Source organism: Bacillus yapensis, assembly GCF_005280205.1.
GTDB lineage: Bacteria > Bacillota > Bacilli > Bacillales > Cytobacillaceae > Robertmurraya > Robertmurraya yapensis.
Genome location: NZ_SUND01000015.1, coordinates 57,672 through 115,092, shown reverse-complemented (window position 1 = coordinate 115,092; position 57,421 = coordinate 57,672). Strand labels below are relative to the sequence as shown.

62 protein-coding genes and 1 riboswitch (2 of these 63 only partly in view) are annotated in these 57,421 nt (G+C 39.7%); of the genes, 21 read left to right on the top strand and 41 right to left on the bottom strand.

The window, feature by feature from the left end; genetic code table 11:
- From FAR12_RS17190 to FAR12_RS17180, 3 genes are all read left to right on the top strand, one after another.
- Positions 1-779 carry the 3' portion of a dicarboxylate/amino acid:cation symporter gene (locus tag FAR12_RS17190; RefSeq protein ID WP_126410038.1) on the top strand. Its footprint begins 412 nt before the window's first position, so the window shows 779 of its 1,191 coding nt (coding positions 413-1,191); its start codon lies off the left edge, out of view; its stop codon occupies positions 777-779.
- Positions 780-1,004: 225 nt separating this feature from the next.
- Positions 1,005-1,565, top strand: coding sequence for a tyrosine-type recombinase/integrase (locus FAR12_RS17185; protein WP_126410037.1), 561 nt, complete (start codon positions 1,005-1,007; stop codon positions 1,563-1,565).
- 46 nt (positions 1,566-1,611) lie between these two features.
- Positions 1,612-3,120 carry a potassium/proton antiporter gene (locus tag FAR12_RS17180; RefSeq protein WP_126410036.1) on the top strand — a complete coding sequence of 503 codons (1,509 nt, stop codon included), beginning with the start codon at positions 1,612-1,614 and terminating at the stop codon, positions 3,118-3,120.
- 33 nt (positions 3,121-3,153) lie between these two features.
- On the opposite strand, the gene FAR12_RS17175 is transcribed toward FAR12_RS17180, so the two are convergent.
- The 16 genes from FAR12_RS17175 to FAR12_RS17100 all read right to left on the bottom strand — a co-directional run bounded on the left by FAR12_RS17175 (position 3,154) and on the right by FAR12_RS17100 (position 16,895).
- A complete protein-coding gene (locus FAR12_RS17175) occupies positions 3,154-3,771 on the bottom strand; it encodes a histidine phosphatase family protein (RefSeq protein ID WP_126410035.1) in 618 nt (205 codons plus the stop codon).
- 15 nt (positions 3,772-3,786) lie between these two features.
- Complete coding sequence (locus FAR12_RS17170) at positions 3,787-4,461, bottom strand: AIR synthase related protein (RefSeq protein WP_126410034.1); 675 nt, start codon at positions 4,459-4,461, stop codon at positions 3,787-3,789.
- Positions 4,458-4,934: an ECF transporter S component gene (locus tag FAR12_RS17165; protein ID WP_126410033.1), complete on the bottom strand. Its 477-nt coding sequence runs from the start codon at positions 4,932-4,934 to the stop codon at positions 4,458-4,460. Before FAR12_RS17165 ends, FAR12_RS17170 begins: the two co-directional genes overlap by 4 nt.
- Positions 4,915-5,508, bottom strand: coding sequence for a cob(I)yrinic acid a,c-diamide adenosyltransferase (locus tag FAR12_RS17160; protein WP_126410032.1), 594 nt, complete (start codon positions 5,506-5,508; stop codon positions 4,915-4,917). Before FAR12_RS17160 ends, FAR12_RS17165 begins: the two co-directional genes overlap by 20 nt.
- Positions 5,509-5,514: 6 nt before the next feature.
- Positions 5,515-5,916 carry a bifunctional adenosylcobinamide kinase/adenosylcobinamide-phosphate guanylyltransferase gene (locus FAR12_RS17155; protein WP_126410031.1) on the bottom strand — a complete coding sequence of 134 codons (402 nt, stop codon included), beginning with the start codon at positions 5,914-5,916 and terminating at the stop codon, positions 5,515-5,517.
- Positions 5,868-6,482, bottom strand: a complete 615-nt coding sequence (locus tag FAR12_RS17150) for a histidine phosphatase family protein (protein WP_246010429.1) — start codon at positions 6,480-6,482, stop codon at positions 5,868-5,870. The genes FAR12_RS17155 and FAR12_RS17150 overlap by 49 nt, the downstream gene beginning before the upstream one ends.
- Positions 6,452-7,237 carry an adenosylcobinamide-GDP ribazoletransferase gene (gene cobS, locus FAR12_RS17145; RefSeq protein ID WP_126410029.1) on the bottom strand — a complete coding sequence of 262 codons (786 nt, stop codon included), beginning with the start codon at positions 7,235-7,237 and terminating at the stop codon, positions 6,452-6,454. Before cobS ends, FAR12_RS17150 begins: the two co-directional genes overlap by 31 nt.
- Positions 7,234-8,736 carry a cobyric acid synthase gene (locus tag FAR12_RS17140; protein WP_126410028.1) on the bottom strand — a complete coding sequence of 501 codons (1,503 nt, stop codon included), beginning with the start codon at positions 8,734-8,736 and terminating at the stop codon, positions 7,234-7,236. The genes cobS and FAR12_RS17140 overlap by 4 nt, the downstream gene beginning before the upstream one ends.
- Positions 8,733-9,284 carry a bifunctional adenosylcobinamide kinase/adenosylcobinamide-phosphate guanylyltransferase gene (locus FAR12_RS17135; RefSeq protein ID WP_126410027.1) on the bottom strand — a complete coding sequence of 184 codons (552 nt, stop codon included), beginning with the start codon at positions 9,282-9,284 and terminating at the stop codon, positions 8,733-8,735. The genes FAR12_RS17140 and FAR12_RS17135 overlap by 4 nt, the downstream gene beginning before the upstream one ends.
- Positions 9,272-10,333, bottom strand: coding sequence for a threonine-phosphate decarboxylase CobD (gene cobD / locus FAR12_RS17130; protein ID WP_126410026.1), 1,062 nt, complete (start codon positions 10,331-10,333; stop codon positions 9,272-9,274). The genes FAR12_RS17135 and cobD overlap by 13 nt, the downstream gene beginning before the upstream one ends.
- Positions 10,290-11,270: an adenosylcobinamide-phosphate synthase CbiB gene (gene cbiB / locus FAR12_RS17125; RefSeq protein WP_126410025.1), complete on the bottom strand. Its 981-nt coding sequence runs from the start codon at positions 11,268-11,270 to the stop codon at positions 10,290-10,292. Before cbiB ends, cobD begins: the two co-directional genes overlap by 44 nt.
- A complete protein-coding gene (locus FAR12_RS17120) occupies positions 11,267-12,736 on the bottom strand; it encodes a heme ABC transporter ATP-binding protein (protein ID WP_126410024.1) in 1,470 nt (489 codons plus the stop codon). Before FAR12_RS17120 ends, cbiB begins: the two co-directional genes overlap by 4 nt.
- Entirely contained in the window at positions 12,729-13,772 is a 1,044-nt protein-coding gene (locus FAR12_RS17115) for a FecCD family ABC transporter permease (protein WP_126410023.1), read from the bottom strand. The genes FAR12_RS17120 and FAR12_RS17115 overlap by 8 nt, the downstream gene beginning before the upstream one ends.
- Before the next feature lie 17 nt (positions 13,773-13,789).
- Complete coding sequence (locus tag FAR12_RS17110) at positions 13,790-14,755, bottom strand: ABC transporter substrate-binding protein (protein WP_126410022.1); 966 nt, start codon at positions 14,753-14,755, stop codon at positions 13,790-13,792.
- Positions 14,756-15,115: 360 nt separating this feature from the next.
- Positions 15,116-15,297, bottom strand: a riboswitch (cobalamin riboswitch).
- Positions 15,298-15,356: 59 nt separating this feature from the next.
- A complete protein-coding gene (gene sfsA / locus FAR12_RS17105) occupies positions 15,357-16,097 on the bottom strand; it encodes a DNA/RNA nuclease SfsA (protein WP_126410021.1) in 741 nt (246 codons plus the stop codon).
- Positions 16,098-16,118: 21 nt separating this feature from the next.
- Positions 16,119-16,895 carry a hypothetical protein gene (locus FAR12_RS17100; RefSeq protein ID WP_126410020.1) on the bottom strand — a complete coding sequence of 259 codons (777 nt, stop codon included), beginning with the start codon at positions 16,893-16,895 and terminating at the stop codon, positions 16,119-16,121.
- Positions 16,896-17,320: 425 nt separating this feature from the next.
- Between FAR12_RS17100 and mgtE the strand changes: the two genes are divergently transcribed.
- The 3 genes from mgtE (at position 17,321) to FAR12_RS17085 (ending at position 20,551) form a co-directional block, all read left to right on the top strand.
- The gene (gene mgtE, locus FAR12_RS17095; protein ID WP_126410019.1) at positions 17,321-18,679 is read left to right on the top strand and encodes a magnesium transporter; all 1,359 of its coding nucleotides are present in this window, start codon (positions 17,321-17,323) and stop codon (positions 18,677-18,679) included.
- A 134-nt stretch (positions 18,680-18,813) separates the two neighbouring features.
- A complete protein-coding gene (locus tag FAR12_RS17090) occupies positions 18,814-19,986 on the top strand; it encodes an FtsW/RodA/SpoVE family cell cycle protein (RefSeq protein WP_126410018.1) in 1,173 nt (390 codons plus the stop codon).
- 130 nt (positions 19,987-20,116) lie between these two features.
- The gene (locus FAR12_RS17085; protein ID WP_126410017.1) at positions 20,117-20,551 is read left to right on the top strand and encodes a Dps family protein; all 435 of its coding nucleotides are present in this window, start codon (positions 20,117-20,119) and stop codon (positions 20,549-20,551) included.
- A gap of 29 nt (positions 20,552-20,580) precedes the next feature.
- On the opposite strand, the gene FAR12_RS17080 is transcribed toward FAR12_RS17085, so the two are convergent.
- The gene (locus FAR12_RS17080) at positions 20,581-21,450 is read right to left on the bottom strand and encodes a VOC family protein (protein ID WP_126410016.1); all 870 of its coding nucleotides are present in this window, start codon (positions 21,448-21,450) and stop codon (positions 20,581-20,583) included.
- Between the two features lie 84 nt (positions 21,451-21,534).
- Here FAR12_RS17080 and FAR12_RS17075 point away from each other — a divergent pair, with 84 nt between their 5' ends.
- From FAR12_RS17075 to FAR12_RS17065, 3 genes are all read left to right on the top strand, one after another.
- On the top strand, positions 21,535-21,753 hold the full coding sequence (locus FAR12_RS17075; protein WP_126410015.1) for a hypothetical protein: 219 nt from the start codon (positions 21,535-21,537) through the stop codon (positions 21,751-21,753).
- A 117-nt stretch (positions 21,754-21,870) separates the two neighbouring features.
- Positions 21,871-22,926, top strand: a complete 1,056-nt coding sequence (locus tag FAR12_RS17070) for an AI-2E family transporter (protein ID WP_126410014.1) — start codon at positions 21,871-21,873, stop codon at positions 22,924-22,926.
- An 81-nt stretch (positions 22,927-23,007) separates the two neighbouring features.
- Positions 23,008-23,568, top strand: coding sequence for an FAD-dependent oxidoreductase (locus FAR12_RS17065; protein ID WP_126410013.1), 561 nt, complete (start codon positions 23,008-23,010; stop codon positions 23,566-23,568).
- A gap of 58 nt (positions 23,569-23,626) precedes the next feature.
- On the opposite strand, the gene FAR12_RS17060 is transcribed toward FAR12_RS17065, so the two are convergent.
- The 5 genes from FAR12_RS17060 to FAR12_RS17045 form a co-directional block, all read right to left on the bottom strand.
- Positions 23,627-23,947 carry an antibiotic biosynthesis monooxygenase gene (locus FAR12_RS17060; RefSeq protein WP_126410012.1) on the bottom strand — a complete coding sequence of 107 codons (321 nt, stop codon included), beginning with the start codon at positions 23,945-23,947 and terminating at the stop codon, positions 23,627-23,629.
- Between the two features lie 1,046 nt (positions 23,948-24,993).
- Positions 24,994-25,155: a hypothetical protein gene (locus FAR12_RS23535; RefSeq protein WP_170972240.1), complete on the bottom strand. Its 162-nt coding sequence runs from the start codon at positions 25,153-25,155 to the stop codon at positions 24,994-24,996.
- A 6-nt stretch (positions 25,156-25,161) separates the two neighbouring features.
- Positions 25,162-25,581: an arsenate reductase (thioredoxin) gene (gene arsC / locus FAR12_RS17055; protein WP_126410011.1), complete on the bottom strand. Its 420-nt coding sequence runs from the start codon at positions 25,579-25,581 to the stop codon at positions 25,162-25,164.
- Between the two features lie 13 nt (positions 25,582-25,594).
- The gene (locus tag FAR12_RS17050) at positions 25,595-26,875 is read right to left on the bottom strand and encodes an arsenic transporter (protein ID WP_126410073.1); all 1,281 of its coding nucleotides are present in this window, start codon (positions 26,873-26,875) and stop codon (positions 25,595-25,597) included.
- 38 nt (positions 26,876-26,913) lie between these two features.
- On the bottom strand, positions 26,914-27,255 hold the full coding sequence (locus FAR12_RS17045) for an ArsR/SmtB family transcription factor (protein WP_246010428.1): 342 nt from the start codon (positions 27,253-27,255) through the stop codon (positions 26,914-26,916).
- Between the two features lie 113 nt (positions 27,256-27,368).
- Between FAR12_RS17045 and FAR12_RS24190 the strand changes: the two genes are divergently transcribed.
- From FAR12_RS24190 to FAR12_RS17030, 3 genes are all read left to right on the top strand, one after another.
- The gene (locus tag FAR12_RS24190; protein WP_126410072.1) at positions 27,369-27,413 is read left to right on the top strand and encodes an erythromycin resistance leader peptide; all 45 of its coding nucleotides are present in this window, start codon (positions 27,369-27,371) and stop codon (positions 27,411-27,413) included.
- A gap of 265 nt (positions 27,414-27,678) precedes the next feature.
- Positions 27,679-28,539 (top strand): putative RNA methyltransferase, encoded by an 861-nt coding sequence (locus FAR12_RS17035; protein ID WP_126410009.1) that lies wholly within the window; start codon positions 27,679-27,681, stop codon positions 28,537-28,539.
- Positions 28,540-28,651: 112 nt separating this feature from the next.
- Positions 28,652-29,674, top strand: coding sequence for a DUF1646 family protein (locus FAR12_RS17030; protein WP_126410008.1), 1,023 nt, complete (start codon positions 28,652-28,654; stop codon positions 29,672-29,674).
- On the opposite strand, the gene FAR12_RS17025 is transcribed toward FAR12_RS17030, so the two are convergent.
- The 7 genes from FAR12_RS17025 to FAR12_RS16995 form a co-directional block, all read right to left on the bottom strand.
- Positions 29,671-30,153 (bottom strand): hypothetical protein, encoded by a 483-nt coding sequence (locus FAR12_RS17025; RefSeq protein ID WP_126410007.1) that lies wholly within the window; start codon positions 30,151-30,153, stop codon positions 29,671-29,673. The two genes, FAR12_RS17030 and FAR12_RS17025, sit on opposite strands and share 4 nt — an antisense overlap.
- Positions 30,154-30,205: 52 nt before the next feature.
- The gene (locus tag FAR12_RS17020) at positions 30,206-31,015 is read right to left on the bottom strand and encodes a dimethylarginine dimethylaminohydrolase family protein (protein ID WP_246010427.1); all 810 of its coding nucleotides are present in this window, start codon (positions 31,013-31,015) and stop codon (positions 30,206-30,208) included.
- Between the two features lie 63 nt (positions 31,016-31,078).
- Complete coding sequence (locus FAR12_RS17015) at positions 31,079-32,188, bottom strand: mechanosensitive ion channel family protein (RefSeq protein ID WP_170972239.1); 1,110 nt, start codon at positions 32,186-32,188, stop codon at positions 31,079-31,081.
- Between the two features lie 69 nt (positions 32,189-32,257).
- Positions 32,258-32,914: a hypothetical protein gene (locus tag FAR12_RS17010; protein WP_126410006.1), complete on the bottom strand. Its 657-nt coding sequence runs from the start codon at positions 32,912-32,914 to the stop codon at positions 32,258-32,260.
- Complete coding sequence (locus tag FAR12_RS17005) at positions 32,911-33,651, bottom strand: hypothetical protein (protein WP_126410005.1); 741 nt, start codon at positions 33,649-33,651, stop codon at positions 32,911-32,913. Before FAR12_RS17005 ends, FAR12_RS17010 begins: the two co-directional genes overlap by 4 nt.
- Entirely contained in the window at positions 33,632-34,534 is a 903-nt protein-coding gene (locus FAR12_RS17000) for an ATP-binding cassette domain-containing protein (RefSeq protein WP_126410004.1), read from the bottom strand. The genes FAR12_RS17005 and FAR12_RS17000 overlap by 20 nt, the downstream gene beginning before the upstream one ends.
- A complete protein-coding gene (locus FAR12_RS16995; RefSeq protein WP_126410003.1) occupies positions 34,531-34,908 on the bottom strand; it encodes a GntR family transcriptional regulator in 378 nt (125 codons plus the stop codon). Before FAR12_RS16995 ends, FAR12_RS17000 begins: the two co-directional genes overlap by 4 nt.
- 189 nt (positions 34,909-35,097) lie before the next feature.
- Here FAR12_RS16995 and FAR12_RS16990 point away from each other — a divergent pair, with 189 nt between their 5' ends.
- Both FAR12_RS16990 and FAR12_RS16985 read left to right on the top strand, forming a co-directional pair.
- Positions 35,098-36,012 carry a DMT family transporter gene (locus tag FAR12_RS16990; RefSeq protein ID WP_126410002.1) on the top strand — a complete coding sequence of 305 codons (915 nt, stop codon included), beginning with the start codon at positions 35,098-35,100 and terminating at the stop codon, positions 36,010-36,012.
- Positions 36,013-36,300: 288 nt separating this feature from the next.
- Positions 36,301-37,863 (top strand): Vga family ABC-F type ribosomal protection protein, encoded by a 1,563-nt coding sequence (locus tag FAR12_RS16985; RefSeq protein ID WP_126410001.1) that lies wholly within the window; start codon positions 36,301-36,303, stop codon positions 37,861-37,863.
- A 38-nt stretch (positions 37,864-37,901) separates the two neighbouring features.
- Here FAR12_RS16985 and FAR12_RS16980 read toward each other — a convergent pair whose 3' ends face one another.
- On the bottom strand, positions 37,902-38,399 hold the full coding sequence (locus FAR12_RS16980; protein ID WP_126410000.1) for a YbaK/EbsC family protein: 498 nt from the start codon (positions 38,397-38,399) through the stop codon (positions 37,902-37,904).
- A gap of 117 nt (positions 38,400-38,516) precedes the next feature.
- On the opposite strand from FAR12_RS16980, the gene FAR12_RS16975 reads away from it, so the two are divergent.
- A complete protein-coding gene (locus tag FAR12_RS16975; RefSeq protein ID WP_126409999.1) occupies positions 38,517-38,915 on the top strand; it encodes a nuclease-related domain-containing protein in 399 nt (132 codons plus the stop codon).
- A 260-nt stretch (positions 38,916-39,175) separates the two neighbouring features.
- Entirely contained in the window at positions 39,176-39,427 is a 252-nt protein-coding gene (locus FAR12_RS16970) for a hypothetical protein (protein ID WP_126409998.1), read from the top strand.
- Between the two features lie 419 nt (positions 39,428-39,846).
- Here FAR12_RS16970 and FAR12_RS16965 read toward each other — a convergent pair whose 3' ends face one another.
- On the bottom strand, positions 39,847-40,035 hold the full coding sequence (locus FAR12_RS16965) for a hypothetical protein (protein WP_126409997.1): 189 nt from the start codon (positions 40,033-40,035) through the stop codon (positions 39,847-39,849).
- 294 nt (positions 40,036-40,329) lie between these two features.
- Here FAR12_RS16965 and FAR12_RS16960 point away from each other — a divergent pair, with 294 nt between their 5' ends.
- Positions 40,330-41,511, top strand: a complete 1,182-nt coding sequence (locus FAR12_RS16960; protein ID WP_126409996.1) for a DHH family phosphoesterase — start codon at positions 40,330-40,332, stop codon at positions 41,509-41,511.
- A 24-nt stretch (positions 41,512-41,535) separates the two neighbouring features.
- Here FAR12_RS16960 and FAR12_RS16955 read toward each other — a convergent pair whose 3' ends face one another.
- The 4 genes from FAR12_RS16955 to FAR12_RS16940 all read right to left on the bottom strand — a co-directional run bounded on the left by FAR12_RS16955 (position 41,536) and on the right by FAR12_RS16940 (position 45,333).
- On the bottom strand, positions 41,536-42,546 hold the full coding sequence (locus FAR12_RS16955) for a FecCD family ABC transporter permease (RefSeq protein WP_126409995.1): 1,011 nt from the start codon (positions 42,544-42,546) through the stop codon (positions 41,536-41,538).
- A complete protein-coding gene (locus FAR12_RS16950) occupies positions 42,543-43,553 on the bottom strand; it encodes a FecCD family ABC transporter permease (protein WP_126409994.1) in 1,011 nt (336 codons plus the stop codon). Before FAR12_RS16950 ends, FAR12_RS16955 begins: the two co-directional genes overlap by 4 nt.
- Before the next feature lie 66 nt (positions 43,554-43,619).
- Positions 43,620-44,537, bottom strand: a complete 918-nt coding sequence (locus FAR12_RS16945; RefSeq protein ID WP_126409993.1) for an iron-hydroxamate ABC transporter substrate-binding protein — start codon at positions 44,535-44,537, stop codon at positions 43,620-43,622.
- Complete coding sequence (locus FAR12_RS16940) at positions 44,488-45,333, bottom strand: ABC transporter ATP-binding protein (RefSeq protein WP_126409992.1); 846 nt, start codon at positions 45,331-45,333, stop codon at positions 44,488-44,490. The genes FAR12_RS16945 and FAR12_RS16940 overlap by 50 nt, the downstream gene beginning before the upstream one ends.
- 238 nt (positions 45,334-45,571) lie before the next feature.
- Between FAR12_RS16940 and FAR12_RS16935 the strand changes: the two genes are divergently transcribed.
- The 3 genes from FAR12_RS16935 to FAR12_RS16925 all read left to right on the top strand — a co-directional run bounded on the left by FAR12_RS16935 (position 45,572) and on the right by FAR12_RS16925 (position 48,607).
- Positions 45,572-46,624 carry an NAD(P)/FAD-dependent oxidoreductase gene (locus FAR12_RS16935; protein WP_126409991.1) on the top strand — a complete coding sequence of 351 codons (1,053 nt, stop codon included), beginning with the start codon at positions 45,572-45,574 and terminating at the stop codon, positions 46,622-46,624.
- 171 nt (positions 46,625-46,795) lie between these two features.
- On the top strand, positions 46,796-47,680 hold the full coding sequence (locus tag FAR12_RS16930) for a YitT family protein (protein ID WP_126410069.1): 885 nt from the start codon (positions 46,796-46,798) through the stop codon (positions 47,678-47,680).
- A gap of 84 nt (positions 47,681-47,764) precedes the next feature.
- A complete protein-coding gene (locus FAR12_RS16925; protein WP_126409990.1) occupies positions 47,765-48,607 on the top strand; it encodes an aldo/keto reductase in 843 nt (280 codons plus the stop codon).
- Between the two features lie 114 nt (positions 48,608-48,721).
- Here the strand turns inward: FAR12_RS16925 and FAR12_RS16920 are convergent, their stop codons facing one another.
- The 3 genes from FAR12_RS16920 to FAR12_RS16910 form a co-directional block, all read right to left on the bottom strand.
- Entirely contained in the window at positions 48,722-49,390 is a 669-nt protein-coding gene (locus tag FAR12_RS16920) for an NAD(P)H-dependent oxidoreductase (RefSeq protein ID WP_126410068.1), read from the bottom strand.
- A gap of 367 nt (positions 49,391-49,757) precedes the next feature.
- Complete coding sequence (locus tag FAR12_RS16915) at positions 49,758-51,149, bottom strand: RNA-guided endonuclease InsQ/TnpB family protein (protein ID WP_126410067.1); 1,392 nt, start codon at positions 51,147-51,149, stop codon at positions 49,758-49,760.
- Positions 51,150-51,455: 306 nt separating this feature from the next.
- Entirely contained in the window at positions 51,456-52,307 is an 852-nt protein-coding gene (locus tag FAR12_RS16910; protein WP_126409989.1) for a TetR/AcrR family transcriptional regulator, read from the bottom strand.
- A 159-nt stretch (positions 52,308-52,466) separates the two neighbouring features.
- Here FAR12_RS16910 and FAR12_RS16905 point away from each other — a divergent pair, with 159 nt between their 5' ends.
- Entirely contained in the window at positions 52,467-53,960 is a 1,494-nt protein-coding gene (locus FAR12_RS16905) for a DHA2 family efflux MFS transporter permease subunit (protein WP_126409988.1), read from the top strand.
- A gap of 43 nt (positions 53,961-54,003) precedes the next feature.
- On the opposite strand, the gene FAR12_RS16900 is transcribed toward FAR12_RS16905, so the two are convergent.
- The 3 genes from FAR12_RS16900 to FAR12_RS16890 form a co-directional block, all read right to left on the bottom strand.
- On the bottom strand, positions 54,004-54,885 hold the full coding sequence (locus FAR12_RS16900) for a peptidylprolyl isomerase (protein WP_126409987.1): 882 nt from the start codon (positions 54,883-54,885) through the stop codon (positions 54,004-54,006).
- 144 nt (positions 54,886-55,029) lie between these two features.
- The gene (locus tag FAR12_RS16895; protein ID WP_126409986.1) at positions 55,030-56,691 is read right to left on the bottom strand and encodes a glycoside hydrolase family 13 protein; all 1,662 of its coding nucleotides are present in this window, start codon (positions 56,689-56,691) and stop codon (positions 55,030-55,032) included.
- Between the two features lie 244 nt (positions 56,692-56,935).
- Positions 56,936-57,421, bottom strand: partial view of a glycoside hydrolase family 13 protein gene (locus FAR12_RS16890; RefSeq protein WP_246010431.1) — the final stretch only. 1,116 nt of this gene lie beyond the right edge of the window; the window shows 486 of its 1,602 coding nt (coding positions 1,117-1,602); its start codon lies beyond the right edge, outside the window; the stop codon is at positions 56,936-56,938.

The window sequence follows — 57,421 nt, the reverse complement described above, 5'->3', positions numbered from 1 at the left end:
TCACAATCGGCCTAGGGCTCGCTTCTCTGAAAAGCAATGCCCTACAAAATGTAATGGATGATTTTCGCATGATTGTCGAAAAATTAGTGGAAAAGGTCATCATTCCACTTTTGCCGATTCATATTTTCGGTATCTTTGCGAACATGACACAAGGTGGGCAAGTCACTACAATTATGAGTGTTTTTGCAAAAGTATTCGTGATGATTATTGCCCTTCATCTACTATACTTGCTCGTTCAATTTACAGCTGCTGGAGTTATGTCAAAGAAAAATCCTTTCATGCTGTTAAAAGAAATGGCGCCCGCTTATTTTACAGCACTTGGCACACAATCATCTGCCTCAACGATTCCAGTGACCTTAAAGCATGTGAAAAAATCAGGTGCCCGTCCCAAGATTGCCGATTTTTCAATTCCTTTGTTGGCCACTATTCATTTGTCAGGTAGCACAATTACGCTAGTCAGTTGTTCCATCGCTGTCATGATGTTACAAGGGCAAGAGGTGACGCTCGAAGTTTTATTTCCATTTATTTTAATGCTTGGCATCACAATGATTGCTGCACCCGGTGTTCCAGGTGGAGCTGTGATGGCTGCACTTGGCTTGCTTGAAACAATGCTTGGCTTTGATTCAACGATGATTTCATTAATGATCGCCTTATATCTAGCACAGGATAGCTTCGGCACAGCCTGTAATGTAACAGGAGATGGCGCGATTACAATACTTGTTGATAAGATGTCAGGGAAAGAAAAGCATGAAGAGGCAGTTAGTGAGAAGGCTGGCTGAAAAAGTGTCTTTTTGAAAACATGTAGTGAATTTTTTAAAGTGGAGTCCTAATTGACCTGGACTCCACTTTTTTAGTGATTACCATTCGCTTTCGAACATTTCCCCATTTACACAACCTATCTTATTACCTACTTTATACAGATTGAAAAAAAAACAAGTTTCTTGAAGTTCATGTTACATAAATATATAATTTAACTAAGTTATGTTACATCGGAGGATGAAACGATGAATACCGTAGACGCCATCAAAGACATCCAGCAGATAAATGAGATTAAAGAATACCTACAATCTCGCTCTCCACGAGATTATTGCTTGTTTTTATTTGGGATTAATACCGGAATTCGAATTAGCGAACTCATCCATCTTCGTGTAACCGACGTGATGACCGAAAATGAAGAAATACGTATGTATTTAGACTCTACGCTCTATCAACACCCTCCTGTTTACTTAAATACCCATGTTCGTGAAGCAATTATGAACTGCATTAATTCAGAAACACTACACTTAAATGATTACCTTTTTAAATCACGAAAAACGGTTAACGCGATTTCACGTCAGCAAGCTTACCGAATTATTAACGAAGCTGCAAAACATGCTGGAATTGAAGGCGCGATTGGTACTCATACACTCAGAAAAACCTTTGGTTATCACGCTTATCGCAAAGGGATTGCAATCTCCTTAATCCAAAAAAGACTACAGCAGTCGACCCCTTCTGAAACGATTCACTATATTGGATTAAGCGAAGAAAAGCGAACTTTGCCCATTGTCCTCGATGTAAATTTATAAGATTGTTTAAAGTACAAAAAATACTATTAGAAAGAGAGTTGATTTGATGACGGTAACTGACTCATTTGTGTTATTAGCCGCTACTTTTCTCATTGTCGGTGTCCTCACCACAAAATTCTCTTCCCGTTTAGGTGTCCCATCCCTTGTGCTCTTTATTATGGTCGGGATTATCATGGGAAGCGATGTGCTTGGTATCATTTATTTTGATAACGCACAACTCGCCCAGATGATTGGAATCTTAGCCCTAATTATTATCTTATTTGAGGGAGGAATCCAAACGAGCTGGAAATCAGTAAAACCCGTTATTGCCCCATCCCTTTCCCTTGCAACAATCGGTGTATTAATTACCTCCGGAATCGTTGCACTTGCCGCAAAATTCATTCTCGATATCGGTTGGCTCGAATCCATTCTGTTCGGCGCCATCGTCGGTTCTACAGATGCAGCAGCTGTTTTCGCCGTGTTAAAAGGACAAAATATTAAACCTCGTATCGCTGCTACACTCGAAGCAGAATCGGGCTCCAATGATCCAATGGCTGTGCTTTTAACGATTTCTGCCATTGAACTCCTAATGAATCCAGAAGCTAGCATTATGAGTATGATCGGACTTTTTATCGTGCAAATTGTTGTCGGCCTTTTGCTCGGACTAGTCTTTGGAAAACTGGCTGTTACGGCACTGAACAAAATCAATCTTGATTCCAGTGGACTGTATCCTGTATTTGCGATTGCATTTGCCTTACTCACTTATGGAGCTACAGCGTTTTTAAAAGGAAGCGGTCTCCTTGCGGTATATATCGCTGCCATTATCATTGGAAATGCTGAAAACATTGCCTATAAGCATTCCATTTTCCGTTTTTCCGAAGGTTTTGCATGGATGATGCAAATCTTAATGTTCGTCATCTTAGGCTTACTCGTCTTCCCTTCGCAACTATTCACATGGGATATCCTTTCAAAAGGATTACTGATGTCGATGATTTTAATGCTCATCGCGAGACCGATAGCCGTTTATTTATCGACCATCAAAATGGGATTCTCGAAAAATGAACTGGTCTTCCTGTCTTGGGCTGGATTAAAAGGAGCCGTGCCGATTGTCTTAGCTACTTATCCACTTCTCGCTCATGTTGAAGGAAGTAGCCTTATTTTTAACGTAGTCTTTTTCGTTGTATTAACAAGCTGTTTAATCCATGGCTCAACGATCACAATGCTTGCGCAAAAGCTAGGTTTAACCGGACCGAAGAAAACAACGCCAATGCACTCGTTAGAGCTTGTATCATTAGGAAAAGCAGATGCAGAAATGCTGGAGTATGAAATGGAGGAGGATTCAGCGATTATTGGAAAAACGTTGCAGGATATTCCATTCCCTAAAGGAACATTGGTGAATGCCATCATTCGCACAGACACCCTTGTTACCCCTACAGGAAATACGATTATTGAAGCTGGGGACTTTCTCTATATCTTAACCTCTAGAAAAAGGGTCAATGACATCAAAAAGCTATTAGAGCAAAAGAAGGAACCGGAAGAAATTGTTGAAGAGGAAGTTGAAGCGGAACCTGTATAAACACTAAAAAAATCCCCAAATTCGGGGATTTTTTTAAACGATTTTACGCTCTTTATGAGCAATATCTCCTTCTAGGAGTAACTCTCTTTTTCCATCCTCAATTTTGGCAATCGTCAAGCTCGTTCCTTCAATATATGGTGGTTCCCAAACAAGATCTAGAGAACGAGTCTTAAAAATCGCCTGTAACACCTTAATGACGACACCATGAGTAATAATTAGAAGATTGCCAGATGGATAGGCTTCCACTAATTCAGCCAACACTGCCTCTAACCGATTTTTGACATCTGCAAAAGTTTCACCTGTTCCTTTAAACTGACTCGGATTATCTTGATAAAGATGGTACAGCTCGGGCTCTGACTGTTGAATTTCATCTACAGTTCGCCCTTCCCATTCACCTAAATCAATTTCCATCAGCCGCTCATCTGTTTTAAAAGGGAGTGTACGTTCATCGATAATCAGCTTTGCTGTCTCAACTGTACGATTGCTAGGACTTGAATAGACCGCTTCAAAATCTATCGTGGCAAGTCTTTTACCTAAAAGTTCGGCATCCCGAATACCATTTTCGGTTAAATTAGAATTCAATCGCCCCTGCAATCTTTTTTCCACATTCCATTCGGTCTCTCCATGTCTAACGAAAAACAATTGTAGCATCCAACTTGCTCCTCACTATAAAGAATGAAAGTATGTTCCAGCTAATGTAGCTATTTCCTTTTCACGTTCCTTCGGATACATGAGCAAAAAGCTTGTTGCCGGACCGCCTGATTTCTCAAAATTAATTTCATTCGATTCTATTACTAGATTAAGTCTATGAAGCTCGTGCCCTACTCCTTTAGAGCCGACTGGCCACAGCAAAACATCTTCATGCAAACTCAATTGATAAAAAAGGGATAAAGGGGCAACCTCATCTGCCTGTTCCAATACCTCATGACCCACTAAAGGTAACCCGATTAAGGCCACTGCCGAAGAATCTATCACTCTATCACGATTTGATTTTTTCCCAATGACATTCAGGCCCATCGCAGACTGAACAAAAGGAAAATTACTTTCCGTACTTCCGGTGATCTGAATTTGTTCTAGCCCAAGCTCTTTTAAGCCTTTTTGAACACCAGCAACAAGCTCATTCCATTCCGGTTCTCCGCAAAAATTTTGAATGACTACCGCAAGCGGCTTTGCTCCTGCCGCCAAACACTCCATCATGGCGACACGAAACGAGAAATAACTGACTGTGTCGTAAGAGGCTTTCACCACATCCTGCTCCTTCATACCAACACCACCGCTATTATCGCTTGAGATAACAAGAGATTCCTGCTCACTAATCGGAATAACTAGAGCGTCTCTCATTCTTTTACAACTCCCTTACTAGCTACGTGAAAAATTCTTGGGATCAGCAAAAGGGCAACTGCCGTATTCATAATAGAACCGATTAATAAAGATGGCACAAGCGCTACATAAAAAGCCCAATCGTAAATAAAGATAAACGGAATTGGTGCCAAAATGGCGTTCCCAAACACAAATAGGCTACTCGCCAACCATTTCTTTTTCCACGTATAGGCAAAAACAAACGCTAGAATAGCCATTTCAACTGCAACTACAATATGAAGGGGCCCCATCGGCATTCCTCCCAAGAGAGCGGAAATCATATGACCAGCCCCAGCAACAATCGCTCCTGGACCGCCACCGAAAAAAGCAGCAGCTAGCAGTGCAGGAAAAGCATCGAGTGCCACGCTACCAATAATCGCGGGAATTTTCAAGAATGCCCCGACAACGGAGAGGCCAACAAAAACCGCTAGAAGGCTAATCTTCCTTCCGTTCATCTTTTCGTTTTCCTCCTCTGAATACATTCGCGCTCCGAATGTACTCAACATCCTTCACGCCGAGACGGAAATTAATTACTCGTGCTAAGGCAAAAAAGTAGTCTGATAGTCGATTTAAATATTGTAGACAGACGACTGGAGTCGTGTCATCTGCTTTCATCAGACTAACGACAAGACGCTCAGCTCTTCTTGTTACTGTCCGCGCAATATGGATGGATGCAGATGCCTTTGCTCCACCTGGTAAAATAAATCGCTCTAACTCTGGAGCCTCGACAATAAACTCATCAATTTTACTTTCCAAATATGTGATAGCTTCCTCTGTTAGCTTTGGCTCCCGCTTCTTCGTCACGTTCGCTAAGTCTCCGCCACAATCAAACAACTCATGCTGGATTTTTTCCAAATCAGAAAGAACATCTTTGAATAAGCTTTCGTCTAATTCTGTAACCGCCTGCCCGACAAAACAGTTGACCTCATCAACGGTTCCATATGCCTCCACACGAATATCGTCCTTATCCACTCTTCCACCAATAATACTCGTTTGTCCCTTGTCACCTGTTCTTGTGTACAATTTCATTACCCGTCACCCCTTAATCGTTTGATTTATTCCATACCAAATTAGATCAACCTGTCTACTTACAGCCGTAACATCCTGATATACCCAGCCCGTCATGTCACGCCAATCACGGTCTTCTTTTTCCATCGGAACAATTCCTTTAGATATATCTGAACCAATTAGAACGACTTGTCGAGAAGGATCTTCATTCTCCCATGTTAGCCATTTTTCAAGCTGCCTTTTCCATTCTTCTCTCGTGTGAGAACTTCCCTTCACCCATTGTTCCAAGCCTTCAAGAACCACAACCAAACCGTCTAGTTCTACTAAAAAGGGATCCCCCATATAAGCAGAAACCCATTTAGCTTCTGGGTACCTATCTCTTACCCATTGGCGTTTTCCGTTATAGGCACCTCCTGTAACGAAATGCAAGGCTCATTCCTCCTTAGCTGCTCCAAATCAAAAACAAGCTCATAGCCGTTTCCATGAATTACTTTCCAATCCCAGAATTCTTTCTTCTCAGGAGCATACTGGCTTAACAAATATTTGATGACGCCCCCATGAGTCACAATGATCGGTCGACGAATCCCTTTTTCAAGCACATATTTTTGAACTTTTTCCCAACCTATATCGATTCGACTAGCAAATTGCTCATACGTCTCCCCTTCAGGAGGAGCATAGGTAACCGGATCCTCCAGCCACTTTTGGTAGCTCTCCTCATCCTGCAATTCCTCATACGTCTTCCCTTGAAATGTTCCGAAGTGCATCTCTCTAAATTCCTCTACCAATTCTGGCTCAACAGTCGGAAATAAAAGCTTCATTGTGTGTAAACAACGATTTAAATCGCTACTTAAAAATAAGTCATAGGATTCAGGCTTTAACTCGTAGCCAGAAATCTTCGTAACAGCCTCTTCACATAAAGGAGAATCATTCCACCCCATATACGCCTTTCTCTTATTGCCTTCTGTTAACCCATGACGAAATAGTGTAATAACCACAGTGTTAGCCATAAAATCATTTCAGTCCCTTCTACTGATGCTCCTAGCACATCGCCTGTAATGCCATTAAACCATTTTATAGCTTTTATACGAATGAAGCCATAGCAGACGAGTGCCACCCCTACTAAAATGAAAAAGGGAACAATCAAACCCATCCATTGTACAAAAAAAGCGACTATTGCTAGATAAATAGGATATACGACTAAAGAACGGCGTTTTCCTGCTTCTTGAAACATGGCCGCTAAGCCTTCCTTTTTCGCTGACGGAATAGTGACAAGCATTGCTCCCATTATACTTTTTCCTAGAAACGGAATGAGTGCCACCATGAAATAACTGGCGAAACTCATCGAGCCGATAATTTCATAAATAAATAGAAAACGACTGCTCAATAAAACGATCACAGCCAGAACACCGAAGGCTCCAATTCTAGGATCCTTCATAATTTCTAATCTCTTTTCCTGATCCTGATAAGAGAAATAAGCATCGCTCACATCCATCCAACCATCTAAATGGATCCCACCAGTTATGATGATGGTCGCTAGCCATAATAGAAAAGCGATTGCCACAGTTGAAAACGGAGTCCACTGGATCAGGACATACACCAATCCGCTATACAGAATCCCTTGCAGCAAACCAACTAATGGGAATGATTTAATACTGCTCTGTAGATGCTTTTTATCCATCGGGAGTGCCACTCGGATCGGAATCGATGTGAAAAATTGTAGATTTAGTAGAAAGCCTTTTAAAAATGTCATCGTTCCTTCTCCCAGCCAGCCATAATCTCTTTTATACCATCCCAATCCAAATGCTTTTTCAATTTGAGGCTAAGTTCATCAAATTTCGCCTCTTTCAAGTCCTGACGATATACTACATCCCTTCGTGGAAGATGCTTGTTTTGACGAATCTGATTTAACCAATGATTTCTCCATTCATCATTATGAAAGAGGTGATGGACATATGTACCGATAATCTTCCCATCTAGTCCGTAGTAACCCTCTGACGACCCGTCCTCTAAAGTTAAAAAGGAGTTTTCTTTTTCAAGTAATTCTGTCACACCAAGATGAATTTCATAGCCTTCAATCGATCGCTTCCCTATAAGTCCGGTTGCAGGCGAATAGTGACCCTTGAAGCGGACTGTCTTTTTTTCAGCTGTAAAAATAGTGATCCCAGGAATAATGGTTAACCCTTTCAAACGATGGCCGACGAGTCCAGTATCCGTGCCTGCAGCATCAATAATCTCTTGTCCGAGCATCTGGTATCCACCACATAAGCCGACGATGTAACCACCTTTTTTCACATAATCTATTAAGGTATCCGCAAGACCTGTTTCCATTAAAGACTTCAGATCGCTAATTGTACTCTTTGTACCTGGAATGATTACTGCGTCAGGACGGCCAAATTGAGTGGGAGTTTTAATAAAACGAACGCTTACGTCATCCTCATCGTAAAACGGTTCAATATCACTGTAATTCGAAATAAAGGGCAAATGAATAACCGCAATATCGATTTCTCCGTTGCCACCTCGGGTTGACTGTATCGATAAGGAATCTTCACCATCAATCATATGATTCTCGATATAAGGAAGCACGCCTAGAACTGGTACTCCCGTTTTTTCCTCTAGCCATTTGATCCCATCTTCGAAAAGAGTGACATCCCCGCGGAATTTATTGATGAGAATCCCTTTTACTCTTTCTCTCTCATCTGGATCAAGTAGCTCTAATGTCCCCACAATACTAGCAAAAACCCCGCCACGATCAATATCTGCGACAAGAATAACTGGAACATCAGCAAGTTCCGCGACCTTCATATTGACAAGCTCTCGGTCAGTTAAATTGATTTCCACCGGACTCCCTGCCCCTTCAATAACGACGACGTCATAGCTTTCTTGTAAATGTTGAAGTGATTCTTCAATCACTTTTAAGCCTTTTTCGTAAAAATGCTCCCGATATCCTCGGCCTGATAAGGTTTCAACCGCCTTGCCAAACAATACAACCTCCGACTGCATGTCAGACCTCGGTTTTAACAAAATTGGATTCATCCACACGGTTGCTTCGGTTTTAGCAGCCTCTGCTTGAATCCCTTGGGCCCGACCAATTTCTTTCCCATCCATGGTCACATAAGAATTATTAGACATATTTTGAGATTTAAATGGGGTAACCTTTTTTCCTTCAAGGGCAAATAGACGACAAAGAGCCGTGACAATCAGGCTTTTACCGACATCGGATGCTGTACCTTGAATCATGACTCCCTTCATTCCTTTTCCCCCTTCATTAAAATTGGTATTCCCGATTCTACTAAATAAGCGTGATCTGCCCTGGCTACGAGCGCTTGATGGAGATGGCCCAGAATTCGACTATATTGAAGAACAAGCTCATTTTGACTAATTCCTTCCCAGAGTACCTCATTACTGACCAGGATTAATTCAGCACAATTTTCTTGAATCATCTCAAACCCACGAACCAATCTCCTTAAAATTTCTGTGTCCCATTCTTTTTGAGAAAACAATTCATTGTTTAATAGAGTCGTCACACAGTCTAGAAGAACAACATCCTTTTTCGAAAAAGAAGAAGCAATGGTCTCAATTTGTGTTGATTGCTCCCATGTCGTCCAATTCGAAAGACTTTCCTTTCTTTCCTGTTGATGCCTCTTAATCCGCTTATCCATTTCCTCATCGCTCGGTACTCCAGTAGCAAGATAATGAAGATTGCCCCCTAACTCCAGCGCTTTTTGAGTGGCTAGCTCTTCCGCAAAAGTGCTTTTCCCGCTTCTTACTCCACCAGTAATAAAAATCATTTTTTCCATTCCTTTAACGCTTCAAGTAATTGATCATTTTCATCGGCACTCTTAATCGCCAAACGGAGCCATTGTCCCTCTATACCTGGAAAATTCATCGTATGTCTAGGTACGATTCCACGACGCAGCAGAAATTCGAATAATGGCAATTGACCTTTTAGATTTGGATCCTTAAGTAAATAGAAATCTGTTTCCGAAGGCGATACGATAAACCCTTCTAACTTGTAAAAGGAGAAGAGTTTTTCTCGCTCTTTCTTTATGTATTCTCGTGTTTCTTGAATAAAAGTTTCTTCCTGTAAGCATAATTCTCCCGCAAGCATTGCTACTGCATTGACACTCCAATGAGACTGATAGTTTACTAATGTCTGAATCACTTTTCCGTTTGCTAACAAATACCCTAGCCTTAATCCAGGGATGGCAAACATTTTCGTCATTGAGCGGATAAGAATGACATTCGCGAAATTTTCCACGATCGGAATAAGAGATTGATAGTCTTCCCAAAAATCATAGAAAGCTTCATCAATGACAAGATAAATCTCTCTATCCCTGCATAATTCAGAAAGGGCAAGGATCTGTTCATATGGAAAACAGACGCCTGTCGGGTTATTGGGGTTGCATAAGAAGATTGCCTCTACGCCTTCTAACGGCAACGATTCAAGCCGAAGTTGCCAATTTGCATCGAGCGAATGATACACAACTTCGCAACCGTTTATCTGGCAGGCTTTTTCATACTCGGAAAAGGTCGGTTGGATAATCAGAACCTTTTTCCTAGAGAACATTCTTCCTAATAATGAGATAAGTTCTGCCCCACCATTTCCGATCATAACCATTTCTTTCGCTAGCCCTTCTTTTTCCGCAATCGCCTCGCTTAACCTATTCGCAGCAGGATCGGGATACTCAATGATTGACTGAAAAAGGGATGGCCATCTCTTTTTTAAAATCTTCGGTGGACCTAATGGGTTGATATTCGCGCTTAGGTCAATCATTTTTTCTGGCATGGGAATGTTCATAGCTTCATAGATGTAATGAGGATTCGCTCCATGTGGCGGCCAGTTCAATTAGCATTCCTCCAATCCATAGTAGAAGGGTAAAAAATAGTGTGGTGTTTGTTAAAATTTTGTTTGTCATGAGGATATGATGCTTTTCTAAGGTTGTGTAAAGCTCTCCCATTTTTGCTCGATTTGAGATGATTCCTTTGTAGTAGTTCACACCTCCGAGCTGAACGCCCAAAATGACTGCAACTGCCGCTTCAAGCCAGCTACTATTCGGACTTGGGTGCTTTTTAGCATCGCGAAATAATATTGCCCAAGCCTTCCTGCGACCCACAAAGGATGGCTTATGTGTGACCAACATCAGCACTCCTGTGATACGACTAGGAATCCAGTTCACAAGGTCATCCAACCGTGCTGAAGCCCAACCAAATGACCTATATCTATCATTTTTGTACCCGACCATCGAATCGCACGTATTGATCGCCCTATACATCATGGCCAGTGGAGCACCGCCAATCAATGCCCAAAATAACGGAGCTGTTACCCCGTCACTTGTATTTTCAGCTACGGTCTCTACCGTCCCTCTGACGATTTCACTTTCATCAAGCTGCTCCGTGTCCCTTCCGACGATATAGGAAAGCTTCAAACGCGCTTGAGGTAAATCTTCATTTTCTAACGGTGCATAAACTTCAAGAGCTGCTTCCTGCAGGCTTTTGCGAGCAATGGTCGTGGCAACTATGACGCTCTCTATAAGGATTCCGACAATGACATGAATCTCGTAACTCAGCCACACAATTACAGTTGTCACAGCAAACACCATTGCTAGGATTAGTAGGACCATCCCAACCCCTTTTGCTCGACGAAAATGGTTCGTATTTAATCGTTTCTCGAAAAATGAAATCGTTGAACCGATCCATTTTACCGGGTGCGGCCAATGGGGAGGGTCTCCAATTATCGCATCGATGATAACCGCTAGCGTGATCGCAAACAAATGATAGATCATTTCGCTTTCAGCCTTTGACGACTTTTTTGAACGGCCTCGGTTGTGCACTCAAAGACACCTTGACTAATTAGCTTTCCGAGTGGTGTAATCGTACCGGCAAATTCTAGTTTTTTGCCCATTTGAGTAGCTGCAATGAGAATGCTATCAGTTGATGTCCCAGTGGCCGTCGTTCCGGTCACCCTATCCAATACCTTCTCTGAATCCATTACTTTCACCTTTGCCTCTGTTGCGGTCATAATGCTTTGAATAAAGGCCTCTTCCGTTAGCTGCCCATTAACAAATACCCAAGTATTAATAGTTCCTGGTATCATTTCAAAGGAATGCTGGTCACTTTTTGAAGCATCGACCGCATTACTAACACCTGCTGTGACGATGACGAATATGGAAAAATCGTCCCCTTTTATCAACTTGTAAGAAACATCTTCAAGCCAAACAGCCGTCATCATTCCAATTGTTTGTGAAGGCTCAAAACCGTGTTCTTTTAGATAATGAAGCATCTCGCTGCGATGGTCAGAACAATCATATGTTTTGTCTACATGACGATTAACAAAGGTTTGATGCCAGCCAACACCAGAACCGATGACCCCTGATGACATTGTTCGCAGTGGAACTGGCGCATGAAGGGAGATATGTTCCTTCGAAAAATGCATAAACTCCGGCCCGATTTCTACAATGTTTTCTTCGTTCTTAAAACTTGGTAAAAGAACCATTTGCGGAACTGGAATAGACGGGTGCGGATGCTTTTCTACATCGGTATGGTAAACCTCTTTAATTTTTTCTACCTTCACGACTTCATTTGGCGTAGCATTCGTATGAACAGAACCATTTTCAAGAAGAAGTAGACGGTCACAATAAAGGCTTGCCAAGTTTAAATCGTGAAAAATCGAGATCACCGTCAAACCCTTTTCCCGTGTCCACCTCTTTAATAAATCTAGTAATTCCTTTTGATAGGATAGGTCGAGGTGGTTCGTCGGTTCATCCAATAATAAAATCTCAGGTTCCTGCACCAACGCTTGCGCTAAAAAGACACGCTGTCTTTCTCCCCCTGAAAGTTCTTGAATACTCTTATTTTGAAAAGCCCTAATTCCTGTCTGCTCCATTGATTCTTGGACAATTCGTTCATCTTCCTCACTCCATGAACGAAACCAACCTGTTTGATGAGCGTAACGACCAAGAGATACCGTTTCCTTGACCGTATATGAAAAAGCTTGAGAGGAATGTTGGGATAAAACCGCCATCATTTTGGCCAATTCTTTCATCGAGAAGCTTTTAATCGATTGCCCCTTGATCGAAATCTTTCCAGACTGAAAAGGTAAGATCCCGCTGATCATTTTTAGCAAAGTCGTTTTGCCACTTCCGTTCGGGCCTAAAATACCAAAAAGCTCCCCTTTCTGGACTTGAAAGGAGACGTCCTTAACGATCGGCTCGTTTGAATATCCGCCTGAAAGCTGTTCTACCTTAAGCATCTGATCCACTTCTTTCTACGCTTCTTCTCTTCATCAAAATCAGCCCAAATGCAGGGGCTCCGATCAATGCAGTAATCACACCGATTGGCAGCTCAATCGGAGAAATAATCGTTCGCGACACTAAATCAGCCAATATTAAAAATCCACTTCCTGTTAAAATCGACAACGGCAGTAAATGGCGATGATCAGGTCCCCATAGAATTCTTGTTAAATGAGGAATGACCAGGCCGACAAAGCCGATTGTTCCTGAAACAGCTACAGCCGCTCCTGTTAAAATGGACCCTGCAATTAAGATCACCATTTTCCTTCTTTGCACATTGACCCCTAAATGCTGCGCACGTTCCTCACCAAATGACATCGCATTCAGTTCTTTGCTATTAGCCATAATAATGATGGAGCCAATCAAAAAGAATGGCAGAATAATTTTAATATAGGTCCATCCACGCATCGAGACACTACCAAGTAGCCAGCCAATAATCTGTCGTAGCTCTTCTCCTGTTAAGGCAATAACAAGGGATATAAATGCACCTAAAAATGAACTAAATATAATTCCGGTTAAAATAATTGTTTCAACCTTCATCCCTTTATCAATTTTGCGCGCAAATCCTAGAACAAGAAAAATAGTTAAAAATGCAGATAATATGCTTAATAACGGTAAGGTAAAAGCGCCAACAAATGGGATGGAAAACTGGAAAAACAACGTCATAACCGCTCCGACTGAAGCACCGGACGAAACCCCTAATGTATAAGGGTCTGCTAATGGATTTCGCAAGAGACCTTGGAAGGCCGCACCCGCAATTGCGAGTGCCGCCCCAACTAGTGCTGCTAAAAGTACCCTTGGCAGACGAATGCTCATCACAATATTCGTTTGCATCGGATCGATATGATCGATGGAAATAAAACGGAAAATTTCAGCACCGATTATTTGAATGATATTGACGATTGGGACATGAACCGACCCAATTGAAATACCCAACAACATCGCAACAATTAAAAACACTGTCGCGAACACATAGGCAAAAGCTTTACTCTTCATGGGTTTCTCTCCAAACTTTACTTAAATACTTCCGGATAGACAGCCTTTGCCAGCTCTTCTAGTCCATCAGCAAGCCTTGGACCAGAACGTGTGACTAAATCAGAATGAACATCAATTACTTGTTTATTTTTCACTGCCGAAACATTCTGCCAACCTTCTCGAGCTAACACTGAATCAACAGCACCTTCCGTATAGTATCCATAAGTCGTAATAATAACATCAGGATTACGTTCAATATAGGATTCCTGGTCGAGATTTAGCCAACCTTCTTGATCCCCTACACCATTTTTTGCATGAATAAGGGTTAACATCTCATCCATGAAAGTATTTTTCCCTACTACGTATAGATCAGGAGCCGGACTAACCTCAACAATCACTGATTTTTGCTCAGTGATCCCAGCCGTTTTCTCTTCGATTTCAGCAATCTTCGCTTTCATATCATCGATGATTTTTTCAGCGTTGTCTTGTTCGCCAGTTGCTTGACCGATCATCTCGATCGAACCGTAAACATCGTTAAAACTTGTTGCATCATTGACAACGACTACAGCAATGCCTGAATCTCTTAATTGTTGCAAGCCATCTGAAGAATTATGGGCACTAGAAGCATGAGCGAGCACTAAATCTGGTGCAAGCGAAATAATCTTCTCCACGTTCATCTCCATGCCGCCGATTTTTTCTTTGTCGTTTACTTCTTCAGGATAATTATCGTGATCAGATACTCCGACAATTTCTTCACCAAGACCTAGTGCAAAAGCGATTTCCGTGTTACTTGGGATCAACGATACGATTTTTTCAGGCTTTTCTTCAATGACTACCTCTTTATCGAGTGCATCAGTGATCGTGACAGGGAATGCTTGTGCATCCTTTTGATCTACTTGTTCCCCTGCTTGATTTTCTTGTACGGGCGCTTGTTCCTCTCCACATCCAGCTAAAATTCCGACTGACATTAGTAGCAGTAATAAAAATGAGTACCATTTCTTCATCTGTTTCTCCTCCAAATGTTAAAAATAAGGCTCTTTTCGCAAAGATTGTTGTTTTTCAATAATAATTGATTATATGCATAGCGATATTCCCTCTCAAAAAAACAGTAAAAGGTAGCGAAAAGTGCCGTGCAAAAACAATTTGTAGCACTAAACCTGGTAAGAGGTGTAAATGTCGGCCTTAGGACATTTACGAAAAAAACAACAAGCAATAGGAAAACAGCGAAAAATAAAGTGAAGACATAGTAGCTTTTTTTCAAAAAGCCCAATAAAAAAACATCTCCACTTGAAGAAATGGAGATGTTGGAATGATCAATTAAGACAAAAAGGTCTTCCAAACACCTCCCTATCCTCGTAGGTTTTTTGGTGTAGCTGAAATAGGCAGGTCTCCTGGCTCATGGTCATAGCAATACTGCGCCTTCCCATACTTTCGTACAGTGACATTTTGCAGCTTGCTCCCATTTACAGTGGCGGGACCGCGTTGGAATTACACCAACTTCCCTTTTAAGTCTTTATAAAAAGACACCTAATTCTATAATTTCGATATGAAATTTTCCGTTACAAATGATTATACACTAGTTTCTGACAGAAAAAGCAATAATTTTTACTCTGATAGTACAACCGGAATTGAATCTCCCACACGAATTTCTTCCACGTCCAAATGACACTTTCTCGCAAAGAGCCTTACTCCAGCAGCTTTCGCCTCTCTTAACGCTTGATCAAAAGCGGGATCAATATGGGAAGCAGTTGTCATGAACTCGACATCCTCCCGCTGTGCAACAAAGAGAATTGCTGTTTCAAAGTCGGAATTTCTTGCGAGCTCTGCTAGTTCCTTTACATGCTTCGTTCCGCGCGCTGTTACAGCATCAGGAAACATCCCTTTTTCTCCATCCGCCAATGTCACGCTTTTAACCTCAAGCAATAGTTGTTTGCCATCTTCTTTTTCTAATAAAAAGTCCCAACGGGAATTCCCCAGCTTATATTCAGATTTCTTGTAATTCCATTCGTTGAATTCTTTGAAAAAGCCAGTTTTCAACCCTTTTTCCACAAGCATATTCGGATAAGTCGTATTTATCGACACAAGACAAGTCTGGTCTGGACTCTCACATAGGACAGCCGTCCATTTCGTTTTACGATTAGGATTGTCATTATCCATTAACCAGACTCTTCTGCCAGGAAGCAAAAGTTCAATCAGTCTACCAGGATCGGGTAAGTGCGCTACGACAACTTCCTCTGAATCAAGCAACTTACATTGAATGATAAAACGATTCGGTCGTTCAAGAAAAATAGCTTCCGTCAACTGTCGCGGGAATGCCATCCGCAAATCATGTAAATCTGAGGTCATTTTTAAGCGCTCCTCCTTACGTTAGTTGGAATACATCTTCCACTCTCTCGTTTTTTTATCAAAAAGGAGCTTCGCGTCATACTTCCCTCTTGCCACATTCTCGTATTCTTCATACATGTCGTCCATATTATCAAAATCACCTAGAACCCAAATGGGAATCTCAATACTTGTACGAGTTTGTACAGTATCATGAAAAGAAATAAGAATGCCTTCCTTCATCATCTGCTTCATATTTAGAAGAAGCTCCATACTTACGGACGGGAAGTCACGTTTCTTTTTCAGCCCTAAGAGATTTTTTTCTAATCCTGATTCCTTCATCTTCCCCGCTAAAACATCACCGAGCATACGGTAGAAGTCTCGAATGTTCCGATAATACACTTTGTTCCACCAGCCATCATCATGAGCCAAATAGACAAAGCGATTTCGCAAACGATGATAAAACGGTGGTTTTAAGTGGTCCTTCATGTGACCCAAGTAGAGTAGCTCCGCTAATTCCTGACCAGTAAGCTCGTTTAATCCTTCCTCTTCTTCAAAATCAATCCAGCAAAAATCACCATATCCATACACATCGTCCTTTGCTAGATTGTTCAATCGTTCGTTTGGAACGAATTCTAGTAATGTGTGCATATTAAAGTCGCCATCATCAAAATGATGCTTCAGTAGAAGTACATTGTGCATGAGGTCTGAGAGAGATTGGGCAAATTCTGGGTATTCAATCCCATATGAAAGAACATATTGTTTGGTTTCGTTTAAATGTACATAGACAAGGTCACGCTGATTGCTATTGTTTTTTTTCAAGAGAATAACCTCCGACCCTTTTGATAAGACTTATGAAGACGTAACAAACCTTCAGTCACAATGACTTTCTATTTATAACGCTATATTCATATTGATTGTTTATTTTCTATCGAAAAAAACTTGTTTATTTTCTTACGAAAAAAACGGACTTTTACATTGAACCACTCTCTACACGAAAACACTTTTATAAGATATTCTAACAAATTTTTATCGTAAAATCTTAGTCTGAACTTTTTTGTAAAAAGATTTTAATAAAGATCACTGAGCTTGTAACCGAAATTAACATTTACAAAATTGTAAATATATCAACAAATTAAAAATATTCCCGTTTCTGATTTATTCATATCAATTCTGCCTTTCTTTACTTATAATAATCACGTGAAGAAATTTCAACTAGCATTTTTCCGGTAAAGGAGCGTGAGCGCATGATTCATAACATGACAGAAGATCAAATCACCCTTTATGTCATCAAAGCGTTAAAAGAAAATAAGCGAAAAGAATTTGAAGCGATTATCGATGAGCTACAACCTTACGATATTGCCCAAATTTATGCGGACTTGCCGGAAAAACACCGAACACGCTTTTTATTTTTCCTTAATATAGACGCTCTTGCAGATTTAATTCAAGAGTTAGGCAGTGAAGAACAAATTGATGTGTTGAACCGTCTCGGAATTGAGAAGTCCGGGAAAGTATTAGACATGATGGATAACGATGACCTCGCCTCTCTACTAGAGGATTTATCTCCCGAAAAGATAGCTTCCTTGCTATCAGGGATGAAAAAAGGCGAAGCTAAAATTGTTCAGGACATCATGAACTATCCGGCTGAAACTGCTGGGCGTTTGATGACCAACCGTTTCGTATGGATCCGCGATTACTACACTGTTCGGGAAGCCGTCGATAAGTTAAAATCATTCGCTGAACTAGCAGAGACGATTAACTACTTATATGTTATCGACCAAAACAGACGGCTCGTGGGGGTAGTTTCTTATCGGGATTTATTAATTGCCGATACACAAGAGAAAATACGAGATATTATGTACGAACGGGTTATCTCAGTTTTAGAAGACACGGACCAAGAAGAGGTAGCAAGATTAATTGAACGGTATGACTTCCTTGCGATTCCAGTTGTGAATGCGGAACATGTTCTAATCGGAATTATCACGGTCGATGATATCATCGACGTCGTCATTCGTGAGGCTAACGAGGATATCGAAAAACTTTCTGCTTCCGGTAAATCGATCGATTTCGAAACAAAATCCTTCGTGGCTGCTTATCGTCGGCTACCATGGTTGGTTTTACTCCTTTTTATCGGGTTAATCTCCGGTAGTATCATTAGTTCCTATGAGCATACACTTGAAAAAGTAGTTGCCCTCGCCTTTTTTATGCCAATGATCTCTGGAATGACTGGGAACACTGGAACACAATCCCTCGCAGTCGTTGTTCGAGGACTTGTTTCCAACGATATTGATAAAAGAGTAATCACAAAGCTTATTCTCAGAGAGCTCTCTGTTGGAGTCATTATAGGTGTCACCTGTGGAGTTCTCATTTCCGTCATTGCTCTCGTTTGGCAAGGAAACTTTATCCTTGGGCTCGTCGTCGGTAGCTCATTATTGTTAACTCTTATTATTGGAACATTAGCTGGAACCATTATTCCAATAATCCTATATCGACTTAACATTGACCCTGCTATTGCATCTGGTCCACTAATCACAACCTTGAATGACATTTTTTCGCTCGTAACCTATTTTGGAATTGCTACGATGTTTATTGAATATTTACTTTAGAAACTCACGAAGGAACCCTTTCGTGGGTTTTTCTTTTGAAACCATCTCATTCTATTTTTCGTCTTAATACATGTGGCTATTTTTTGGTAATTTGTTAAGATAGAGGAAGATTATAGGAGACTAGGTGTTGCAGGATGGAGAAAAAGACAAGGGTTGTTGAAAAGTTCGACTGGACATTATGCTTTATATTATTTGTGTTCTTTTTAACTAGCTGCGCTACAATCTATAGCGCTCAAACAACCGGACAATATGGTGATACGAATTATTTTATACGACAAGTTCTAAATTACGTAATCGGAGCTATTATTATTGCAGTTGTCATGATCTTTGATAACGATCAATATCGAAAATTAAGTTGGTATTTATATGGATTTGGAATCTTTCTTTTGATTTTCCTTATTTTTGCACCAGAATCCATCGCGCCTGAAACCAAAGGGGCAAAAGCCTGGTTTAAGATCCCATACCTTGGTTCTGTACAACCTTCTGAATTCATGAAGATTTTTTTGATCCTAACACTAAGCAAATTAATCTCAGACCATCATGAAAAAATTGATTATAAAACGTTGAAAACTGATTTTTACCTATTGATGAAGCTTGGAATCACAACCCTCATCCCTCTCGGTTTAATTGCAAAGGAAGATATGGGAACAGGATTAGTCATAATCGCTATTCTAGTGGGGATGATTCTTGTCTCAGGGATCACCTGGAAAATTATTACCCCGATTTTTTTCATAGGGGCATCCTTCGCAGCTGCGATTCTTTACGTGGTGATAAAAATACCAGAGCTATTAGATAAGTATTTTAATATTGATGAATACAAGCTAAACCGCATCTATTCCTGGCTTGATCCAGAGAGCTTTCAAAGCGGTATTGGCTATCAGCTCTACAAATCCCTTCAAGCAATTGGCTCTGGTCTTATTACTGGGAAAGGATTCGGTGAAAGAGCTGTTTATATTCCCGATAATCACACCGATTTTGTTTTTAGTGTTATTGGCGAGGAATACGGATTTATTGGCGCGAGTATTGTCATTGGTATGTTTTTTATTCTAATCTATCATTTAACAAAAACCGCCCTTGATACAACTGATCCGTTTAATACCTATATTTGTGTCGGCGTCATTAGCATGATCACTTTCCACGTTTTTCAAAATATCGGAATGACGATTCAATTATTGCCGATTACTGGGATTCCTCTTCCTTTTATCAGCTATGGAGGAAGCGCGATGATGGGAAACATGTTCGCAATGGGACTCATCTTTAGTATTCGATATCATCATAAAACTTATATGTTCAGCTCAAACGCATAAAAACCCTTAAGTTCAGACTTAAGGGTTTTTATTTATAATAATTATTAACTAATAAATATTATAAATAAGTATTGATTATAATTTGATATTTGTTATAATAAGTATATAAATTGTTTGAGGAGGAATATAAATGAATCTACAAACTGCATTAAACGGACAAATTTCTAACTGGAGTATTCTATACACGAAGCTACATCGTTTTCACTGGTATGTAAAAGGACCTCTTTTCTTCACCCTTCATGAAAAATTTGAAGAGTTATACAATGAAGCAGCGCTTACAGTTGACGAAGTTGCTGAACGTCTTCTTGCAATTGGCGGTCAACCAGTTGCTACGATGAAGGAATACTTAGAAACTGCTACTCTAGCAGAAACAAACAACGAATCAAAGGCAAGCGAAATGGTTGCTACTCTTGTTTCTGATTACAAGGCAATTAAAGAACAACTTGTTGAACTTGCTAAATTATCGGAAGAACAAGATGACGTGATTACAAACGATTTAGCTACTGGTTTAATCGAGAAAATCGACACCCATGTATGGATGCTAACTGCTTACCTAGGTGAATAATAACGCAAATGGAAAAAAGAGTCAGTGAACTAAATCACTGACTCTTTTTTCACAGCTAATATAATTTGCGTTCCTGATGGGTCTTTTACCTGAATACGGTCTTGTGCCACAATAATATTTGCATTCATCTTCTGTAATCGTTCCACTGCTTTCTGTCTTTCTTCGTCACTTGGGAATAGAAGTGTATAATGTTCTAATCCTGCACTCGACTTGGAAGGTGCTGGAGCCCCTAGCCCATTCCACGTATTTAGTCCGATATGATGATGATATCGGCCAGTTGAAATAAAGAGAGCCTGCCCGCCATAACGAGTCACAATATCAAAGCCGAGACCTTCACAATAAAATCGTTCGGCCTCACGTAAATCAGCAACATGCAGATGAATATGCCCCATAATTGTTCCTGCGGGCAACCCTTGCCACACATCGCCTTTCCACTGTGAAAATAAATCTTGCACATCGAGTGCAACAGTATCCATTTCGATCGAATCATTCATCCATTGCCATTGTTCACTCGTGCGATCCGCATAAATTTCAATCCCATTTCCATCTGGATCCCCTAAATAAATTGCCTCACTAACAAGATGATCGGAAGCTCCTTGTAGAGGATAACCACTTTCAACAAGATGTTTTAAGCAGGCTGCCAAATCTTCTCGATTTGGAAGGAGTAATGCAAAATGATACAAACCCGTGCGACGTGGCTCTTTAGGTATGACACCGTCTGGATCTTCGATGGTTACTAATGGATTTTTCCCATCAGCAGTTAGAACGGCAGATTTTTCTGTCTGAGACAATACCTTTAGGCCAATGATTTCTTCGTAAAAAGTTAACGACCGCACCAAATCAGTTACCTTAAGATGCACTTGATTGACATATACATTTGGCGTGCTATGAAAAGTCATGTATAAATCCTCCCTTTTCCTTTGTTCCAAAATGATTTTAATTTAGTATACTAGATATAACTTGAAAACAAGGAGTGATTTGTTTTGGCAAAGTCTCGAGCAAAGAAATACCGTGAAAAATTAGCGCGTGAAGGAAGACGAAATCCTGAATGCAACCGTAGCCCATTTGCCGTAATGGATATGACAACAAGGAAGACAAAAACGAAAAAAGATTATATGTATCAACATAAACACAAGAACCATTCATTCGATCACGGAAATGATGGTTCTTTTTATTTATCAATCTCCTATCCTCCAGCATAAAGAAGTTTTCAAAATGCTCACATGAGACTACTTTTTTGACCACAATCACCATTGTATATATGCTAAAATAAAGTTAGACAGAAAATCTCATTTGTACTGGAGGAAACATCGACAACGATGGAAAATATAAATAACTTTTTAAATAAGAATGGCGCAAAAAGATTTATAATTTTCGCAATTATCATGATTGCATTAATTGCTTTAAAAAGCATGATAAATGTGATCTTGTTAACATTTATTTTTTCTTTTCTTATGGACCGACTTGTGGAACTTGTCACAAGAAAGACTAAAATCAATCGAAACTTTACAGTTCTGTTTTCTTACTTAACCATCATTGGGTTATTGACCTATGGACTTGTGAAGTACCTCCCAGTCATTACAATTGAAATCACGCAATTATTTAAGCAACTACAAGCTTTTTATCTACAGCCGCGTGATAATGTAATTTTCAATTACATTGTGGAGATTATCGAAAAAAATGGCATTAGTAACTATTTGGATCAAGGTGTAAATTTCATCCTGAAATCCTTTACGGATATTAGCGCTATGGGTGTGCAAGTATTTATCTCGCTAATTTTAAGCTTGTTCTTCTTGTTAGAAAAACAAAAACTCATCGAATTCACTACTAAATTTAAATATAGCAAGGTTGCTCCGTTTTATAAGGAGATTGAATTTTTCGCTAGAAAATTTGTCCTCACATTCGGAAAAGTAATTGAAGCTCAATTTGTGATCGCCATCGTCAACTGTGCAATTACGACAATTGCCTTATGGATCATGGACTTCCCGCAAATATTAGGATTATCCATCATGGTATTTGCACTTGGACTTATCCCTGTTGCTGGGGTCATGATTTCTCTAGTTCCGTTATGTACAATCGCTTATACAATTGGTGGCTACATGTATGTGGTCTACATCTTAATCGTGATCATGATCATCCATGCAATTGAAGCGTATATTTTGAATCCAAAATTGATGTCTTCAAAAACACATTTGCCTGTCTTCTATACATTTATCGTTCTTATTTTCGGCGAGCATTACTTTGGTGTATGGGGGCTCATTGTTGGAATTCCCGTATTCGTTTTCGTCCTTGATATTTTAGGGGTAAAAAGTGTCGGGCAAGAAGCGAAAGACGAATTGAATAATTCCGTTCCTACCGATAAACCAATAGACTAAGGTCTCAAGACTAATTGTGAGATATTCTCGGAAGATTTTGTTAATATAACTGTATATCTTATAATAAGGAGGCCATTACATATGTATGATGTAGTCATTATTGGAGCTGGTCCAGCTGGAGCAAGTGCGGGAATTTTTACAGCAAAAGCAGGAAAGAAAACGTTAATTTTAGATAACGATAAAAGCGTGACAAAGCGCGCTTGGTTAGATAACCATTACGGCGCACCCGCGATTTCTGGTCCCGATTTAGTAGAAACAGGAAAAAACCAAGCGAAAAAGTTTGGTGCTGAAATCGTTCAAGCAGACGCTACTGCGATTAACAAAGCTGGAGATCACCTAGTTGTTGTGACTGAAAGCGGCGAATACGAAGCAAAGCATGTCATTCTGGCGACAGGAATGGGTGTAGACCTTGGAGAAAAATCAGGCGTGAACACGAAGCCTGGTACGGAACCACGTATTAAAACAATCTTTGACGTTGACCAAGCTGGAAAAACAAATGTAGAAGGCATTTGGGCTGCAGGTACTTGCGCAGGCGTGAGTATGCATACCATTATCACAGCCGGAGACGGTGCAAAGGTTGCGATTAACATCGTAAGTGAATTAAACGGCGAACGTTATGTTGACCACGATATTATAAAATGATCGGAAAAGGAGAGGCCTCATACCTCTCCTTTTGTGATTTATAGTTTACTAGAATGGTCTATTTTACGGCTGTTTTTACTGCTTTCACTTCATACTTACTTCCTTCTGCACTAATAATATAATCAGGTTTTGCTTGTCCAAGCTTCGCTTTATGACCTGCAATATGTTCCGGGCTCTTTTCCCAATTCTTCCATGCCTCTTCAGATTCCCAACGAATAAGTACTACTACTTCTTCATCACCTTTACGAACTTGTTTAACCATCACAGTTAAATCAACGAATCCAGGCTGCTTCTCGATAATCCCTTCACCACTAAACCTAGACACTACCTTTTCAGCATTTCCCTCTGTAACAACCGTCTTTCTCATTAGAACGAACATATTTCCACTCCTATCCCTTTAAAGAAGTTATCATTACTAATTTCATTATAACTGATAATCATTTTCAATTACAAATTTTAATCTTGTAATCCTCTGTTTTAGTCAATGGATTTATATCCGATAATCTATCTTACAAAAATAATCGAAAAAATTAACTTTCGACTTGAACGCGCCAGCCCTTATGCGCCGTGGCGTTTTTGATCAATCGTTTGATTGGTAGTTTCTTTTATGCTTTCTTAAAATAACTAGGATTTCGTAACTCAGTCTCAATTATTCCCACAGCTTCTGATTCATACTTTCGGAACCCCCGCTTCACTGTTTGTTCCCGTTTTTGCGAAAACAGGTATTTGAAGTTATTTCCCCATGTAAAAAGCCCTAAAGTATATATTGCAAAAACAACTCGAAAAATTAACTTTCAACTTGAACGGGCCAGCCCATAAGCAACGTGGCGTTTTTGATCAATCGTTTGATTGACAGGTTTCTTTTTACTTTCTTACGATAATGAGACGACTACATTGACATTTCCCATTCAAATCAGCCATTTTTCCTATCTCAGCAAAACAACTCGAAAAATTAACTTTCGACTTGAACGCACCAGCCCATAGACGACGTGGCATTTTTGATCAATCGTTTGATTGACAGGTTCTTTTTTACTTTCTTGCTATAATAAGACGGCTAAAATCATTATTTTTGCTCATTTTGGCCCTTATTCCTATCTCACAAAAATAATCGAAAAAATTAACTTTCGACTTGAACACGCCAGCCCATATACGACGTGGCATTTTTGATCAATCGTTTGATTGACAGATCCTTTTTTACTTTCTCACGATAATGCATGGGCTGAGGCAGACTTTTTGACCTAATCCTTATCTCACAAAAACGATCCGAAAAATTAACTTTCAACTTGAACACGCCAGCCCATTGGCGACGTGGCGTTTTTGATCAATCGTTTGATTGACAGATCTTTTTTTGCTTTCTCGCGATAATGCATGAGCTCTGGCAGACCTTTTGACCTAATCCTTATCTCACAAAAACGATCCGAAAAATTAACTTTCAACTTGAACACGCCAGCCCATTGGCGACGTGGCGTTTTTGATCAAACGTTTGATTGAGGTTCCGTAATTTGCTTTCTTAAAATAAGGAGGCTCCGAACGCGGATTATGAATGCCTTCCGATACGAAAAAGAGTGTCCCTAAGGACACCCTCACTAAAACTTATTCTCCTGTTTCTGAAAATCGTTTGATTCGTTCTCCAATTTCATCTCTTACTCGAGTAAAGAACGCCCATTTTTCCTCTTCTGTTCCTTCTGCCTTTGCTGGATCGTCAAAGCCCCAGTGTACGCGTTTTATATGTGGTGGAGTCACAGGACAATTGTCCGCTGCATGGCCACATAACGTGACAATTAGATCCGCGTTGTTTAAAATTTCAGGATCAATGACATCAGAAGTTTGGCTTGATATATCAATTCCAGCTTCCTTCATCGCCTTTACTGCATTGGGATTTAAGCCGTGTGCTTCAAGTCCTGCGCTCTTCACGTCCCATTCGTTACTTAAATATTTCTTCCCCCACCCTTCAGCCATTTGACTACGGCAAGAGTTACCTGTACATAAGAAATAGATTGTTTTTTTATCCATGATGTCAGCTCCTTTAAATTATCAGTAACCATATATACAAGCCCAAAAGCGTAATGAACAATGTTGGGATTGTTAAAATAATGCCTGTTTTAAAATAAGTACCCCATGATATTTTAACCCCTTTTAGGGATAAGACATGCAACCATAATAACGTCGCTAATGACCCAATCGGTGTGATTTTTGGTCCTAAATCAGAGCCAATCACATTTGCATAAATAAGTGCTTCACGAATAACACCTGATGTATTCGTCTCAGCAATTGCCAGTGCATCAATCATAACAGTTGGCATATTATTCATGACTGAAGAAAGGATTGCTGCTATAAAGCCCATTGCGATTGTTGCCACAAACAAACCTTGATCCGCAGCTTGTTGGATCAAATCAGCCAAAAGACTCGTTAGTCCAACATTACGAAGTCCGTATACGACGACATACATACCAATCGAGAAAAAAACGATGCTCCAAGGCGCACCCTTTATAACCATTTTCGTATGAACTGCTGGACTTCTTTTCGCCATGATTAAAAAGAAAATGGCAATAATACCTGCGATAAAGGATACTGGTATGCCAATGAATTCACTAATGAAGTATCCAATCAATAAAATCGCTAAAACGAACCAAGACAAACGGAACATTCTTAAATCCTTGATCGCCTCTTTAGGCTCCTTCAAATTAGCAAGATCATATTTTCTCGGAATGCTTTTTCGAAAATATAAGAAGAGGACGAGAATACTCGCTCCCAACGCGAAAAAGTTTGGTACGATCATGCGTGACGCATATTCAGCGAAACCTACGTTAAAGAAATCTGCTGATACAATATTCACGAGATTACTGACGACAAGCGGTAACGACGTTGTATCAGCGATAAAACCACTCGCCATGATGAATGGAAAGACCATTTTTTCATTGAATTGCAAATTGCGTACCATCGCTAGTACGATTGGTGTTAAAATAAGCGCCGCTCCATCATTGGCAAAAAGGGCAGCCACTCCAGCGCCAAGTAGGGTAACAAAAATAAACATCTTTACCCCATTTCCACCTGCTGCCCGTGCCATATGTAACGCGGACCATTCAAAAAAGCCAATTTCATCTAAAATAAGAGAAATGATAATAATGGCAATAAACGCTAACGTTGCATTCCATACAATACCTGTTACATCAATAACATCTTCAAAGGAAACAACGGAAAATAATAAAGCTAAAATAGCTCCCCCGCATGCTGTCCAACCTATTCCTAATCCCTTCGGCTGCCAGATGACAAGGGTCAGTGTTACAAGAAAAATGATAATAGCCATCACGATTGCTAAAGACAAAATGTTTACCTCCAAAATGGTTAATCACATGAGATTCTTTTTCCTAATTTCTCTAATTCTTCAAGTTTGTCTGCCTGACTTGGCAGTTCTTTTAATAGAAGGTGAACATAATCAAAGTATTCATACTGCTGATTGAGCGAATAGATCATCCATTGCCCTCTGCGATTTTCTTTTACAAGACCTGCATCTCTTAGTTTTCGTAAATGCTGACTAATAGCCGGTTGACTCGCCTCAAATATTTCTACAAACTCACAGACACAGCAATCCTGCTCGAGTAATATCCGTAGCATTGTTAATCTTGTCTTATCACCCAACAGCTTCAATAGGTTAGCTGCCTGCTCCATATCTATACTTTGCCCCATGTAACTCACCTCCATTTATCAATATATAATAATATGCTTATATACGCAACTCTTTACTTTTCCCCTTATAGATTTTATAATAATACTGAAATTTTAAGGAGGAATATTAAAAAATGACACATTTCATGAGACTTCGATTCCCAGCTTTGAACCAGTAATTTCATACGTTCAAAGGCTCTGTTTGTGATGACAGAGTAAATGGGATCAGTCTGTCCTTTTTTAATATTCTTCAATTGCTCATATGACATTTGTGGAAAGGCGGATCGATCTGCCTTTCTTTATTTATGCATTCATTCACCTTCTACAAAACGAAGGTTTATTTGGCATAGCATCTTACCTGATTAAAGATGAGGCTTCTTCCCTTTACTCTGAAATCACAGGCAGTTTCCTGTGATTTTTTTTATTGCGAAAGGAAGAGACATCATGAATAAAAAGGAACGAAGCATAAATCAATTTCAAAAATATGTGGAGGCATTCAGATGCCCCTTATGTAAAAATACAATGAAGATTGTTGATCACAAGAGTCTGGTCTGTTCAAAAAATCATACCTTTGATTTTTCAAAAAATGGCTATGTGAATTTATTAAGCAGTGTTTCTAGCAGCTATTATAAAAAAGAACTATTTGAATCAAGGCAGCAGATTGTTTCTGAGAGTTACCTATTCCACCCCCTACATGAGAGCCTATCGAAGATCATAGCGAAGGATATGAATAGCTCTACCCTTCCTTATATGGTTTTAGATGCAGGCTGTGGTGAGGGTTCACATTTGCAGAAAATAATGGAGCAACAAGCATTTATCGGAGTCGGTCTCGATATTTCAAAGGAAGGCATTCAGATGGCAGCTAAACGATATAGGCACCCTCTATGGATTGTTGGAGACTTAGCAAATCTACCCATTGAAAATGACAAGTTTCATACCATTCTCAATATCTTGTCGCCGTCCAATTACAAGGAATTCAAGCGAATTTTGGTCCCAGGTGGCCTCCTTATTAAGGTGGTGCCTCGTTCGAATTATTTACGTGAGCTACGAGAGGTACTTTTTGAACGTACTGAAAAAGAAAGCTATAAAAACGATGCAACGGTAGCATTGTTTACAAAGCATTTTCAGCTCTTAGATATTCAGCGTTTGAGCTATACAACAAAGCTGACTACTGATGGAATGAGAAATTTGATTCAAATGACTCCACTTGCTTGGTCAGCTAAGGAATCTAGAATTAATACATTTCTAAACGAGGAGTCTACTGAAATCACCATAGATTTTGATATTTTAATCGGAAGAAATTGATCAGCAAAGAGCAGAGATCGTCTCTGCTCTTTTTGATTGTCTAGCATATTTCACGCGGACGAGCATATTCATTTTCATAGGACTTGCAAAAATGATTAGGAAGGTAACCAACATGACAGGATTAATTTTTATTTTACTCTTAGTTTTATTTCTACCTTTTTCCGTAAAAATTATTGAACGACATCTCGAAGTTTTTCTTTTTATCATGGGGATTTGCGCCGCCTACATAGGTGGAGTACTGGATTCCACCTTATTTATGAAAGCCGTCAAGGATCCAATCAAAATCACATTGGCTGTCTTGGTTGCAGGTGTTCTCTTTAAATGGTTGAAAGTTCCACTCGAAAAATTAATCCGACGAATAAGTGAAGCCGTGCCGTATCCATTATTTTTTGCACTCGTTGTCATCATTCTCGGCTTACTCTCAAGCATCATTACAGCCATTATCGCGGCCCTCGTTCTCGTCATTATCGTTTCTGTGCTACGACTAGAAAGAGCTTCAGAAGTAAAGCTCGTCATCCTTGCTTGTTTTTCAATCGGCTTAGGGGCTGCCTTGACCCCGATCGGTGAGCCATTGTCTACCATTATCACGAGCAAACTGAATGAGGATACCTTTTTTCTATTTAAATTGATCGGACGTGAAGTCATTTTAGGCATTCTGATGATGGGAATTGTTGCGGCGCTTTTTGTCCAACCACGATTTAGAAAAACAAAATTATCCTATGTAAATGAGACAGAACCTTATTCAGAGATTATCCTTCGCACTGGAAAAATATATTTATTTGTTATGGGGCTCACGCTTTTAGGGGCAGGGTTTGAACCGCTTATTAACACTTACATACTTGGATTAGATGCAAACATTCTCTATTGGATCAATATGATTTCAGCCGTTTTGGACAACGCAACCTTAGCTGCAGCAGAAATAAGCCCATCGATGACACATGAAACGATCAAGGCGATTTTACTTGGGCTCATCATTAGTGGTGGTATGCTTGTTCCAGGGAACATTCCGAATATAATTTCGTCAGGAAAGCTAAACATTACAAGCTCTGAATGGGCAAAATTCGGTGTACCCTTTGGATTAATCACCATGGTCATTTATTTCATAGCCATTCTTGGAAACAAATTATTGAATTAGGTACCTGGCACCTTTCCTGGCTTTGACCTATTTTCCAATCTTAAGACCCAGTTGAAGTAGCCTATTAATAGTAAGAAAAGAATAGGATCTACGGCAGCGGAATGCCATAATTTCCACCATCCACTATGAAAATAACCCCATGGTTCAGGTAAAAGCGTGACGGCTTCATATAGCAAGATTCCCAATGTCCAAAGGAAAATATAGATAAATTGCTTCCCTCTGTTGTTTTGAAATGGAAAATAGCTTAGGAACATGATATTAACGGGGGGAAGTAGGATCGTATGAGCTAATAGCCCACGCCAATCGATTTCCTTAGAAAAATACCAATAACCATGAAATTTAAACTCGATGATCGTATCAAAAATAGCTTGAAAGGCGATAGTAAATATCCAAATATGAAGTGATTGATTAGCTGTTAGCCGACTTTTCCGTAAAGCAATTGCATTAAATATGATTATCGAAATAGTAAGTCCAATCAAGGTATATAAAACCTCTACTTTTTTAACTCTAAGTTGCCCAGTTTTTTTGTAATTATGAATGAGATCGAAAAAGCGGCAGTGTACAACAACGAAAGGAGCCTCCAAATTTCAATATTTCCGATAGCTCTACTTCAATGACCTCATAACCACGTCTGCTCAATTCCATGTTAAGCGCTTTGTTAACTGGAAGGCTGATCACTTTTTTATTACCTATCGATAAAATATTCGTCGCCAGACAAGCTTGCTCTTCCTTCGTTACCTCAATTAAGTCATATCTTTTTTTCAAAGTCTGAACCGTTTCACCATGAATTTCCTCTGAATAAATGATCGCTTCTGTCGGAGAAAGGATATTAAATACACAATCCAAATGAAGAAAATGATCGGTAAACGGGACTTCCATTACGTCCATTTCCGGCAGCATTTCTTGAATGGCCTTTGCTGCTTTTTGATTGGTTCGATTGCTCAACCCTACATACACCGTATTCCCATCAATCAGGACATCCCCTCCTTCAACAGTCCCTTCAGTGGTTTCATTAAAAGGAATTCCCTCATTTTGAAGCCAATCTTTTAGCTGCTCTTCCTCTCCTTGTCTCCGATAATTCGATATTTTTGCTACGATAACTTCCCTCCCTAGTACAAAACCAGTATCACGTGTGAATACTTGCTCCGTAAACTGAGGGACAGCAGGTATCTCAATAACCTCTACTCCGTAATCTTTTACGGTCGATACCAAATGATGATGCTGTTTGATCGCTGTATCAATACTGGTATGCATTGATTGTTGCTTCATCAAGTGACGAGGTTCACAGACGATAACGGTTTTTAGCGGATCATATTCATTAAAGCATTGGACTGTTCTCAAAAGAAAAACCCCTTTTTTCTGTTAGTGATACTAATTTAACCTAACAAAAAAGGAGTTATGAATTTAGCTTAAACCTTCGTTTGAAACTTCGCTAAAATCCATATCGAAATAAAGAATCCTACTCGGAATCGCCATTTTGACATTTTCTTGTTCAAGAATATCGAGAATCGCAAAATTGATTTCTTCTTTTACTTTTAGAAAATCGGCCCAAATCGTTGTTTTCGTGAAAAAATAAAGGAACACACCGAAGCCATTTTCCATGAACTGATCAAATCGTACATGAATTGTTTCTTGATGAATTTCTGGATGATTCCGTAAAAGATCTTCAATTTTCTGGACTACTATCTTCAATTGTTCCTTATGCGTATCGTGTGCCACTCTTAATTGAAACGTGATTTGCCTTTTTCCCATCCAGCTCCAATTGGTAATCGATTCATTTGCCAAAGTCGCATTTGGAACCGTGACAACCGCTTGGGCAAATGTGCGGATTCTTGTGCTACGAAATGTGATATCCTCAACTGTTCCTTCTACACTCGGCGTCAAAATCCAGTCGCCAATCGAAAAAGGCTTCTCCGTTATGATCACAATTCCACCAAACAGATTGGCAATGGCATCCTTTGCCGCAAGAGAGATGGCTAAGCCGCCTATTCCTAATCCTGCGACGAGCCCACTTATTTCATAGCCGAATACTTGAGCAATAACACTTAAACTAATGATGACAACTAGTGCCCGTAACGCTTTTGATAGGAAAGGAATAAGAATTTCATCAAGTTCAAAGTTAAATTTATGATTGAGTTTGGTTAGCAATAAGGATGAAGTCGAGGATAGATTATACAATCCCCAACTGATCACAAACACAATGGAAGCTTTTATAAGGGTTAGAAACAACTTGCCATGCTCATTAAAATAAGGAAAAAAATCAGCAGCAATATAGATCCCTAAAATGAGAAACAGTAATTGGATTGGTTTTTCATATGCAAGAAACACATTTGATAAAAATGAAGTCGGTGCTTTTTTGCTCAGCTTCAGCAATAGGGCAAATACGTACTTCGCGAAAATTTTTCTAAATATAAGAAACAGCAAAATGATCCCTATAGATATTCCTAAATTCTTAAGAAACGCTAGTTGTAAAAACACTTCCCAGTTTATAAACAGTCCAACTTTCCTTGCCATCATCTTGTCTATTATTTTGTCCTAAAAAGTCTCCGTTTAATGAACTGGGATGTTTTCATTCGTACTTCTTCATTTCCCTACTTCTGTCAACGAAAGCGCAGAATCTGCTTTTAATTCTAAACTTGGCGGGATTCGGAGATACACAATAGGTCCCCCTGTCGTGACTCCATTAGATATTTTATCCCCGGTAATTTGATTACTCGCAAACACATTTTTCATGAGCGCCACTTTTATCTCCTGAGCCCCAGGATAGGTAATCGCCAAAGTTTTTTCGCTTAATTTCACTCTCGGTGGGAGGATTTTTTCAGAAAGATCCAACCCATTTGTATCCACGATATTTCCATAAACTCTCACTTCAACTAAATTGTCATTTACTGATTTTCTTTCAATAAAAACGCTAGTACCCTCTTCTACATTTGCTGTAGTAATAGATAAGCTCTCTCCCGAGTATTCAAAACTATTTTTGTCCAACAAGTAAGGCGTATCATTTTTACTAATCTCACCACTATAAAGCGCCTCATATAAATCCGTTGTCTGCTTTTCCTCGACCAGAACGGATGGCTCATCAACCTTCATAAAAAAGCTAATACATAATGAGAGGAGGAGAACTCCTAAATAAATGATTAGTAACCAGTGTGTGATTTTCGCATTCATTTTCAATCTAAAAAATAAGAGAATAACCGCCAAAATAATGACTATTGGAATAATGGAAACAAACAATGTCATCGTCTTACCTCCATTCTATTGAGAATGTTAATGGAAGCAAGAAAAACCAGAGCTGTTGTGACCAGTATTTTTATCAAAAAGAAGACGAAGTTCGACTCCATCACATAAAACTGAAACACTTGCATAAGTGATAGTTCCTTTTGAATGGAAGCATCCAAGAATATTGAACCAATAATCAAGACAGGAACCAGGATGGCAAATAGTTTATTCACTTGTACAAGGGCTCCAATCAAGTATCCAATAGAGCTAATGCAGAAGATATAGAGTGCGCTCATAATAATCCCAAGAATGAAGATTGGAAAATCAAATGGTCCCGCATAAACTTGTTGGTCAAAAACAAAGTAACCAATTACCTGTAACAAGTATCTTGAGAGATTCGCTGTAACCGCCCCCAGCAAGCTTCCAGTCAGCAAAAATAGTATGTTCGATAGACTGCTACTAAGTCGATTCGTGACAAAAGTGAAATCATGATTCCGGTACGGCTTTGTCGTAATCGTGATGGCGGTAACGAGCGCCCAGATCATCGTAAAGACAAGTACTACATCTGCTGAATAATAATTGATGTCTATTCGAAGACCTTCCGATGATGACAAAGAGCCGCCAATTCCGCCTAAAGAAAAAAGGACTGCGATAAGTTGTATCCCAATAAGAGAACTAATGGCGTCAATATTTGCTTTAAGCTTAAAGAAATATTGCTTCTTTACCGTTTCCTTTAAGTTAGCGGTTGATAAAGACATCGTCTATTCCTCCTTTCGTTTCATTCGTTAGGTAGACACATAGTTCACTGGCACGAACAGGGATGACTTTCACACCATTTAAACTTATTTGTGCTAGCTCTGCTTCGGACAAATCATTTTTAATAACCACATATGTTGTGTCTAGTCCAATCTGATTTTGGTAAACGACTTCCTTTCCTTCAGTCCATGGCAATACAACTGATGCAGGCCCTTGTAGTCCGATGGCCCATTCTTTCAGATCTGAGATCGGGATATGAAGGTGTACTTCCCCATTTTTTAAAAGAAGAACATCTTCAAGTAGATCCTCCATCTCCTCTAAGTGATGACTAGAAATCAAGATTGTTCTAGGGTGAGCGATATAATCTTTCAAAAGCGCACGGTAAAAATCTTTTCTTACAGCCTCGTCCATCCCCGTGGTCGGTTCATCAAAAATGGTGATTGGACATCTAGATGCTATTCCCACAATCGCATTAAATGTACTCGTTCTCCCTTTAGACAGGGTGTTATGGTAGTGTTTCGGATCAAAGTTGAAGTACTTAAACAAGCGCTGAGCAAACTCCATATCCCAATTTGGATAAAAGGTTTGAGCCGCTTCTAAAAGCTCTTGTAATTGAAGGGCTGGTGGAAAACTCATTTGGTCATCCACAAAGATGGTATTAACTGAGGTGTATAAATTATTGAATGGTCGCTGTGCGAGAACCTTGATCTCTCCAGATGTTTCTCTAATAAATCCAGCCATTATTTTAAGAAGTGTTGTTTTTCCAACACCATTTCTTCCAATTACTCCAGTAATTTTATTTTCTTCGATCGTAAAAGAAATTTGATTTAACACCTTTTTCCGCAAATACGACTTCGTTAAGTCTTTACATTCAATCACACTCATTTTCTCCCCTCCTCATGAAGTGCGGCCTTAATCATGTCCATTAACTCTTGTTCCGTTATTTGTAATCGCTCAGACTCTAACACAAGCTCTTGAACAAGCTGCCTTAAGTTACCGCTCTTTCGTTTGTTCAAAATATGTTCCTTGGCATCCTCCGCTACAAACATCCCTAATCCTCGCCTTTTATAGAGAATGCTTTCATCTGCTAATATATTGAGCCCTTTTGCTGCTGTGGCTGGATTAATCGTGAACATTTCAGCCAATTGATATTGAGAATAAACTTTTTGATGACTCTCAAAATTCCCGTTCAATATTTCTGTTTCAATCCATTCGGCAATTTGTACATATATTGGCTTTGTACCATCATGGTTTAATATTTTCGCCGCCTCCTCTCCTTCTTAGTTAGTGCATTACTGTTGTAATGTACTATATATCATATTGGTAATTTCTTCAAGTGTTGTTTTGTAAATTTTCTAAAATTTTTCTCTGTATTAAAACTATCCATTTCTTTCCTTTGGAAAATCTATTATTCTAGGTTTAGAGATTTCAACTTGTGAGGTAAAAACATGAATTCAGGAAATGTAGCAGTGACTTACTCAAGAACAAAGGGATTTATTTACGTTATTCTAGCCGCGCTACTATGGGGAGTTTCCGGGACGGTTGCTCAATATTTGTTTCACCAGCAAGGATTTAGTCCTGAATGGTTAGTCGTTGTTCGCTTACTCGTTTCCGGATTGCTTTTATTAGGCTTGGCTTATCGGAAAGAAAAACAAAGGGTATGGTCCGTTTGGAAGAATAAAAAGGATTCCTTAAGTCTGATCCTTTTTGGCATTTTTGGAATGCTAGCTGTTCAATACACCTATTTTGCGGCCATTTCTTATGGAAACGCGGCTACAGCTACTGTCTTGCAATATATTGCCCCGATACTTGTGACTTGCTTTCTAGCTTTTCGAGCAAAACGACTTCCAACGATGAAAGAATTTGCAGCAGTTATTTTGGCCGTGTTAGGAACATTTTTGCTTGTGACGAAAGGGAATATTAGCAGTCTTTCCATTTCAGGCTGGGCTCTTTTTTGGGGACTCAGCTCTGCCTTTGCACTGGCCTTTTATACGCTACAGCCTGGAAAACTCCTAGCCAGATGGGGCTCACTGATTGTTGTTGGATGGGGTATGTTCATAGGTGGCATTGGTTTCACCTTCGTTCATCCGCCGTGGAGATTTGAAGGAGAATGGTCTCTATATGCCTATCTAGCTCTTATTTTTGTCATTATTCTTGGTACAGTCGTTCCATTCTATTGCTACTTGGAAAGCTTAAAATATATTGGCGCCTCCGAAACAAGTTTACTCGCCTGTGTCGAGCCATTGTCCGCTGTTATTTGTTCCATCCTTTGGCTCGGTGTCACGTTTGGATTGACGGAATGGATTGGTACGCTCTGTATTTTAAGCACGGTTGCGATTTTATCTGTGTTAAAGAAGAGTTGACAGATGCGCTCAGATCTTTTATCGTTAGATTACAAATATCGGAAAGGGTGAGTCTATTACAATGAAGTTTTAATCCTATTTTTTTCGAAAACAACAAATTGAAAACACATTTTTTACAGCAGCAGCGTTCTGCTTATTTTGTGTTGCAATTTGGTTTTCAGAATAGGATTGGACTTTGTTGTTGGCTCTTACCACCCGCCAGCTTATTTGCTGTATGATCAGCGCCTCCTATTCTGAATGTAGAAATGGAGGCGTTTTTTTGTCTCCAAAAACAGAGGAGATGATGTCATGTTGTTATTAGAAGCACATGAACTTAAGCTTTATATAAAAGATAGATTATTGTTGGATGTAGATAAATTACAAGTTCATAAAGGAGAACGAATCGGCCTCGTTGGGAAAAATGGGACTGGAAAGACCACTCTGTTCGAGATTTTAGCTGAGAAACGAGCGAGTGACAGCGGACGAGTTCACACGTATGGTACTTGCGAGCTTTTACCACAGCTAAAACGAACGGACACGACGAAAAGCGGTGGCGAGGTTACACAGGAATACATCACCGGTGCTTTGAACAGAAATCCAGAGATTTTATTAGCAGATGAACCGACCACCCATTTAGATACAGAGCATATTGAATGGCTCGAAAAAAAGCTCGCCCATTGGCAAGGTGCACTTCTTATCGTTTCCCATGACCGTGCCTTTTTGGATGCACTTTGCACAACGATTTGGGAGCTGGCAGATGGTCACATCCGCGAATACAAAGGGAATTATTCCGATTATATGGCCCAAAAAGAGTTGGAGCTTAAAACGCATGAGGTAGCCTATGAAAAATACGAGAAAAAGAAACGGCAATTGGAAGAGGCAATTATTTTAAAAGAAAAGAAGGCAGCCCGGGCAACGAAAAAGCCTAAGAATGTAAGTACTTCTGAAGCAAGTATTACGGGGGCAAAGCCCTATTTTGCAAAGAAACAGAAGAAACTACAAACCGTCGCAAAAGCAATAGAAACGAGACTTGAAAAACTTGAAAAGGTGGAAAAAATTAAAGAGACTCCTGCCATTCAAATGGATTTGCCCAATGAAGAGTCCTTTAGAGGTCGAATCATTCTTCGTGCAGAAAAGGTTGCAGGCGGATTCGATGGACGGACACTTTGGAAAGCAGCTAGTTTTGAGGTCCGCGGTGGAGATAAACTCGCGATTATTGGTGCAAATGGGAGCGGGAAAACAACGCTTTTAAAGAAAATTGTCAATAAGGATGAAGGAGTTGTGGTCTCACCATCGATGAAGTTTGGCTATTTCAGTCAGACGATCGACTTGTTGGATACAGAGAAATCGATTTTGGAAAATGTCCAATCTACCTCCAAACAGACTGAGACTTTCATTCGCATTGTTTTGGCGCGATTGCATTTTTTCCGCGAGGATGTGTATAAAAAGGTTTCTGTGCTAAGCGGTGGTGAGCGGGTGAAGGTCGCTCTAGCGAAACTATTTGTGAGTGATATTAACACCTTGATTCTCGATGAACCGACGAATTTTCTAGATATCGAAGCCGTTGAGGCATTGGAGTCACTTTTACAGGAATACACAGGAACCATTATTTTTGTTTCCCATGACCGACGCTTTGTTAGTAAAATCGCTAAGCGGATTTTAGTGATTGAGAACAAATCGTTAAGAGTGTTTGAAGGAACTTATGAGGAATTTCGAAATTTTGAGCCTCAGAACGAGCGAGATTCTGAAGAGGATCGAAGGCTTTTACTGGAGACGAAGATTACAGAGGTACTGAGTAGACTAAGTATCGATCCGACTCCACAGCTAGAGAAGGAATTTCAGATGCTTCTTGCAGAGAAAAGAAAATTGTAGTGAAACGGCAGGGGTTGTCCCCTGCTGTTTTTATATGCTTAGGCAGTTGCTTCTTGCTGCTCTTCATTCCATCCTTTACAAACATCAATCCAATCCTTTGCATAGGAGTATTCTTCTAATTCTTCACATGTTAGCTCGATGGCTGAATTGGTACTGCCACAGGCTGGGAACAGCGTTTCAAATCGTTTCATCGACACATCGAGAAATACATCCAAGTCTTTCGCGAGTCCAAAGGGACAAACTCCACCAACCACATGTCCCGTCTGTTCAACTACTTCCTCTGCTGTCAGCATCCGTGCTTTGTATCCGAAGGTATCGCGAAATTTCTTATTATCGATTTTTGCATCACCTGCTGCCACAACGAGAATCGCTTTGTCTTCTTCTCCTCTAAAAGATAATGTCTTTGCAATGCGAGCAGGAATGACACCTATCGTTTCGGCCGCCATATCCACGGTTGCACTGGATTGTTCAAACACCTGTACATCATTCTCACGATTCCATTTTTTGAAATGAGCCTTCACACTTTCTAATGACATATTGCACCCTCCTCTTTTGGAAAATAGTAACATTTATTGAGAAAATGTCAAAAAATTGTTTCTTGTTAAAGCAAGGGTGGTTTCCTAAGATAGAGAGATATAGAAAGGAGATTGCCTATGAAACCTCGTTTGGAATGCCCCGAGTTAAAGGTTTACCGCTATATGAATGCCCGCATGGAATTAGAAGGAAAGGAGAAACAGCATTATTCATTTTTAGAAAAAGGGTTGGAGGGTGAGTTAAAGTTCGATAGTTTACTAGAAAAGCTAGAAGGTGAATACCTTATTTTGAAGGATATCTTACTGGACTATCAGGGCAATTTGTTCCAGATTGACACCTTGATTATTTCAAAGACTACGATCCATATGTTTGAAGTGAAAAATTACGAGGGCGATTATTATGTGGACGCTGACAACTGGTTCTCCACTTCTGGCACCGAAATCAAAAATCCGTTGAGTCAGTTAAAACGTACCGAATCCCTCTTCCGCCGGTATCTTCAATTTTTCGTTCCCCTTTAAAACTCGAATGTTACCTCGTTTTTGTTAATCTAGAATTTACTCTTTTACAGGCGCCACTTAATGAGCCGATTATTCTCCCTACTCAGCTAAATCGCTTTTTACGAAATCTCGAATTCCCACGAGCCCCCTTGACCAATACCCCTATTAATCTCGCTAAAAAAATCCTCTCTGACCATATCGTTGATTCTCCCTTCAAACGCCTCCCCACCTATGAATATGAGCAATTGGAAAAAGGGATATTGTGCAGTGGGTGTCGGTCTTTGAGGACGGATGTAGAGGGAAGAAAATTTCTCATTTGTGAATCCTGTGGTGTACACGAGGACCTTGAGTCTGCCATTTTACGTAGTGTAGAGGAATTTCGGGTCTTGTTCCCAAACAGGAAAATCACAACGAATGCCGTGCAGGACTGGTGTCGTGTGGTGGAGTCGCGAAGAACAATTAGAAGAGTTTTAGGGAATAACTTTAATCTAATGGGATACGGGAAGTATTCTTATTATAGTTTAAAAGAATAGATACTCATGATTACCTTTTTTGGGAGGTTCTCCTTATTATCGTCGTCATGAACTCTTCATGGTTGCCTTTTTCTGGATGAGTTTTCTTTTATCGTCACCATGAGCCTTTCATGGTTACCTTTTTCAGGGGAGACTCTCCTTTTTCGTCACCATGAGCTCTTCATGGTTACCTTTTTCAGGGGAGACTCTCCTTTTTCGTCGCCATGAGCTCTTTATGATTACGTTTTTCAATGGAGACTCTCCTTTTTCGTCACCATGGGCTCTTCATGGTTACCTTTTTTTTGGAGAGCTCTCCTTTATCGTCACTATAAACACTTCATAGTTACCGTCACGCCTGGTTTTTCCCGAATATGGTAATATAAAAACAAAAAACGCCCTAAATCCACCTTCGGATTCACGACGCTCAACTCATTTAAATCCTACATCCAACTCTCTGGTCTCAAGAACACTTCTGTGACGACTGCAATAAATACGATTGCCAGCACAACCGACAACCTTAAGATACCTTTTTTGGATAAACCCTTGTTTGCGCTTGTATCCTTTCTAGTAATAATCGCTGCAGCGATAAATCCTACAATAACAACCGCTAAAGAAAAATAGCCTTCCATGTATCTTTCCCTCCTCAAAATAAGACAACTACATACTGTGACAATAGTTAAAACCGAGCGCGCATGTGCGGAGCGAACCCAATAAAGCTAATAGAGCCATTACATCCTAACCTCTGTACTATCTCGTCACCAGCAGTCCTCACTCCAAAAATAACTATCTTTATTATAATCTCCCGCTCTCTAAAAAAGAGTGAACTCTATGTGAACATTGAAGCAGGCCGATTAAGTGAAAACCTAACCCGTATGCTATAATTTTCCTCATTAACATCCATACTAAAACTCGAGGTGAAATCGATGTATAAACTGTTGTCCCATAATGATTTGGATGGGGTCGGATGCGGGATTCTAGCGAAGCTTGCCTTCGGTAAAGAAGTAAACGTACGCTACAATTCCATCGCAGGACTAAATCGGGAAGTGGAAAACTTTTTAGAACAAGAAGAGCAAGAAACTTTCCTATTCATTACAGACCTATCTGTAAACGAGGAAAATGAAAAAAGAATTGAAGAATTCCATCGAGCTGGCGGTAAGGTTCAGTTGATTGATCACCATAAGACTTCGCTTGCTTATAACAATTATGACTGGGGGCATGTCGTTGTCGAGGCTCCCGATGGAAAACTCACTTCGGCTACATCCCTACTCTACGAATATTTAATCGCGCAAGGACTGCTTCATCAGTCCGTAGCCGTAGATGAATTTGTGGAACTCGTTCGCCAATATGATACGTGGGAGTGGGAGAAAAACAATAACCAGCACGCTCAAAGGCTGAATGCCCTCTTTTACTTAATATCGATTGAAGAGTTTGAGGAAAAAATGCTAGAGCGTCTCAAAACTGATGACCATTTCTATTTTGATGAATTCGAAAAAAGAATTCTCGATATGGAAGAGGAAAAAATTGAACGATACATACGCAGGAAAAGAAGAGAGCTCGTTCAAGCTCAAATTAAAGGTCATTTTGCTGGAGTCGTTTACGCCGAATCGTATCATTCTGAGCTTGGTAACGAATTAGGGAAGGAATATCCGCATCTTGACTATATTGCTATCCTCAATATGGGTGGAAAAAGAATCGGCTTTCGGACGATTCATGATCACGTAGATGTGTCTGAAGTGGCAGGTCAATTTGGCGGAGGGGGACACGCAAAAGCCTCTGGTTGCTCAATGACAGAGAAAGCTTACAAGCTCTTTGTGACAGATACCTTTCCTTTGGAAACACTTCATGAGGATGCTAAAAATAATCGCTACAATGTCAAAGACTCATCTTTCGGGACATTGTATCGAAACCACTCAGACGACCGTTTTCTCATTCGACCAAGTAACCAATCTGAATGGACCATTGATAAAAACAAACGCAAGCTCGACAAGACCTTTACTAGCTTTGCCGAAGCTGAGAAATTTTTAAAACGAACTGAAGCAGCCTGGCTTGTGAAAGATGACCAATTTGTTAACTACTTAATCGATGAAATCAAAAAATTAAAATGAGCGACCCGAATAGGTCGCTCTTACTTATACCTTTTTTAACAGTAAATACATAAAATAAGGTGCTCCAATTAACGCTACCATGATCCCCGCTGGAATCCCATCTGGTTCAAGAACATTGCGGCCAATCGTATCAGCCACTAAAAGCAACAAGCCCCCTAATAAAACCGCAACAGGAACAAAAAGCTGATTTCTCGGACCGACCAATGATTTTGCAATATGCGGAGCCATTAAACCAATAAACGCAATCGCACCCGTTACAGATACAGCAGCAGCCGCTAATGCAACAGCCGCAATTAGTAATGAGATCCGCTCACGCTCAATTCGGACACCAACTCCAATTGCAACTGGTTCGCTCATTCCTAAAAGATTCAAGCGATTTGCCTTATAAAGGGTAAAAGGAATCAAAATCACGAGCCAAGGGAGAATCGCCCAGATAAATGGCCAATCGGTTCCCCATATATTGCCGTTCAGCCATTTCGCAATAAAATCAACTTTAAATGGATCAACCGATGAAAAGATGATAATCATAACACCTGCAAGAGCCATTGAAAATCCTACCCCGATCAACACCAATCGGACAGGCTGAAGACCATTTTTACGACTATAAGAAAAGGCATAAATCGCAGCCATTGTTAATAAAGCACTGACAAATGCGATTAGTGGCAGAACATAGACAAACGTGTTCGCATCAATCGGGAAAAACAAGTAAAATATCGCGACACCGACTCCAGCCCCTGAGTTGATTCCGATGATGCCAGGGTCTGCTAAATCGTTACGAGTAATTCCTTGTAAAATGGCGCCCGATAATGCAAGAGCCATTCCCCCTAATAAAGTCACAACAACTCTCGGTAAGCGAATCGAAAACAAGACAAATTCTTCTTTAAAAGATCCTAGGCCAAGGACTGTTGGAATTAGTCGATCATAGGAAAGAGCAGCATCTCCTAATCCAATGCCAATAACGATTGTTGCCACAGTTAACAGCGCTAACACCAACACGATAATCCGTTGTTTTTTTACTAGACTTGGATGAATCATGAGAATGCTCGACCTCCTTTTCGCACAATGAAAAGGAAGAATGGCAAGCCAAGAATAGACACAATCGCTGCCACAGGCGTTTCATATGGTGCGCTGATGGTCCGACCAAGTGTATCCGCTAAGAGCATAAAGCTTCCACCCATAATGACAGACATCGGGATAATGAAACGATAATCCGTTCCTACCACAGCTCGAACAATGTGCGGAACCATTAAACCGATGAAGGCCATGTTTCCAACAAGGGCAACAGCGGCTCCAGCTAAAATGACTATGACGATAAACAGAATCGCTTTAATTTGTGTCGTCTTTTGTCCTAACCCAACAGCTACCTCTTCACTTAGACTCAAAATCGTTAGTTGTTTCGATAAAGTTATGGAAATTAATACCCCAACAATAATGAATGGAATAATGACTTGAAGTTGTCCCCATGTTGTCCCAACTAGCCCACCTGCAGTCCACATCGAAACATCCTTCGAAATTTTAAAATAAAGGCCAATACCTTCAGCAATCGCTGTTAAAAAAGCAGAAACTGCGGCTCCAGCTAATACAATCCGAAATGGTGAGAAGCCCCCTTTTTTCATCGAACCAAGGCCAAGAACCATGAGTGTACCAGCGCCAGATCCAATAAAACAGGCAATCATAATCCAAAAATAGTTCGCTTTAGGAATGAATGCCATCGTAATCGCTAAAGCCACATTGGCCCCAGCTGATAATCCTAGTAATCCTGGGTCAGCTAATGGATTTCGCGTTAGCCCTTGCATAATCGCACCGGCAACTGCCAAAGAGGCTCCTACAAAAATCGCAGCTACTTCACGTGGAAAACGTATTTCACGTAAAATAGAAAGCTTCTCTCCTGATTGATTGGTTGTCAGGGCGAGCCAGACATCCTTCACCGTCGTGTCGGCTGCTCCAAACACAACAGACACAAGGAAAATCCCAATGAAAATGAGGAGCCCTATTAACATCTTATAGGTAAATTGCATGGAAGATTGTTTTTCTTTCGTCATGGTTATTTTTCTCCTTAAACATGGGAAAAGGAATTCTCATTTCTAAGAATCCCTCAAATTTTTTTCTTACTTACTATTCTTAAAACTATCAATAAAGAAATCTAGCTGAAAGTCTAATGTAATCGGGTCGTTAAAATAGAACTCTGATGCATCAGCTTCAAACACACGGTTATTTTTCACTGCCGGAATGTTTTTATAGCTTTCGGTTTCCTTGAAGGAATTATCGGCACCATCCGAGCTTAAAATCATATAGTCACCCGCATATTCTGGGATTACCTCCGCCGATAGTGCGTAGTAGCCTTCTTTCAGTGCCATTTCCTTAACCTTTTCAGGCATCTTCAGCTTCATTTCTTGATATAGAATTTCAGTTCCACGGCCCCAGTTGTCGCCAAACACATAAAGCTCTTTTGCATAGTTTTCCATAACTGACACCGTAGCGTCTTCACCAATTTTCGCTCTTACTTCTTCTCCTGCTTTTCCGGCACGCGCTTTAAAATCATCTACCCAGGCACGAGCTTCGTCTTCTTTATTTAATAGTTTCCCAATTTCAATGTGTTGTGTTAAGTAATCTACTTTTCCATACGTATACGTAACCGTTGGAGCAATTTCAGCCAACTTATCTAAGTTTTTGCTTGTAGGCAAGGCAAGAATTAAATCAGGTTCAAGCTCAATGATTTTTTCTAAGCTTTCATCTGATACTTCTACTGCATCCTTTATATAAGGCTCATAACGCTTATTTGCTTTTGACCATGAATCAACACCAACAATATTTACATCAAGCGCCATTACAAATCCAGCATTTGCTAAAGCAACCACTCTTTTTGGATTAGCCGGAACTTCAATTGGGCCATTTTCCGATTCATATGTAATCGTAGTAGGAGCCTTGTCTTCCTCTTTAGCAGGCTCTTTCGCCCCATTTGATTCGCCACACGCACTAATTACGAGTGCCACTAGCAGCATAAAGGGTATTAACAGCTTCTTCATCTTTTTCTTCTCCTCTTAATAAGTTGTAAGTGACACACATTGGTTTGTTTGTGCGTGGATCTCTTCCAATTTCAGCATCTATATGAAAAACTTTTTTCAATACTTCATGGTTAATCACTTCTTCGCAGTTTCCTGCTTTTACAACTTCCCCGTCCTTCAAGGCAATCAGATAATCAGCAAATCGAGCTGCTTGATTTAGATCATGAAGAACCATGACGATTGTACGTCCCTGTTCCCTGTTAAGCTTTTGTAGCAATTCTAATACTTCTAATTGATGAGCCATATCAAGATAAGTGGTTGGTTCATCTAGAAAAATAATATCGGTTTCCTGAGCAAGGGCCATTGCAATCCAGACACGCTGTCTTTGCCCACCTGATAAAGCATCAACAGGACGATATTTGAAATCGATTGTTCCAGTCACCTCAAGGGCCCAGTCAATCGCCTCATAGTCCTTCTTTGATAACCGACCAAATCCTTTTTGATATGGGAAACGTCCGTAGGATACGAGTTCTCCCACTGTTAAACCGGCTGCACTTTCCGGTGTTTGCGGCAAGATCGCCATTTTCTTTGCCAGTTCTTTTGTATTTTCTTTTGCTATATTTTCTCCATCTAATAAGACGGCTCCAGATTGATGAGGAATGATTCGAGTAATGGCTTTCAAAAGGGTGGATTTTCCACAGCCGTTTGGTCCAATAATAGTCGTGATTTTATGATCTGGAATAGAAACACTTAGTTCCTTCACAATAAAACGCTCACCGTATCCGATACTCACATCATTTGTATATAGGCGAACCATCGTCCAACCTCCGTTTTATAAAATCGTAATTGATAATGATTTTCAATGTCATGTGGTAAATATAATTCGAATCCGCTTTCTTGTCAATATATACCGTTATAAAATTCTCACTAATACTCATATTTTTTTAGTATTGTTCAATTTATGTTCAAAAAATGCCTTCATTTTTATATTGCAGTGAATACCATTTCCGTTTATAGTTAAATGAGAATGATAATCAATATCTGAGGTGAACGGCATGGATAAACAAGAATTGTTTGATGTAACCATTGTTGGAGGCGGACCAGCTGGTCTTTATTCCGCATTTTATAGCGGTCTTCGTGAAATGAAAACAAAGATCATTGAATTTCAGCCACAGCTTGGTGGGAAGCTTCATGTTTATCCTGAAAAAATGATTTGGGATGTTGGCGGAATGACACCTGCTCCTTGTGCTCAGTTAATTGAGAATCTTGTCAAGCAAGGTCTTACGTTTAATCCAACTGTTGTTCTCAATGAAAAAGTAGAGTCCGTTACACGTAATGAAGAAGGAATCTTTGTTATCCAAGGTTCTTCCGGTCAAACACATTACTCTAAAACAATCATTATGGCAGTAGGTAGCGGCATTCTAAACCCGCAAAAGATAAATATTTCTGGAGCAGAGCGTTTTGAAGTCTCTAACCTACATTACACGGTCAAAGCGTTGCAGCAATTCAAAGATAAAACGATTATGATCTCAGGTGGCGGAAATACAGCAATCGATTGGGCTAATGAATTAGAGCCAATCGCAAAAAAGATCTATTTAACTTATCGCAAAGATAATTTATCTGCCCATGAAGCACAAGTAACACAATTATTAAATAGTTCCGTGACTTGTCACTTTAATTCAGGCATTACTCAGCTTATTGCCGGTGAAAATCACGAAGAAATAGAGCAGGTTGAACTTACGAACCACGAAACCGGAGAAGTCTCTTACATATCCGTTGATGATGTCATTATCAACCATGGCTATGAGCACGACGCTTCCTTATTAAAAAACAGCGATTTAAATATTGATATGGTCGATGATTATTACATTGCTGGAACACCAACTGGTGATTCATCGATTCCAGGACTTTACGCTGCCGGTGACATTGCTTCTTATGAAGGGAAAGTTCATTTAATCGCAGGGGCATTTCAGGATGCGGTCAACGCCGTGAACAAAGCTAAGCAATTTATTCAACCAGATGCTACAAAAAGCGCGATGGTTTCTTCTCACAATGACTTATTCAAGAAGAAAAATCGCGAACTTGTTAAGCAAATGGTCGGTCGTTAAATACGAATAATAAAAAGCATTAATCAGATTTTGAGCTGATTAATGCTTTTTTTACTTGGGACAGCTTTTTTCCGAAACGGAAGCGTGCGATCGAGAAAACACTTATGTACTAATGGTATAATAGAAAATATTAACACATATAGGGGGAATGTCATCTTGAATGATGTAACAATGCAACAACATCTCGATAATCAATTTGCTCATCGACGACTAACAAAAGCACAGGTTGCCAAAAGAACATTTTTTATCATCCTTGGTGCCGTCTTAATGGCCGTTGGGATTGAAATTTTCTTGGTGCCCAATACCATTATGGATGGTGGCATCGTAGGGATATCCATTATCCTCTCTCATTTAACAGGCGTTAAGCTTGGGCTATTCTTATTCTTCTTAAACGTTCCGTTTTTCTACATAGGCTACAAACAAATAGGGAAAACTTTTGCCCTATCCACGATTCTAGGAATTACCGTCATGTCCATTACCACTGCATACCTACATCACGTCCCAGCTTTCACAGAAGATATGCTACTCGCCACTGTATTTGGTGGAATCATTTTAGGAGCGGGAGTCGGTTTAGTCATCCGCTATGGCGGAAGCTTAGATGGAACTGAGATTCTTGCTATCCTTCTTAACAAAAAAATGCCATTCTCTGTTGGCGAATTCATTATGTTCGTTAATATTTTTATTTTTGCTTGGGGCGGTTTTGTGTTTGGATGGGATCGGGCAATGTATTCAGTCCTAGCTTATGCGATTACCTTTAAAACAATCGACATCGTCATTGAAGGACTCGATCAATCGAAATCTGCGTGGATTATTAGTGATCAATATACCGAAATTGGCGACGCTATCCTTGCCCGTCTTGGTCGTGGTGTAACTTATCTTACCGGAGAAGGTGCATACACTGGCGATGATAAAAAGGTCATCTTTTGTGTCATTACAAGACTTGAAGAGGCAAAATTAAAACTGATCGTTGAAGCAGTTGATCCTTCGGCCTTTTTAGCAGTGGCAGATATCGCTGAGGTACGCGGGGGCAGATTTAAGAAAAAAGATATCCATTAGAATTTTCAGTCAAAATTTTAGCGTTTTTTTATAATCCTGTGCATAATAGAATTTGTACGATAAAAACACATAGGAGGACACACCATGCCAACAAGTTTACAGGATACTACTACACTACATAACGGAGTCAAAATGCCATGGTTTGGCCTTGGCGTATTTAAGGTAAAAGAAGGATCCGAGGTAGTCGAGTCTGTTAAGGCAGCAATCAAGAACGGCTATAAGAGCATCGATACAGCGGCTATTTATCAAAATGAAGAAGGCGTTGGACAAGGCATTCGTGAATCCGGCGTAGCGAGAGAAGAATTGTTTGTAACCTCTAAAGTTTGGAATGCGGATCAAGGTTATGAATCCACTCTTCAAGCTTTTGAAACCAGCCTTCAAAAATTGGGCTTAGACTATTTGGATCTCTACTTAATCCATTGGCCTGGACAAGATAAAGAGCGTTTCAAGGCAACTTGGAAAGCACTTGAAAAGCTATATAAAGATGGACGCGTTCGTGCAATTGGCGTAAGTAATTTTCATGTCCACCATTTAGAAGAGTTGCTTGAAGATGCAGAGATTAAACCGATGGTAAACCAGGTTGAATATCATCCTCATTTAGCTCAAAAAGAGTTGAAAAGCTTCTGCCAAAATCATGGCATTCAGCTTGAAGCATGGTCACCACTAAAACAGGGTCAATTATTAGATGACCCAACCATCAATGAAATCGCACAAAAGTATGGAAAATCAGCTGCTCAAGTGATTTTACGATGGGATTTACAAAACGAAGTCGTAACCATCCCAAAATCCATTAAAGAGCACCGCATCATTGAAAATGCAGACATCTTTGATTTTGAACTCTCACACGAGGATATGGAAAAAATCGACGGTCTAAATAAAGATGAACGCGTTGGATCAGACCCTGAAGTAATGAATGCTGGGTTTTAAGACCAAAAGCGTAAGCGCCTTGAACAACCGCTGGAGCTAGACGTAGATTGGCTAAATTCAAAAAGCTGTGTGAAAGGTTAACTTAACCTTCTGCACAGCTTTTTTTACCTTAGCTCACTCCACCCATTGTACGATGTCTTCCATTTTCTTTCGCGTTTTTTGACGAGGCTCTCTGACACGATAGCCAAATGCAGCCATCACCGAAATAGCTAGATGACCCTCTTCTGTCAGTCCTTCTTCTTCTAAAATTGCTTGAACTTTTTTAAAATCGAAGCCTTCAATCGGACAGGAATCAATCCCAATTTGCGCGGCTGCCATCATCATATTGGATAGCGCGATGTATGTTTGTTTACTTGCCCAGTCGAACATCGTTCTTTCGCTTTCAAGTAGGTTCAGATCATCTTCCTGAAAGGCTTTATAACGCACGAGCATTTGTTCAAAAATCTCTTGTGGAAACTGCTTCACATTCAGCATTTGATTCTTAACATATTCACTGTCATACTTTGTATCCTTCGACGTTCTTGCAAGAATGAGTACAAAATGGCTAGCTGTTGGAAGCTGACCTTGAGATCCCCATGATACCGTTCGTAGCTTTTCTCTCAATTCCTTATTTTGCACAATCAAGAACTTCCATGGCTCATAACCGACAGAGCTTGGAGCAAGTCGAGCTGCCTCTAAAATAAACTGAAAATCCTCAACGGATATTTTTTTAGTTGGATCAAATTCTTTCGTTGCATGTCTGAACTGCAATGCTTCTAAAATCGATTGTTTTGTTTCTTCAATATTGCTCACTTTTTGACACTCCTTCTAGCTGATTCATACTCAGAAGTTTGGATTACTCATCTTAAAGTTATACCACGCTTTTTTCGTTCCTTCATCTAATTCGTCTCTCGAAGCTCGAAGCCTGTTTTTCGAACCACCATATCCGATTTCGTGGATTAGCCACCTCAATATAGGTTTGCCTTACCATCCATGAATACTCCCCCACCTAAAATGCTAACCATTTTTGAGGAAGGGGTTTCTGCTGTATCGATCGAATTCACTTCAAGTTTCTAAGTAATCCGAACGTTTAACAAGCATTGGACCTGTCACATTGGTGTATTCACACCCAGACCCTCTATCCCATCGGTCATGCCTTTGGGACTTCTTTTTATATGATCATTTTCTGTGGTTCCCATATTTGAACCGTTTCTACCTTGAATTCCTGCTTGTCTTTCAATTTTACAAGTACCTTTTTTAATATATTGGCTGCACCGTTCACGTCCGCATTAATCAGTAGACCACGTTCAGTGCGATATAAACCACGCTGAATCCGTTTCCCTGAAAATTGAATTTTATTACTACATTCGCCATATGTCGGTACATCATCATCTAGAAAACTCGCCTTAGAGGTGTAGGATTCTTCCGTGACAATGACATTAATTCCATTACGAACTGCTTTATATTCAATCATACTGATTAGTAAAGAATGAGGAATATGGACAAAAGATTGATTATTTCGTTTTCCGATGTGTATTTGTTGTTTCCACTCTTTATTTTGACCGATGATGATGGTGTTAATATTCTCATTTAAAGCAATCTGAACAATTCGATAGCTTGCTTTATGAAAAATATCCTTTATTTTGAATGATCTCGTTTGATGCAATTTCTCTAATCGTTTCGATGTAAATATTCCTTCACTAGGTTGTTTTCCGTGTCTTAATATCCCGAGATAGTGGGCCTTTCTTTTATTATAGTATTGATTGATCGATTTGATATTTTGGCCCTTGATTAATACAGGATTTCTACCTGTATTTGTCACGATGGTTGCCAAATTATCAATCCCAAGATCAATACTCATATATCTTCCGTTATCAACTAATATTTCCTGTTCCGATTGGACTTCCATGACTAACTCCACCATATATTCATGGTGTTTTGGAATCACTCGAACCTGTTTTAACTTTCCTTCTGAAAGAGCCAATTTCCCGATATTCAATCGTTCTTTCGTTTTAGGAAATTTTAGATGTTTGTTGTTTTTAATGACACAATCCTGATTGGTAAAGAGGATCTCTTTTTCTTCTGAACGACAATATTTTGGGATTTTAGGTCTTCCCTTATATTTTGTTGGATTTAGTTTGTAGTCTGCTAAACTAGCATAAAAGGATTTCCAATTTTGGAATACAACTTTCATCACTCCTTGGCTTGATTGGGTGGGGAGTGAACGGTAATCAGGTTGTCCAATACGTTTGAATAATGCGTCCAGAAAATTGTAGTCTACATACGGATTATCCTTTGTCGGTGTTACAAATTCGTTTAATTTCACTTCTTTTTGCTTTTCTTTTGGTTTCTTTTGTTGGATTTTTAGTTTTTTTTGATAGGCTACTATTTGAATGTCATTCATTGGTTGGAGGTTTTGTTGGAGCGTATCAACGACTTCTTGTTGTAGAGGTTGAAGTTCCTTTTCTTGGGTGAATGAAGTAAAGACTTGGCGGATGTAAAAGTTCGTGGTGTTGTATAAATTCTTAGCATTTTGGGTCATCTGTTGAAAATATGGATACATTTTATGCCCTTTTTTTACCCTAATCTGATGAGTACTGTAATTTTTACTCTCACTAATCCCCTCGGTCACTTATAACACCTCCCTTAATACGATTATACCAAACACACGTTCTCTAAATCCATCCTTAATATGAAATTTATTAAAAAACGCCAATTCACCCCTTCCTTAATTTTTGGAACTTAAATTTGAAGAAGGGGTACTCTTGACAATTTTTGATAGATATCCTAAAAAACCTGCTAGCAGCTGCTATCATTTTGCTAGCAATTCACTAGCAGTTTGCTATCAAGTTGCTAGCGCCTGCTAGCACTACTTTCTCCTCTTTTCAATGAATTCCCACAACGTATACAACATCTCCCGATATGGTTCTATTTTTTCCTCGGATTGAGATAACGTCCTCCAGACACTTTCAATCAGTTGAAGGCGCGGAGCTTCATTCTGCAATTCCGCTAAAAGAAATTCGAGCAGCTCCATCTTCTCTTTCATCTTCGGGTTTTCGATGAGCTTTTCGATTTGTTTTTTCAATTGAGAAGATCGTTCATTCTCCCCTCTTTCCATTCGTTCAAATGGAAATAACACGGTACTCGATTGTTCTTGGTGTTGTATGATTAACTTTACTTGCTGTAAAGAATAGCGAATAATTTCTTCAAGCGAATGTTTTTTCTGAGAAGTAAGTTTGGTAACTTGGAAGGAGTGCTGAAGAATTCCTAGAAAGATGACAGCCTGATCAAAAGCAATCTCTCTTATGTCATCTCCATATAAATCCATCAGACGACCTGCCACCCATTGAACCTCGCCCAAATGTTGTTGGAACATAAATTCCCGTAACTCTGGGTCACTCATAAACGAAGTCGTTGAAAAAAGAGCCATCAAATTATGTTTTTTATCTGTTTTTAACCGAATGGTAACTTGCTCAATAAAGAGCTCTTCATCGTCTGCCCTTCTCCCAAGTGACATTTCCTTTCGTTGCTGTTCACTTTCTTCCTTGGCATACTCCAAAATCGCGATCAAGCACTCATTTTTCGAAATGAAGTAATTGTAAAAAGTACCCTTCGCAATTTTCACTTCATCTAAAATATCCTGAATGGAGGTATGGACAAAGCCTTTTTCAATAAAAAGACGATGGGCTCCCTCAATGATTTGCTTCTTCTTTTTATTCATAATTCCTCCAACTAGACCGTTAGTATAAAAATGGATTACAGATTTAAATTATTGTTAATAATCATAATTATAGACTAGTAGGAAAAAGATTGCATATTATAGACTTCAAGTATAATATGGAAAAGTGATTCTAATATAAAGAAAGTAGGAATGATATAGATGGTAGAAAAACAAGAACAAAAACCACCTTATGGCATGATTGCCATCCTTTTTATCGGTGCCTTTGTTGCCATTCTCAATGAAACATTATTGAATATTGCTCTTCCAACGATCATGGTAGAGTTTGATGTGGACGCAACTTCCGTACAATGGTTAACAAACGGATACATGCTCATCAACGGAATTCTAATTCCCGCAAGTGCCTTCTTTATTCAAAGATTTAAGAATAAGAGTCTTTTCTTAACAGCCATGGCCTTATTTACAGTTGGAACATTGTTGGCAAGTCTTGCACCAAACTTTAATGTTTTACTTCTTGCTCGCTTGATTCAAGCAGCTGGATCAGCCGTTATGATGCCATTATTAATGAATGTCATGCTTTCCGCATTTCCGATTGAAAAAAGAGGAGCTGCAATGGGGATATTTGGTCTCGTAATGGTCGTTGCCCCTGCAATAGGACCAACACTTTCAGGTTGGATCATAGAGCATTACAGCTGGAGAACACTTTTTAATATCGTTCTTCCATTTGCCGTTCTTACATTATTACTTGGTATTTTCAAATTAAAAAATCTTACACCACAGCGTGACATCAAATTAGATGTACTATCTCTAATATTATCTAGCTTAGCTTTCGGAGGATTACTCTATGGGTTTAGTTCAGCAGGAGACAAAGGCTGGGATAGTCCAGAGGTTTATGGCACGATTATTGTTGGTGTCATTAGTTTAGTGGCATTAATCTTACGCCAGTTGCGTATGGATGACCCGATGCTAGAGTTTCGCATTTTCAAATACCCAATGTTTGCTTTATCTTCTGCGATTTCGATCGTGATTTCAATCGCGATGTTTTCATCGATGATCTTAATTCCAATCTACATCCAAACGATTCGTGGAATTTCACCGTTTGAATCTGGATTGCTAATGCTACCGGGAGCGCTTGTAATGGGAATCATGTCTCCTATTACCGGAAAGCTGTTTGATAAATACGGCGCAAGAATCTTAGCTGTGATTGGACTGACAATTGTTGTTGCAACAACTTTCTATTTTACGCAACTAGATATGGAAACTTCTTATACAACGATTATGATCTTATTCGCTATCCGCTTCTTCGGAATGTCGATGACAATGATGCCTGTTATGACAAACGGATTAAATCAGTTACCGATGAAGGATAATCCTCATGGAACTGCATTGAATAATACGTTACAACAAGTATCTGGAGCAATCGGTTCTGCTCTTCTGATTACGATTATGAATAATCGTACGGAGTCGAAAGCGAAGGAATTAGCAGCTGATGCCATGGCTAAGATGGATCCGTCAGCCGTCCCTAATGAGCAAGCAGCAGCACAAATGCAGACTGAAATTATGAATCAAGCAATGTTAAACGGAATTAATTTCTCATTTCTAGTTTCAGCATTCATCGCTCTCTTAGCTTTAGTATTGGCCTTTTTCATCAAGCGTGCTCTACCTGCAAAGGAAGAAACGAGATCAGAAGCATAAAAAATAGGAGCACATCCAAATGGGTGTGCTCCTATTTTCATACTTAAGCATTTAATAGACTTTCAGCCTTATACTCTTCCATCTTTTCGCTTAACCATGTTGAATATTCTGTCTGAGCTTTCGTATCGAAAATAGCATCTTTCACTTCATCTTTTACATCTTCGTAGACAGCATCTTTTGCTTCCTTCTTGTCGACTACTTTAATAATGTGATAGCCATGTTCACTTTTTACCGGTTCACTAATCTCACCAATTTCCATAGAGAATGCAGCCTCTTCAAATTCAGCTACCATTTCCCCTTTACCGAAATAGCCAAGATCTCCACCTGATTCACTTGAAGAATCTGTTGAATACTCCTTCGCTAATTCAGCAAAATCTTCACCTGCATCAAGCTTTTCTTTGACTTCCTTAGCAGTTGCCTCATCTTCTACTAAAATGTGACTAGCTTGTACCTGCTCAGCTTGACCATATTGTGCCTTATTTTCTTCAAAATAAGTTTTCATTTCTTCGTCTGTAATTTCAATTCTATCTTCTAACAATTTGTTCGTCGCGACATTTCTCTTAATATCTTCTTTAACATCTGCCAATTTCACACCACTAGACTCAAGAACACTATTAAACGATTCTTCCCCACCGTAGTATTCCTGGTACTCGGCTAATTCAGCATCAATTTCTTTATCTGTTACCTTGATGTCGTTCTTTGCAATTTCCTTTTCCACGATCTTTTGAGCGAGTAAAGTGTTTACACCATCCGCGCCGTATTGGGTCACGAGTAATTCATGAAGCTCGTCCATCCCGATTTTTTCGCCATCAATACTTGCCGCATATCCTTCTTTATTATTTAAAGAAAAGACTAAAGCTCCTATTAAAATAATAATAACGAGCCCCATCGATCCTATAATCCAAAACAGTTTGTTTTTTGCCATATCCATTCCCCTTTATCTATGATCTAGGTTATTCATTTCTTAACTATACAAGGAAAATATGACAAAAGTATGTCGGTTCGAGATTTTTATAAAAAATGTTGTTTTTCTCCAAAAAAAACGCTTTGTCCGTAGACAAAGCGTTCGTTAAATTTTATAGATTCTCGCTTCATAAGGAGCCAGTTCTAACGTTTCCATATCACTATGGTCTGCCACTTCAAGATTTGCTAAAAGCAAGTTCTCGCTTCGGTAAGTAACACCCTTTACCTTGCCCACAACCACAGTCTCGTCCGTTAAATTGCTCAGAACCATAACTCTTTCCGAACCATACGTACGTGTATACGCATACAGAGACGGATCATTTTCTAACACCAAATCATAAGTTCCATATACAAGAGTCTCATGATTTTTTCGTAAACGAATCATCTCTTTATAATAGCTGAGGATTGAATTCGGATCCTTTTGCTGCTGCTCTACATTAATTTCTTTGTAGTTCGGATTGATTCCAAGCCATGGTGAACCTGTAGTAAAACCAGCATTTTCTTCAGTAGACCATTGCATCGGTGTCCGAGAATTATCACGACTCGTCGCCCAAATCACTTCCATGATCTCATCATGAGACTTTCCTTGAGCTAATAAATCAGCGTATAACCCTTTCGTCGAAACATCATTATAATCCTCAAGTGTTGGAAACTTCACATTTGTCATGCCGATTTCCTGTCCTTGGTAAATGAACGGTGTTCCTTGCATGAAAAAGTACATTGTCGCTAGAGCAGTCGCACTTTCGCGCCAATATGGACCATCATTTCCCCAAGTGGAAACACTACGTGCCTTATCATGATTCTCGATAAACAGCGCATTCCATCCGCCTTTTTCTAAAGCTTTTTGCCAACGGGTTAACACTTTTTTTAGTTCTAAAATGTCGAGTTGCTTTGTTTCAGAATCCCACAGGCCCAAATGCTCAAATTGAAAAATCATATTGAACTTGCCTTGGTTCTCGTCGACCCATTCGTGAATACCATCGGTTCCGACCCCATTTGCTTCAGCAACCGTCATAATATCATATTTCGCAAAGGTTTCGTTTTTCAATTCTTCTAAGAATGGAAGAATCCCAGGAACATTCATATACTTTTTCCAGGCTGGTTCAAATATAGCTCCCTTTTTCTTTTCCATATCTGTAAAAGTCGGATCTTTCTTAATATGACTAATCGCATCGACTCGGAATCCATCGACTCCTTTATCGAGCCACCAGTTCACCATTTGATAGAGGGCATCCCTTACCTCTTTGTTCTCCCAGTTGAGATCTGGTTGCTTTTTCGAAAAAATGTGTAGGTAGTATTGGCCGGTTTTTTCATCTAGCTGCCAAGCAGAGCCTCCGAAAATACTTCCCCAATTATTTGGTTCTTGACCGTTTTTCCCATCTCGCCAAATATACCAATCTCTTTTTTCACTTTCTTTATCAAAGCGTGACTCAATAAACCATTGATGCTCATCACTTGTATGGTTAATGACCAAATCAATGATCAGCTTCATCCCGCGATTGTGAACCTCTTGCAAAAGTTCATCAAAGTCTCCCATCGTTCCGAAGTCTTCCATAATATCTTGATAATCACTAATATCATAGCCATTATCATCATTTGGAGATTTGTACATCGGACAAATCCAAATGACATCAATGCCAAGCTCCTGAATATAATCTAATTTAGAAATAAGCCCTCTTAAATCCCCAATTCCATCTCCATTTGAATCCTGAAAACTGCGAGGATAGACCTGATAAGCTACAGTCTCTTTCCACCAAATTTTCTGCATGTTGTCCCTCTTTTTCTATCTGGTGCCATTCTCCAGATGTTTTAATTCTTCTGCATATAAATAAGACGCCTTGGCACAAAAGGATGCGTACGTCCTTTGCTTTCCTAAGTGTTCCCTTTATTAAAGATTAACTCTCGGGAAACGTTTGCATAAACATGAAAAAAGAATGCAAAGCACCTTAGGAAAGCGTTTGCACAACTTTAATGTTATCCTAGCATAGCTGTTCTAAAATGAAAAGCAATATTTATAATCGGATGACGAACGCCTCGTAAGGACGTAATTCTATAGTTTCTCCATCTAATTGTGGATCGTCATAGTTTGAAATCATTACCTTTTGTCCTGCACTTGCCTGCCAATCCAATGCTTGAATATCTTTTGAGAAGTTAGCCACAACTAGCCATTCCTCTTGGCCCATTTTGCGCTTATACACAAAAAGCTGTGGATGGTCTGGATATAATAATTCAAAGCTACCATGAATGATTACATCATGTTCTTTTCTTAATTGAATCAGCTTTTGATACGTGTAAAAAATCGAATTTGGATTGTCTAGAGCATCATCTACATTAATGATAGAAGTATTCGGATTCATCTTAATCCACGGTGTTCCAGTCGTGAATCCGCCGTCTTGTGTCCATTGCATCGGTGTTCGTGCATTATCACGACCCTTTGCATAAATTCCTGCCATGATCTGCTCATGGGCAATGCCTTGCTCGCGCTTCTCTTTGTACAT

Bases quoted from the DNA above. Each gene is read 5' to 3' on its own strand.
- FAR12_RS17180 (WP_126410036.1), top strand. From the start codon at position 1,612: ATGACGGTAACTGACTCATTTGTGTTATTAGCCGCTACTTTTCTCATT.
- FAR12_RS17160 (WP_126410032.1), bottom strand. From the start codon at position 5,508: ATGAAATTGTACACAAGAACAGGTGACAAGGGACAAACGAGTATTATT.
- FAR12_RS16905 (WP_126409988.1), top strand. From the start codon at position 52,467: ATGGTAGAAAAACAAGAACAAAAACCACCTTATGGCATGATTGCCATC.
- FAR12_RS17185 (WP_126410037.1), top strand. From the start codon at position 1,005: ATGAATACCGTAGACGCCATCAAAGACATCCAGCAGATAAATGAGATT.
- FAR12_RS17110 (WP_126410022.1), bottom strand. From the start codon at position 14,755: ATGAAGAAATGGTACTCATTTTTATTACTGCTACTAATGTCAGTCGGA.
- FAR12_RS16935 (WP_126409991.1), top strand. From the start codon at position 45,572: ATGGATAAACAAGAATTGTTTGATGTAACCATTGTTGGAGGCGGACCA.
- FAR12_RS16940 (WP_126409992.1), bottom strand. From the start codon at position 45,333: ATGGTTCGCCTATATACAAATGATGTGAGTATCGGATACGGTGAGCGT.
- FAR12_RS17060 (WP_126410012.1), bottom strand. From the start codon at position 23,947: ATGTTCGTTCTAATGAGAAAGACGGTTGTTACAGAGGGAAATGCTGAA.
- FAR12_RS17165 (WP_126410033.1), bottom strand. From the start codon at position 4,934: ATGAACGGAAGGAAGATTAGCCTTCTAGCGGTTTTTGTTGGCCTCTCC.
- FAR12_RS17175 (WP_126410035.1), bottom strand. From the start codon at position 3,771: ATGCTACAATTGTTTTTCGTTAGACATGGAGAGACCGAATGGAATGTG.
- sfsA (WP_126410021.1), bottom strand. From the start codon at position 16,097: ATGACCTCAGATTTACATGATTTGCGGATGGCATTCCCGCGACAGTTG.
- FAR12_RS16985 (WP_126410001.1), top strand. From the start codon at position 36,301: ATGTTGTTATTAGAAGCACATGAACTTAAGCTTTATATAAAAGATAGA.
- FAR12_RS17030 (WP_126410008.1), top strand. From the start codon at position 28,652: ATGACAGGATTAATTTTTATTTTACTCTTAGTTTTATTTCTACCTTTT.
- FAR12_RS17045 (WP_246010428.1), bottom strand. From the start codon at position 27,255: ATGGGGCAAAGTATAGATATGGAGCAGGCAGCTAACCTATTGAAGCTG.
- FAR12_RS17050 (WP_126410073.1), bottom strand. From the start codon at position 26,875: ATGGCTATTATCATTTTTCTTGTAACACTGACCCTTGTCATCTGGCAG.
- FAR12_RS16900 (WP_126409987.1), bottom strand. From the start codon at position 54,885: ATGGCAAAAAACAAACTGTTTTGGATTATAGGATCGATGGGGCTCGTT.
- FAR12_RS16895 (WP_126409986.1), bottom strand. From the start codon at position 56,691: ATGCAGAAAATTTGGTGGAAAGAGACTGTAGCTTATCAGGTCTATCCT.
- FAR12_RS16915 (WP_126410067.1), bottom strand. From the start codon at position 51,149: ATGTATCCATATTTTCAACAGATGACCCAAAATGCTAAGAATTTATAC.
- FAR12_RS17140 (WP_126410028.1), bottom strand. From the start codon at position 8,736: ATGAAGGGAGTCATGATTCAAGGTACAGCATCCGATGTCGGTAAAAGC.
- FAR12_RS17090 (WP_126410018.1), top strand. From the start codon at position 18,814: ATGGAGAAAAAGACAAGGGTTGTTGAAAAGTTCGACTGGACATTATGC.
- FAR12_RS17120 (WP_126410024.1), bottom strand. From the start codon at position 12,736: ATGCTTAAGGTAGAACAGCTTTCAGGCGGATATTCAAACGAGCCGATC.
- FAR12_RS17010 (WP_126410006.1), bottom strand. From the start codon at position 32,914: ATGACATTGTTTGTTTCCATTATTCCAATAGTCATTATTTTGGCGGTT.
- FAR12_RS17005 (WP_126410005.1), bottom strand. From the start codon at position 33,651: ATGTCTTTATCAACCGCTAACTTAAAGGAAACGGTAAAGAAGCAATAT.
- arsC (WP_126410011.1), bottom strand. From the start codon at position 25,581: ATGGATAAAAAAACAATCTATTTCTTATGTACAGGTAACTCTTGCCGT.
- FAR12_RS16980 (WP_126410000.1), bottom strand. From the start codon at position 38,399: ATGTCATTAGAAAGTGTGAAGGCTCATTTCAAAAAATGGAATCGTGAG.
- FAR12_RS16945 (WP_126409993.1), bottom strand. From the start codon at position 44,537: ATGAAGAAGCTGTTAATACCCTTTATGCTGCTAGTGGCACTCGTAATT.
- FAR12_RS17080 (WP_126410016.1), bottom strand. From the start codon at position 21,450: ATGACTTTTCATAGCACGCCAAATGTATATGTCAATCAAGTGCATCTT.
- FAR12_RS16930 (WP_126410069.1), top strand. From the start codon at position 46,796: ATGCAACAACATCTCGATAATCAATTTGCTCATCGACGACTAACAAAA.
- mgtE (WP_126410019.1), top strand. From the start codon at position 17,321: ATGATTCATAACATGACAGAAGATCAAATCACCCTTTATGTCATCAAA.
- FAR12_RS17065 (WP_126410013.1), top strand. From the start codon at position 23,008: ATGTATGATGTAGTCATTATTGGAGCTGGTCCAGCTGGAGCAAGTGCG.
- FAR12_RS16910 (WP_126409989.1), bottom strand. From the start codon at position 52,307: ATGAATAAAAAGAAGAAGCAAATCATTGAGGGAGCCCATCGTCTTTTT.
- FAR12_RS17035 (WP_126410009.1), top strand. From the start codon at position 27,679: ATGAATAAAAAGGAACGAAGCATAAATCAATTTCAAAAATATGTGGAG.
- FAR12_RS17135 (WP_126410027.1), bottom strand. From the start codon at position 9,284: ATGGAAAAAATGATTTTTATTACTGGTGGAGTAAGAAGCGGGAAAAGC.
- FAR12_RS16975 (WP_126409999.1), top strand. From the start codon at position 38,517: ATGAAACCTCGTTTGGAATGCCCCGAGTTAAAGGTTTACCGCTATATG.
- FAR12_RS16960 (WP_126409996.1), top strand. From the start codon at position 40,330: ATGTATAAACTGTTGTCCCATAATGATTTGGATGGGGTCGGATGCGGG.
- FAR12_RS17000 (WP_126410004.1), bottom strand. From the start codon at position 34,534: ATGAGTGTGATTGAATGTAAAGACTTAACGAAGTCGTATTTGCGGAAA.
- FAR12_RS17115 (WP_126410023.1), bottom strand. From the start codon at position 13,772: ATGAAGAGTAAAGCTTTTGCCTATGTGTTCGCGACAGTGTTTTTAATT.
- FAR12_RS16955 (WP_126409995.1), bottom strand. From the start codon at position 42,546: ATGATTCATCCAAGTCTAGTAAAAAAACAACGGATTATCGTGTTGGTG.
- FAR12_RS17070 (WP_126410014.1), top strand. From the start codon at position 21,871: ATGGAAAATATAAATAACTTTTTAAATAAGAATGGCGCAAAAAGATTT.
- FAR12_RS17085 (WP_126410017.1), top strand. From the start codon at position 20,117: ATGAATCTACAAACTGCATTAAACGGACAAATTTCTAACTGGAGTATT.
- FAR12_RS16965 (WP_126409997.1), bottom strand. From the start codon at position 40,035: ATGGAAGGCTATTTTTCTTTAGCGGTTGTTATTGTAGGATTTATCGCT.
- FAR12_RS16950 (WP_126409994.1), bottom strand. From the start codon at position 43,553: ATGACGAAAGAAAAACAATCTTCCATGCAATTTACCTATAAGATGTTA.
- cobS (WP_126410029.1), bottom strand. From the start codon at position 7,237: ATGACATTTTTAAAAGGCTTTCTACTAAATCTACAATTTTTCACATCG.
- cbiB (WP_126410025.1), bottom strand. From the start codon at position 11,270: ATGATCTATCATTTGTTTGCGATCACGCTAGCGGTTATCATCGATGCG.
- FAR12_RS16925 (WP_126409990.1), top strand. From the start codon at position 47,765: ATGCCAACAAGTTTACAGGATACTACTACACTACATAACGGAGTCAAA.
- FAR12_RS17015 (WP_170972239.1), bottom strand. From the start codon at position 32,188: ATGGCAAGGAAAGTTGGACTGTTTATAAACTGGGAAGTGTTTTTACAA.
- FAR12_RS16990 (WP_126410002.1), top strand. From the start codon at position 35,098: ATGAATTCAGGAAATGTAGCAGTGACTTACTCAAGAACAAAGGGATTT.
- FAR12_RS17170 (WP_126410034.1), bottom strand. From the start codon at position 4,461: ATGAGAGACGCTCTAGTTATTCCGATTAGTGAGCAGGAATCTCTTGTT.